Raw genomic sequence first — 56,368 nt, 5'->3', positions numbered from 1 at the left:
GCCGCCGAAGCCGGAAGAGCGCTGGAAGTACATCAAAGAGCTGGAAAATCGCCAAATTACCGTTCCGTCGCCAACTGAGCCTTCGGCTGGTGGCGTGCAATCACAAACTCAGCTGACCGATGAACAGCGCCAGCTGCTGGAGCAGATGCAGGCCGATATGCGCCAGCAGCCGACGCAGTTGAACGAAGTGCCGTGGAACGAACAAACCCCGGCGCAGCGCCAGCAAACGCTGCAGCGTCAGCAGGTGCAGCAACAGCAGGTTCAGCAACAACAACAGCAGCAGTTGCAACGTCAGCAGCAACAGTTACAGCAGCAGCAGCGCCAGCAACAGTTGCAGCAACAACAGGCCGCGCGTCAGCAACAGCAACAGCAACAGCAAGCTGCGCCGATCACGCGTGAGCCAACGCAGCAAACCAAGCCGCAGGAAACGGCCAAGGCGAAAGCGGAAGAGAAAGCCGCTTCACAACGCTGGATGGTGCAGTGTGGTTCGTTCAAAGGTACCGATCAGGCGGAATCCGTGCGCGCCGGTCTGGCATTTGAAGGATTTGAGAGCCGCATTACCACCGGCGGTGGCTGGAATCGCGTGGTGATCGGGCCGTTCAAAGATCGCAGCAGCGCCGACAGCACAGTCAAACGCTTACACAGTTCCGGCCACGGAAGTTGTATTCCCCTCGCTCTCGGGGGTTGAAACCCCTTTTTCCTACCCCATATCTGGTTGCATGATACTCCGCGCCGAGTGCGCGGAGTTCCTTTTCTACTGCAACAAGGGGTCTGCCCGTGACAACAATAGTAAGTGTACGACGCAACGGCCAGGTAGTGATTGGCGGTGATGGCCAGGCTACGCTCGGCAATACCGTAATGAAAGGCAACGTTAAAAAAGTCCGTCGTCTTTACAACGATAAAGTGATCGCCGGCTTTGCTGGCGGTACCGCAGATGCCTTCACCCTGTTTGAACTGTTTGAGCGCAAGCTGGAAATGCACCAGGGCCATCTGGTGAAAGCGGCGGTCGAACTGGCTAAAGATTGGCGTACCGATCGCATGCTGCGCCGCCTTGAAGCGCTGCTGGCGGTGGCCGACGAAAACGCCTCATTAATCATCAGCGGCAACGGCGACGTTATCCAGCCGGAAAATGACCTGATCGCAATTGGTTCTGGTGGGCCTTACGCCCAGGCAGCGGCACGCGCGCTGCTGGAAAACACCGACATTGGTGCACACGATATCGTGGAGAAAGCGCTGAACATCGCTGGCGATATCTGTATCTACACCAACCACAATATTAACTTCGAAGCATTACCGTCTAAGGCTAAGGACTAAACATCATGTCTGAGATGACTCCACGCGAGATTGTCAGCGAGCTTAATCGCTTTATCATCGGCCAGGACGGCGCAAAGAAGGCGGTCGCGATCGCCCTGCGTAATCGCTGGCGCCGCATGCAGCTCGACGAAGAGCTGCGCCATGAAGTGACGCCAAAAAACATTCTGATGATTGGTCCAACCGGTGTCGGTAAAACCGAAATCGCCCGTCGCTTAGCCAAACTGGCGAACGCACCGTTCATCAAAGTGGAAGCCACCAAATTCACCGAAGTCGGTTACGTCGGTAAAGAGGTTGATTCCATCATTCGCGATCTGACCGATTCTGCCATCAAGATGGTGCGCAGCCAGGCAATCGAGAAGAACAAGTACCGCGCGGAAGAGATGGCGGAAGAGCGCATCCTGGATGTGCTGATCCCACCCGCGAAAAATAACTGGGGCCAGGCTGAACAAGCGGCTGAGCCATCGGCAGCGCGTCAATCCTTCCGCAAGAAACTGCGCGAAGGCCAGCTGGATGACAAAGAGATTGAGATCGATCTGGCCGCTTCATCGGCTGGCGTTGAGATCATGGCGCCTCCGGGCATGGAAGAGATGACCAGCCAGCTGCAATCGATGTTCCAGAACCTCGGTGGGCAGAAGCAGAAACCGCGTAAGCTGAAAATCAAAGAAGCCATGAAGCTGCTGATTGAAGAAGAAGCGGCCAAGCTGGTGAACCCGGAAGAGCTGAAGCAGGATGCCATCGATGCGGTTGAGCAGCACGGTATCGTGTTCATCGACGAAATCGACAAAATCTGTAAGCGCGGCGGCCAGAATGCGGGCGGTCCAGACGTGTCACGCGAAGGCGTACAGCGCGACCTGCTGCCGCTGGTGGAAGGTTGCACCGTTTCCACCAAGCACGGCATGGTGAAAACCGACCACATTCTGTTTATCGCTTCCGGCGCGTTCCAGGTCGCCAGCCCGTCAGATCTGATCCCAGAACTGCAAGGCCGTCTGCCGATTCGCGTTGAACTGCAGGCGCTGACCGTCAATGACTTCGAGCGCATTCTGACCGAGCCAAACGCCTCGGTTACCGTGCAGTACAAAGCGCTGATGGGCACCGAAGGGGTCAATATCGACTTCACCGATGACGCAGTGCGGCGTATCGCCGAAGCCGCATGGCAGGTGAACGAGACCACCGAGAACATCGGTGCGCGTCGTCTGCATACCGTGCTGGAGCGTCTGATGGAAGATATCTCCTATGACGCCAGCGATCGTAACGGTGAGTCGATCACTATCGATGCCGAGTACGTTGGTAAGCATCTGGATGAGCTGGTGGCCGACGAAGATCTCAGCCGCTTCATTCTGTAAGCTTCACCCGCGAAATCTCTGCCCGGCCACTGTGCCGGGCTTTTTTTTACGCAGGATATTGATGCAACGCTTTTTTTGGCGGTTGATGATTTTGCCAACAATCGCCAGATAGCGATATACTTAGCGCTCCTGTGGCAAACAGACGAAAACCCTCATGAAATACGATACATCTGAACTCTGTGACATCTACCACGAAGCTGTGAATGTTGTTGAACCGCTTTTTTCGAACTTTGGTGGGCGCAGCTCATTCGGTGGTCAAATCACCACAGTGAAATGTTTCGAAGATAACGGCTTACTCTACGATTTGCTGGAAGAGAACGGTCGGGGTCGCGTATTGCTGGTGGATGGCGGCGGTTCGGTCCGTCGCGCACTGGTCGATGCTCAGCTGGCGAGTCTGGCGGCGCAAAATGAGTGGGAAGGCATTGTGGTGTACGGCTCGGTGCGTCAGGTTGACGATCTCGAAGAGCTGGAAATCGGCATTCAGGCGATTGCGGCGATTCCGGTGGGAGCAGCGGGTGAAGGCATTGGCGAAAGTGACGTGCGCGTTAACTTCGGCGGCGTGACTTTCTTCTCTGGCGACCATCTGTATGCCGACAATACCGGCATCATCCTGTCTGAAGACGCGCTCGACATCGAGTAAGCCGCAACAAAAACGGGTGCCGCGGCACCCGTTGGTTTAAGCATTGACGCTTAAACTTCTTCCATTTTTCCCAGCAGTGCCCGCAGACGATCCTGCCAGACATGCTGCTCTTCTTTCAGATGCTGATTTTCACGCACCAGTGCATCCTGGTTGCCTGAAGCCTGGCTGACTTCGTTTTTCAGCGTGTTGTTTTGCTCTTTCAGCTCTTCAATTTCCATCTGCAGCAGAGTGATAGTATCAATCGCCTGCTGTACTTTCGCTTCCAGTTTCTCGAACACTTCAAATGACATCTTTCTGACCTCTCCTAAATCTTGCAAGGCGTTGATGGGGCTAGTGCATGCCTTATTACAGTGCGCTCAGCCACGATGACTCGATTGTATGTAGCCAAACCCAGCAAGTCCAGCGGCACAAGGCCTGCGAGGGCAGTCTGTAACACTTTTCAGTCTATGCCTAAAAAAATGCGCATCTTCGCGCATCTGTGTGCGCGATCACGTCAGCATCGGCCAGTAAAGCGCGGTGAATGGGCCTTAAAGAAACGCAAAAGACGCGAAAACGCGCATTTTTATGACACAGTACACAGTTTTCAATTTCGCTATTTCTCGTTTATGCTCGTTAACGATAAATTCACATCAACCCTACATTGATAGCTGGGCGACTCATGGATGAGAACAAAAACTGATAAAATTTAACCTCGCTTCAGGAATGCCATTATGAGTCAGACAACTAACACACTAAAAGGTCAGTGCATCGCTGAATTTCTCGGTACAGGTTTGATTATCTTCTTTGGTGCAGGCTGCGTTGCTGCACTAAAACTGGCCGGTGCGTCATTCGGTCAGTGGGAAATTTGTATTATCTGGGGTTTAGCCGTCTCCATGGCAGTCTATCTGAGCGCAGGCGTTTCCGGCGCGCATCTTAACCCAGCCGTTACCGTCGCGCTGTGCCTGTTCGCTAATTTTGAAGGTCGTAAAGTTGTTCCCTATATTCTGGCGCAGGTTGCCGGCGCGTTCTGCGCTGCCGCGTTGGTTTACGGTCTCTACTACAATCTGTTCTTTGATTACGAAGCGGGCCATCAAATGGTGCGCGGCAGTGTTGAAAGCCTCGATCTGGCCGGTATCTTCTCGACTTACCCGAACCCGCACATCAGCGTAGCTCAGGCGTTCCTGGTTGAGATGGTGATTACAGCGGTGTTGATGGCAGTGATTATGGCGTTGACCGATGACGGCAACGGTGTGCCGCGTGGTCCGCTGGCTCCGCTGTTGATTGGTCTGCTGGTGGCGGTCATCGGTGGCTCAATGGGTCCACTGACCGGCTTCGCACTCAATCCGGCGCGTGACTTTGGTCCAAAACTGTTCGCGTTCTTCGCTGGTTGGGGCAACGTCGCCTTCACCGGTGGCAAAGATATTCCTTACTTCCTGGTTCCGATTTTTGGCCCGCTGGTCGGTGCTTGCCTCGGAGCCTTTGGTTACCGTTCGCTGATTGGCCGCCATCTGCCAGTTAACGTTGCGGAAGCCAGCACAGCAGAAAAACCGGTTGCGCGCGCTCAGCAGCGTAAAGCGTAAGTTTCATCGATACCACATCAGGACAGCACAATGACTACTGATAAAAAATATATCGTTGCACTCGATCAGGGCACAACCAGCTCACGCGCCGTGGTGCTTGATCATGATGCCAACATCGTTGCGGTTTCTCAGCGCGAATTTACCCAGATCTACCCGAAAGCGGGTTGGGTTGAACATGACCCAATGGATATCTGGGCGTCACAAAGCTCGACGCTAGTGGAAGTGCTGGCGCACGCCGACATTAACTCCGATCAAATCGCGGCGATTGGTATCACCAACCAGCGTGAAACCGCCATCGTATGGGATAAAGAGACCGGCAAACCGGTTTACAACGCTATCGTCTGGCAGGATCCGCGCACCGCAGATTACTGTAACAAACTGAAGAAAGAGGGTCTGGAAGAGTACATCCAGCACACCACCGGTTTGGTGATTAACCCGTACTTCTCCGGCACCAAAGTGAAGTGGATTCTTGACCACGTTGAAGGCGCACGTGAGCGTGCAAAACGCGGCGAACTGCTGTTCGGTACCGTTGATACCTGGCTGATTTGGAAAATGACGCAGGGACGTGTGCACGTCACCGATCACACCAACGCCTCACGTACCATGATGTACAACATCCACAAGCTGGAGTGGGATGAGCGCATGCTGGAGATCCTCGATATCCCGCGTGAAATGCTGCCAGAAGTGAAAGGATCTTCCGAAGTGTACGGCCAGACCAACATTGGTGGTAAAGGCGGTACGCGTATTCCTATCGCCGGAATCGCCGGTGACCAGCAAGCGGCGCTGTATGGCCAGCTGTGCGTACAACCGGGTATGGCGAAAAACACTTACGGCACCGGCTGCTTTATGTTGATGAACACCGGCACCGAAGCCGTGACGTCTACGCACGGCCTGCTGACCACCATCGCTTGCGGCCCACGCGGCGAAGTGAACTATGCGCTGGAAGGTGCGGTGTTTATCGGTGGTGCGTCGATTCAGTGGCTGCGCGATGAGATGAAGCTGATCAGTGATTCAACCGACTCTGAATACTTCGCGTTGAAAGTGAAAGACACTAACGGCGTATATATGGTGCCGGCCTTCACCGGTTTGGGCGCGCCTTATTGGGACCCGTATGCACGCGGCGCGATTTTCGGTCTGACGCGCGGTGCGAACGCTAACCACATCATCCGTGCCACGCTGGAGTCGATTGCGTACCAGACGCGCGATGTACTGGAAGCGATGCAGAACGATGCTGGCACCCGCCTGCAGTCACTGCGCGTGGATGGTGGTGCGGTCGCCAACAACTTCCTGATGCAGTTCCAGTCTGACATTCTCGGCACGCGCGTTGAGCGTCCGGAAGTGCGTGAAGTTACAGCGCTGGGTGCGGCGTATCTGGCTGGCCTGGCCGTTGGCTTCTGGGGCGACCTGGAAGAAGTCCGCGCTAAAGCGGTGATTGAGCGTGAGTTCCGCCCAAGCATCGAAACCACCGAACGTAACGTCCGTTACGCCGGCTGGAAGAAAGCCGTCGCTCGCGCTAAAGCGTGGGAAGACGAAGAGTAACATCCTGCTAACCCGCGGCGCCCTGCCGCGGGTTTTTCCCCTGCCACGCTTCTCCGCTGTGTTAAACTGCCTGCCTGTTTTTTGTCAGGTGCCACCATGAAACGAGAACTCGCGATTGAATTTTCCCGCGTGACTGAAGCCGCCGCTCTGGCGGGCTATCACTGGTTAGGACGCGGCGATAAAAATGCGGCCGACGGCGCAGCCGTTCACGCCATGCGCATTATGCTCAACACTATTGATATCGACGGCCAGATTGTGATTGGCGAAGGCGAAATCGACGAAGCGCCGATGCTGTATATCGGTGAGAAAGTCGGTACCGGCCGCGGCGACGCGGTGGATATCGCGGTCGATCCGATCGAAGGCACACGCATGACGGCGATGGGCCAGGCCAATGCGCTGGCGGTGCTGGCGGTTGGTGATAAGGGCAGCTTCCTGCACGCACCTGATATGTACATGGAAAAGCTGATTGTTGGACCGGGCGCACGTGGCGCCATCGACCTCAATCTGCCGCTTGATATCAACCTGAAAAACATCGCGCTGGCATTGGGCAAACCGCTCAGCCAGTTAACGGTATCGATTCTGGCCAAGCCCCGCCACGATGCGGTGATTGCCCAGCTGCAGCAGCTCGGCGTGCGCGTGTTCTCCTTCCCGGATGGCGATGTCGCGGCCTCGATTCTGACCTGTATGCCGGATAGCGAAGTGGATGTGATGTACGGCATCGGCGGCGCGCCGGAAGGTGTGGTATCGGCGGCCGTGATCCGTGCGATGGACGGCGACATGCAGGCACGCCTGCTGGCGCGTCACCAGGTGAAAGGGGATAGCGAAGAGAATCGTCGTCTGGGCGAGAATGAACTGCAACGCTGCGCCGAGATGGGCATTGAAGCGGGTCAGGTACTGAAACTGGATCAGATGGCGCGCAACGATAACGTTATCTTCGCGGCCACCGGCATCACCACCGGCGATTTGCTAAAAGGCATCACGCGTAACGGCAACATCGCCACCAGCGAAACCCTGCTGGTGCGCGGTAAATCGCGCACCATTCGCCGCATCCAGTCAATCCACTATCTGGATCGCAAAGACGCGGCGCTGCATCAATTTATCCTGTAATCGCCTGCTTGCCGCTCTCCGGATGACGTGAGAGCGGCCACCAGCACAGCAGCATCACCAGCGACGTCACGAACATCAGCATGCCAAGGCTGGATTGATCGTGCTGCGGCAACAGCGCAGAAAGCCACGCCACCACGCCAGAACCGAGATTCTGCAAGCCTCCGATTAACGCACCCGCGCTGCCCGCCAGCCACGCATACGGCTCCATCGCGCCCGAGGTTGCCAGCGGAAACAGCATACCCGCGCCAAAGAAGAACAGCGCAGCCGGCACCAGCAACGTCCAGATGTTCATCACGCCAAACCAGGCCGGAACCCACATCAGCAAGCCCGCTAACAGGCAGCTGTTCACGCCGTACCACATCAGCGTGTGCCAGGATTTCTGCTCACGTCCGGCAAACCAGGCGCCAAAGAACGCCGCCGGAATCGGCAGGATAAACAGGATGCTGACGGTCAATCCATCCAGCCCCAACACGCCGCCCATCAGCACGCCACAGCTGGCTTCAAACACTGCGATGCCCGCCAGCGCGCCAATCAGTAGCAGCAGGTACCGCACAAAGTTGCCGTCGCTCAGCAAAGTGGCATAACGGCGCAGGAATGGCGTGGCGGGCGTATCCGCTGGACGCGTTTCCGGCAGCCAGCGCGCCATCGACGCGGTGACGCCGACGCACAGCAGCAGCAGGAAGGCGAAACAGGCGTGCCAGCCAAACAGATGCGTCAGCAGCGCGCCAATCACCGGAGCCAGCAGCGGGCTGACCAGAATGCCCATATTAAGCAAGCTGTTCGCCTGGCGCAGCGCGATGCCGGAGTAGAGATCGCGCGGCATGGTGCGCGCCATCACGCCCGCCACGCCGGTACCTAAACCTTGTACCGCGCTGCCCAGCACCAAAATATCCAATGAGGGCGCGAGCATAGCGATCAACGCGCCGACCGCAAAGATCGTCATGCCAATCAGGATCACCGGACGGCGGCCAAAACTGTCCGACAGCGGGCCGTAGATCAACTGCGATCCGCCGTAGGTCATCAGGTAGGCGGCCATCACCTGCTGGATCGCCCCGCTGCGCACATTAAGCGTTTCGGCCATGTTGGCCATCGCTGGCACATAGATGGTTTGCGCCATCTGCCCAACCGCCACCAGCACGATCAGCATGAATAACAGAAAGCGATTTTGCGTTTTACTTATCAACATGGAACAAAATGTCTGCCTGAGAAACAAAGAATAAGCAGCACAAAACAGGCCGCCTCGGATTTATGGCGGCAAAAATATCAGGATTCAGTGACAAATCGAGAGGCGCAGGCAAAGCTGTATGTCTCAAGCCGTCAAGCTGTTTGTCCAGATTGTAAACCGCCCGCTACAGTTGCTGATCTGTGCGCTGCGTTTGTCGCTGAGAGCCCTTTGCCCGTGCATGGACTGGAAATCCGTTAGGCCGATGGCGATGATGTACCTAACTAAACAATATTAAGGAGCCAACATGGCTGAGTGGATCAATGCTGAAGTGAAAGAGGTAAAAAACTGGACCGACGCACTGTTCAGCCTGCGCGTTGCAGCGCCGATTGATACCTTTACCGCGGGACAATTTGCCAAGCTGGCTCTGGAGATTGACGGTGAGCGCGTGCAGCGTGCCTATTCGTACGTCAACGCGCCGCAGGATCCGCTGCTGGAGTTTTATCTGGTCACGGTGCCGGAAGGCAAACTGAGCCCGCGTTTGCAGGCGCTGCAGCCCGGCGAGCAGGTGATGATCACTAAAGAGGCGGCGGGTTTCTTTGTGCTCGACGAAATTCCAGATTGCCAAACGCTGTGGATGCTGGCGACCGGTACGGCGATCGGCCCCTATTTATCGATCCTGCAACAGGGCGAAGATCTGGATCGTTTCGACAATATTGTGCTGGTACACGCCGCGCGCTTCGCCGATGACCTGAGCTTCCTGCCCTTGATGCAGGCGTTGCAGCAGCGCTATCAGGGCAAGTTACACATCCAAACGGTGGTGAGCCGCGAAGAGATCGCCGGTTCGCTGCACGGCCGCGTACCGCAGTTGATTGAAAGCGGAGAACTGGAGCGTGCGGTTGGCTTGCCGCTGACGGCAGAAACCAGCCATGTGATGCTGTGCGGCAATCCACAGATGGTGCGCGATACCCAGCAGCTGCTGAAAGATACGCGTGAGATGCGCAAACATTTCAAACGCAAACCCGGCCACATGACCAGCGAGCATTACTGGTAATCGGCGCGGAGCGAATAATCTGAGATTTTTCCCAGTGTGGGTTTTGACTTTGCCCGGTAAAAACCGTTCTAATCGTGGGCTAAGTGAATGATTTAGGGCCGAAGCAATGAACAACCTGCCAGTCGCGCTGCTGCTTGGCCTCGCACTGACATTTCCCGCCTGGGCGGACGATGCACCCGCGTTGGATCGTAGCGATCATCTGCCTGCAGCGCCCTATCTGCTCGCGGGTGCGCCGACGTTCGATATGACCGTTGCTCAGTTCCGTGAGAAGTACAACGCTGCTAATCCCAATGCATTGCTGCAGGAGTATCGCGCGATTGATAGTCGCGGCGATAAAAGCAATCTGACGCGTGCCGCCAGCAAAATCAGCGAAACGCTGTATGCCTCAACTGCGCTGGAGCAAGGCACCGGAAAAATCAAAACCCTGCAAATCACCTGGCTGCCGGTTCCCGGTCCCGATATGAAAGCCGCGCAGGCTCGCGCCATGGATTACATGACCGCCCTGCTGCGCTTCTTCATTCCCGGCTTGTCGCCTGAAGAGGGGCGTAAAAAACTCGATTCCCTGCTGAGCGCCGGTAAAGGTGCGCGCTATTTTGCCCGCACCGAAGGTGCATTGCGTTTCGTGGTGGCAGACAACGGCGACAAGGGTTTGACCTTCGCCGTTGAGCCGATAAAACTGGCGCTCGCGACGCCCTGATCGCACCGGCAAAAATGACGAAAAGCAAAGCCAGCAACACATTTGATCTCTATACTGTCTCGCAGACATCGCTGCCCGATGGCAGCGCTATTTCATGAATCGCGTTATGCGGAGGAAAGAATGCGACATCCACTGGTTATGGGTAACTGGAAACTGAACGGTAGCAAGCAGATCACCAAAGAGCTGATTGAAGGCCTGCGCAAAGAGCTGTCTGGTGTTGATGGTTGTGGCGTCGCGATTGCACCGCCAGCCATCTATCTGGACCTGGCGAAACACGCCATTTCCGGTAGCCACATTGCTCTGGGTGCTCAGAACGTTGACGTTAATCTGTCTGGCGCATTCACTGGCGAAACGTCCGCAGACATGTTGAAAGACGTTGGCGCGAAATACATCATCATCGGCCACTCTGAGCGCCGCACCTACCACAAAGAGAGCGACGAGTTCATCGCGAAGAAATTTGCCGTAGTGAAAGAAGCGGGTCTGGTGCCGGTTCTGTGCATCGGTGAAACTGACGCAGAAAACGAAGCGGGCAAAACGGAAGAAGTGTGCGCACGTCAGATCGACGCCGTGCTGGAAACGCAGGGCGCCACGGCGTTCGAAGGCGCAGTCATCGCTTATGAGCCGGTTTGGGCTATCGGTACCGGCAAATCTGCTACGCCAGCGCAGGCTCAGGCGGTGCATAAATTCATTCGTGACCATATCGCGAAGAAAGATGCGGCTATCGCTCAGCAAGTGATCATTCAGTACGGCGGTTCGGTCAACGACAAAAACGCCGCTGAGCTGTTCACCCAGCCAGATATCGATGGCGCACTGGTTGGCGGTGCTTCACTGAAAGCGGATGCTTTTGCGGTAATCGTGAAAGCGGCAGCAGCAGCGAAAAACGCGTAACTTAGCGTTTAGATGCAGATTAAGGCGGCTGATTAGCCGCCTTTTTTATTGGCCGCTATTAATTGCGTCCCTACGAAAAAGGGTTATTGCGGCAATATGCTGCAGTTATGATCCTGCAGCTCTTCCGCCGAGCCGCTGTTCAGTTTCAGCCAGTTACGTTCCAGCGCCAGCAGCGCTAAACGGCCATCCGGCAGCTGTGCCAGCGCCAGGCCATATTTCCCCATCTCGCTGCGCGCATGCGGCACTTCATCCGCCAGAAGGATAAACGCACTCTTTTGCGCCAGTTCTTCCTTAGAAAGCGCCCGCACCAGATAACCATGCTTGCGCAGCGTTTCACTCTGCCACTGCGCATTCAGTCTCGGTGCCAGCGCATCCAGCTGCTGGCGCACATCCGGACGCAGACAGGAAATATGAATATGCAGCTGATTCTGCGTACGCCCGTATTGCGCATTGATGGCCAGCGACAGCGCGCTATCGGGAATCGGCGCGCCGTGCCTTTGCGCCAGTAATGCGCGCTGTTGCCAGGCCTCGGCAAACAGATTTGGTGTAGCAGGTTCAAGAATGATGGGACTTTCCATGCCGGTGATTTTTTCGATCGGCATCAGCAGATACTGCAACGGCCCGTTGAGATCTTTCAGCGTGACGTAACCCTGCGCGCTATTCACCTGCTGGCACGGCGCTGGGTTGCCCGTCGCCGCCATATTCGGCACGCACTTTTCGCTGATGATCTGCCATAAGGCGTTAGAGTTTTTATGGAAATGGATGGCGCCGGCGATCAGTCCGACAATCAACAGCACCAATAAAGCGGTAAGTAACTTCAGGGTACGACGACTGCCCTGCATAGCCCGATTCCTCTGTTCATCACCTGCCAGCATCCTCGCCTGGCAGGTGATGAAAGTCACGGACTAATCCTCCGCGCCACGCAGGATGGCGTCGAGTTTTTCTGGCTGCAAACGAATCTGCGCTGCACGACGATGCGCCTGCATCCCTTCGGTACGGCTCTGGCGCACCGCAGGAGCAGCGATGGCGGCGATGCCCTGATCGTCAATCCATTGATGCGTGCAGGTTTTCAGATACGCACCGACCCACAATCCGCCGGTGTAACGTGCCGCCGCCATGGTGGGCAGCGTGTGGTTGGTGCCGCAGCATTTATCAGAAAACACCACGCTGGCGTTTTGCCCGATAAACAGCGATCCGTAATTGCGGATGCGCGCCGCCAGCGCATGGGGATCGCGCGCATGGATTTGCAGATGCTCGGTGGCGATTTCATCGGTGTACGCCACCATCGCATCCTCGTCGGCACAGAGAACAATTTCGCCCTGACGCTGCCACGCCTCACCAGCCGTTTTCGCCGTCGGCAAGGATGCCAGCTGCGCCTCAATTTCTCGCAATGTTGCATGCGCCACGCGTTCGCTGGTGGTGGCCAGCCCAACACGCGTGCGCACGTCATGCTCCGCCTGCGCCAGCAGATCCGCTGCCAGCACGCGCGGATCAGCACTGTCATCGGCGACGATAAAGATTTCGCTCGGCCCCGCCAACGCATCAATACCCACTTTGCCAAATACCTGACGCTTCGCCTCATTGACGAAAGCGTTGCCCGGCCCGACGATCTTGTCCACCGCCGGCAGCGATGCGGTGCCGTATGCCATCGCGGCAATGGCCTGCGCACCACCAACTTTGAAAATGCGGTGCGCTCCGGCCAAGTGGCAAATTGCAATCATTGCCGGATGAGCGCCCGGCGGCAGACAGGCGATGATGTTATCGCAGCCCGCCACAACCGCTGGCACGATAGACATCACCGGCGCGGAGAGGATCGGATAGCGTCCGCCCGGCACATAGCAGCCCACGGTTTCAATCGGGATGATGCGATGCCCCAGATGAACGCCCGGCAACGTCTCAATCTCCAGCGGCTGCAAGGTGGCGCGCTGCGCTTCGGCGAAGCGGCGCACCTGCGCAATAGCAAACTCACTGTCCTGGCGGGTTTGATCGGCGAGTTGCGCCAGCGCCTGCTCGATCTCTGCTGCCGAAACTTCCAGCTGCTCCGGCGCGACACCATCAAATTTCTGCGAATAATCACGCAGTGCCGCGTCTCCGCGCTGACGCACGTTGCTAATAATGTCGCTCACGGTGGCGATCAGGCTGGCATCCGCCTGCGCATCCTCGCCCGCGGCTTGCTTGATAAACTGCACGCGTTGTTTGCTCATACTTCCGTCTCCGCCAGTTGTCCCAATTTGATCTGCGCCAGCATCGCCAGGTGATCGTAAACCACCCATTCATCAACAATTTTGCCGTTTACTACGTGATAATGGCTCATGCCCATCACCAGCAGACGCTGTCCCGTCGGTTTACCCAACTCGCCGTAGCCAAGATGATGCCCTTCCATTACCCAGCGCACCGCCACTTTGGTGCCGCCCTCTTCACATGGATTGGAGCAGATATGCTGCGGCATCCATGCGCCGTCCGGGATCATGCCGATCAGCGCCAGCGTCTGATGGATCACCGATGCCTGACCATACAGCTCTTTCATCAGTGGGCCGTGCCACTGCACATTGCTGGCGTAAACCTCTTTCACTTTGCCCAGCATGCGTTTGTTGTAAATCTCGTGCAGCCAGCCCAGCACCTGCGCCTCGGTATCACTGTGCGCCAGCGTGTAATCCGGATCGCTTTCCGGCGGATACTGGCCGAGCAGACGACGGTTTTCGCCAATCTCCGTCAGTCGGAAACCCTTATCAAACTGCTCTTTCGCCATGTTGTACGCGATCTGGTCGGTATCCAGCCCCAATTGACGCATCAGCGACATGTTGTCGCTCACCACCCATTCGCGGTAAATCTTGTTTTCCAGAATCATGCAGTCCGCCACGGTGCGCGTGGTGAAGGTGCGGTTGGTGGGTTTACCGTATTGGCTTGATTGTGTATGGCGGCCGCTACCGGTAACCAGATGCGAGGTGTAAAAACCGTCAACGTCGTTGCCGTTCCAGATCACCTGCGTTGCCATGCCGCGACGTTCCGGGAAGGCGACCAAACGTTGCAAGGTATCGAGCACCACTTGTTCACGGGTATAAATGGTGCCCAATGCGTTATATAACACGCAGTTATGGGTGTAATGGCTGTAGATCAGCCCGACATCGCGCTCATCCCAGATCTTGTGGGTACAACGCACAATGTAATCAACGATATCGGTATAGCAGGGATCGAAACCGCGCATTGGCTGCACCCGCGCACGGTTTTCTGGAACCAGATCGACAAAATCCCGTCGCTCAACCTGCAAAACCGGTTCGGCCTGGGTGCGTGCTGAGGTTTTTTCTGCGCTCTTTTCACTGGCGGTGGCTTTATTAGCCGTATCCGTTGTAGACATAAACACTCCTGCTTTTGACGAATTAAGGGTGAGCGCGGTCCTCGCAATCAAGCGCTGCCGATTCACCCGGCTGAATTCAGGGTGCAGAACGCCGTCGGTAATTAAGGGATTAATTACCGTGACGTGATGCGTTATTTAAAAGTGCTGATTAATCAGCTGAGTAGCTGTAACCAGATTGAGAGTTCATCGATACCTAAATATTCCCGCATGATGACGCCATCACGTAATTCCAAATGAGAAATACCGGAAATACACACTGGCTTGCGCGACGGCGGACCAAACTTTCCGTAGCCGTCATGCCAGCTCAACAGTGACCAGCGCAGGCTGATGCGCACCGGTTCGTTGGCATCGCGGCGCACCACCAAATGATGCAGCTGCGTTTCGCTGTCAGCGAATGAGGCGCGATAGCCGGAAAGGAAGCTGCCAATCTCCTGCTCGCCGGTAAAGCTGCTGTGGCCCGGTCCGTGCAAGGTGGCGGCAGGATGATAAACACCTGGCACCACACCGCTGTTGCCGCCGGCCCACATGCTGAGATAGCGCTCAATCAAACCCGCGATGGTTCCTTCGGCATCATCGCCATCCGGGCCGCCAGCCCAACGCGCTTCCAGCTCTTCGGGCGCGGGCATCTCCAGCCCTTGCTGCTGGCGCATCTGCGTTAGATGCTGGGCAAACTCCGCCACGTTGGTACCAATCTGCGCAAGAATGCCCGCGCGATCCTGCAGCAGCCACTCTTGCTCCACCAGCCCATCACGACAAATACGATCGGCGAAAGTACGTACCCAAACCGTTTTGCCACTCGGCGCGCCAAAGAAGCCTTCGCCCAGATGCTGAATACGTGCCTGCGTGCGCTGCGAGGCGTACCAACAGGTATCGCCTTCACGCGCGGTGAGAATATCTTCGGTCAGCACCTGACGCTGCGGGAAGCAATGTAACGCTTCCAGCGTCAAACGCATGAAATCGCTGAGTTCGGTCAGGCGCTTTTCCGGCGTGTGAAATACCACCGGCGTGGCGTAGAAATCAGCCAGCTGCCCGATATCCTTCTGCTCCCATACCACGTGGGTTAACGTCAGAATAAACTGCTGAATAGAATCAAACTGGGGACTGAAACCCGGCAATCGCATTACTCAACCTCCTCTGAACGAAATAGCAGCTGGCCGTTCTCTTCTACCACGCCGTGACGCGGACGCCGCGCGGAGTGGCGTACTACCAACGTGCCGGGAATAACAATTTGCTCGGGTGCCATCACCGCGCTGTCGATTTGCTGCATTAGCAGGCCAATGGTGCGTTGCACCATCACTTCAACCGGCTGACAGATAGACGTCAGCGCATACGAAGGCCAGCCCGCTGGACCAACATCGTCATAACCCACCACCGACACATCCTGCGGAATGCGCAGACCAAACTCGTAACGCGCCACATCCATAACCGTCAGCGCCATATGATCGTTGACGGCAAACACCGCATCGGGTGGCGTGCCGCTGCTGAACAATTGACGCGCCGCCTGTGCGGTTTGCTCGCTGTCGTTTTGACCCGCTAACACCGTGACGTCGATGTTGCGCGCGCGCAATGCCTCGCGAAAACCGTCCAGCCGTAGCTGATTTACCGAAGCGTTGTTCGCGCCGGTAATGCAGGCAAAGCGTTGATGTTCGCCTGCCAACAGAAATTCGGCGATCTGACGTGCGGCGGCACGGTTATCGGTATTCACGCTTGACGCCATTTCGCTTTCGGCGGTGCGGTTGAACAGCACCACCGGAATGCCCGCGCCGTGGCACTCTTCGGATAAGGCATCGGATAACGCGCCGGATGCCAGCACAATGCCATCCACGCGGTACTGCATGATCTGATCGAAAATGCGGTCAACATTGCTATCCCGATCGCTGACGAACAGCAGCAGATGGTAGTTAAGCGCATCCAGTTCACGCCCCAACGCTTCCAGCACATGGGGATAAAACGGATTATCGAAACAAGAGATCACCACACCAACGATGCGCGAACGTGCGGTGTTCAGCGATCGCGCCAACGCGTTGGGTCGATAACCCAACTCACGGGCAGACTGCAGCACCTTTTCACGCGTGGCCGGTGAAATACTGGCGCCCGGCGTGAAGGTACGCGATACCGCAGACTGTGAAACGCCGGCGTGCTGCGCAACGTGTTGTGAGGTCACTGGACCGAAGGTCTTACGTTTCATGGCGTTATCTTCCTGTTTAGCACACTGATGCACGGGTGACTGCCGGGCATTGTAGCCAATTTCATCAACCGGACTCACCTGCTTCGGTGTGTGTTTTTTACTCTTACACCTTTTTTGCATGCGTATGCAACACTCAATAACTTTTTTTTCACATTGCCAAGCACGCACTTTACAAACATGAAATCATTTCGTAACTTCGGCCGTTGAATACGTATTCAATGCATGCAACATAACCGACCCGGACTCAGGATGAAACCCGCGTTTTTAGTCACTTATCTGTGTTGATAAGAGGTTTAACATGTTTCGAGCACTGTTTAGCCGTCCCGAGCTGTTGACGTTTTTCACCATGAGCGTGCTGTTTTTTATCTGCATTCACGGCTTCGATGCCTTCATGGCGCCTTACATGGTGAGATTAGGCATTGAACCGCAAACCATCGGCATGATCATGGGCGCCTCTGGTTTGGCGTCGCTGTGCATCCGTTTTCCGCTCAGCGTCATCTCTGACGTGATGAAAAATCGCAAAGTGTTTATGCAGTTCGCCCTGCTGCTGCCGGTGATTGCCTGGCCGCTGGCATGGATGTTCCCCGCTGCGCTGACATTCTGGCTGGCCAAGCTGGCCTGCGGCATCGCTGCCGCGAGTTGGGTGCTCTACAACATCATTTTCATTCGCTATTTTCCTCGTGATGACGCGCCGGCTGCGGTGGCGCTGTTGGCATTGGCCGGGCCGATTGGCGTATTTATTAGCAATGCCATTTGCGGTGCCGTTGCCCTATGGCTGGGCAGTACGCAGGCGTTTTTTGTGCCAGCGATTGCCGGTTGCCTGGCGCTGCTTCTCAGCCTGCGCGTTCGTGAAGAGGAAGATAGCCACAAAGCGCCGCACCTCAAAGCCTGTATCGACAGCGCTAAACGCCAGCTAGCGGACCGCTCAATTTGGTTTATTGGGCTGCTGGCGACGGTGGTGATTTTGGTCCCGTTTGCCACTCGCGACACGCTCACGCCCATATACGCTCAGCAGTTAGGTGCCAAGGCGGGCACGCTGGCAGTGCTGAGTAATATCCACTTGTTGTTTTATGGTGTGGCCGTGGCATTGTGCAGTTCCGTGTTTTATCAGCGGCTGGGCTTGGTTAACACCGCGCTGATGGGCATCGGATTACAAATCATCTCGTCAATTTTCGTCCCCTTGACCAGCAACATGTGGCTGATTTACCTGTGGCAAGCTCTGGCCGGTTTTTCCTTTGGCATGGCGTTTGCCGTGTTTATGTCCTTAAGCGTGGTTAACACTTCGGAACATGAACAAACCACCCGGATGGGGCTGTTTCAAACCATCTATTCGTGCGGCATGTTTTTCGGCCCGGTGCTGATGGGCGTGTTGTTGCAACACGTCAATGTCTACGCGGGTTATTGGGTGATTGGTGGCTTGTGTCTGATCGCTGGCGTGTTAACACCGCTAGCGGCAAAACGGGTGCAGCAGCGTCAGTTGCCGCCAGCGGCACGTAAAGCGAGCGGCATGCTGTCGCAGGATGCGGTGAAATGAGTGCCGCGCGCCTGCAACCGCAGCGCAACAGTGCGGAAGAGGTTGAACGCCGCTTAGCCGCTATCAACGCAGGTCGCGCGCTCAACGCGATTATCAGTATTAATCCCCAGGTGATGAAAGAGGCACAGCGCTGCGATCGCTTATGGCGTAGCGGCGCGCCGGTTGGCGTGCTGCACGGCATTCCGCTGGTGATAAAAGATAATATTGATTGCGTCGGCATGGCTACCACGCTCGGCTGCCGGGCGCTGGCCGAAGCACAGCCACGTGAAGATGCGCGCGTAATTGCACGCCTGAGAACTGCGGGTGCGCTGATTCTCGCCAAAGCGAATCTGTCTGAGTTCGCCTTTGACGTACGTTCGCGCAGTTCGCTCGGCGGCGATGTGCGCAATCCCCTGAATCCACAGCTGACCGCCGGTGGCTCAAGCGGCGGCAGCGCAGCGGCGGTGGTGGCCGGTATGGCGGATGCGGCACTCGGCAGTGATACTGGCGGATCGATTCGCATTCCCGCGGCATGGACCGGTCTGGTGGGACTGCGTCCGGCATTTCGCCGCCGCCAGCTGCGCGGCGTCGCACCGCTTTCGCTCAGCAAAGACACCGTTGGGCCGATGACATGGTGCGTGGATGATGCGGCGCTGCTGCATCAGGTAACGCATGGGCTGCCGGTGCGCCCGCTAGCGCAGCGAACCTTGCGGGGTGTGCGGCTGGGCATGGTTAGCGATCTGCCAGGCAATGATGACGCGCAACGTCAGGCATTAGCACAGGCTTTCTCTCGTCTGCGGCGGGCGGGCGCCACACTAATTCCGCTGCGGTTACCGCTATCATCGCGCGTGGCGCAGGAACCTTGTCTCAGCCTGCGCGAATTCCATCCGGCGATGTCCCGCTGGCTAAGCAAAATGGACCATGCGCCTGCTTCGCTTTCGGATCTGCTGGCACGAGGCGAACATCTCGCCGAGTTCGATGAACTGCTGCAATTACACCTCACGCGCAGCGCGCTGGTGTGTGCCGCATGGCGCGAGCAACGCCGTTTTCAACGCCATTTGCGTCAGCAACTGCAACAGCAGATGCAGGATCAGCGGCTGGAGGCGCTGATTTATCCCACCAGCCAGCGCACTCCGATTTCACTGGAGAAGATGCCGCCGGGCTGGGCGCCGGAGCTGGCGGCCATCAGCGGCTTACCCGCCGTAACGTTGCCGTTTGGTCAACTAGCTAACGGTTTGCCGCTGGGGCTGGAACTGCTCTATCCAGCGCCTGATGAAGAAGCATTGCTGGCGCTCGCTTTGGCGATAGAGCGACTGTAAAACCTGATAAGTCATCATGTTAATCCCCGTTCTGCGGGGCTTTCTGCTGCCTGCAATTTGAAAAAACTGCGCACATTCTCACTTTTCATCTTTTCCCCTTTCAGCCTCTTTACGCTCTTTGCATACGTATGCAACCCTGATTAACAGCAATCAATGATGAGGAAATGAGCATGGCAATCTGGTTAAAACAGGCGGCAGCGAAAGCAGAACGCCAACAGCAGCAACAGCGCGTTCGCAGCGATGTGGAAGCAGTGCTGGCGCAAATTGAAGCGCGCGGCGATGACGCGGTGCGCGAACTCTCGATTAAGTTCGATGGCTTTGCCCGCGATGATTTCCGCTTAACGCCGCAGGAGATTAATGCCTGCCTGCAACAGCTGACCAAACAAGATATTCGCGACATCGAATTCGCTCAGGAGCAGGTGCATAACTTCGCTCAGGCGCAAAAAAATTGCCTGACCGATTTGGCGATTGAAACGCGTCCGGGCGTGATACTTGGCCATCGCAACATTCCCATCAGCAATGTCGGCTGTTACGTGCCGGGCGGTAAATACCCGCTGCTGGCTTCGGCGCATATGTCGATCATTACCGCCAAAGTCGCAGGCTGCGATCGCATCGTGAGCTGCGCCCCGCCGTTTCACGGTAAACCGGCTGCAGCCATTGTTGCGGCGCAGTCGATGGCCGGCGCCGACGAGATCTATGCGCTCGGCGGCATTCAGGCGGTGGGCGCCATGGCGATTGGTACTGAGCGGATTGCGCCGGTCGATATGTTAGTCGGGCCGGGCAACGCGTGGGTGGCCGAAGCCAAACGCCAGCTATTTGGCCGCGTTGGCATCGACCTGTTCGCTGGCCCTACCGAAACGCTAGTGATCGCCGATGACAGCATTGACGGTGAACTCTGCGCAACCGATCTGCTCGGCCAGGCGGAACATGGCCCCACCTCACCCGCGATTCTGCTGACCTGCTCGCGCCAGCTGGCACAGGAGACCGAGCGCTATATCCACCAGCTGTTGCTGCAACTGCCTACCGCCGATGTGGCGCAACAAGCCTGGCACGATTATGGCGAAATCATTCTCTGTGCCGATCACGACGAGATGCTGGCAGAAGCCAACCGCATCGCTTCTGAACACGTGCAGGTGATGACCGATCGCGATGACTGGTATCACCAGAACATGCGCAATTACGGCGCGCTGTTTCTCGGGCCGCGTACCAATGTGGCTTATGGCGACAAGGTGATCGGCACCAACCATACGCTGCCCACGCTGGGGGCATCGCGCTATACCGGCGGCTTGTGGGTGGGCAAATTTATGAAAACCTGCACCTGGCAGCGCGTCACCAGCGATGCGGCTTCGGCAGAAATCGGCGCTTACTGCTCGCGCCTGGCGCTGCTGGAGGGCTTTGCCGGTCATGCTGAACAGGCCAATATCCGCGTGCGCCGCTACGGCCAGCAGGAAGTGGCCTACGCCGCACCCGCGCCGGTTACGGTGAAATAAGGAGGCGCGCATGGTTCCGACTACCCCTTCATTTCGCCTGGATGGACAGCGCGCGCTGGTGACCGGCGGCTCGCGCGGTATCGGTTTTGCCGCCGCTATCGCGCTGGCCGACGCCGGAGCGCAGGTGTGGATTGCCGCGCGCGACGCCGATCGCCTGGCGCACGCCGTGCAGCAGGCGGCGAGCGCCGGCCTGACATTGCATCCGCTGCCGCTCGACGTCTGCAACACGCACGCGGTGCGCCAGACACTGCGCGCTTTGCCGAGCTTTCATGTGCTGGTCAACAGCGCCGGGCTGGCGCGCCATCAGCCGTTTAGCGAGGTCAGCGAAGCTAACTTTGATGCGGTAATGGACGTAAACCTGCGCGCCACGTTTTTCCTGTCGCAGCAGGTCGCGACCGGCATGCAGGCCGCCGGACACGGCGGCAGCATTATCCATCTCTCTTCGCAGATGGCGCACGTCGGCGGCCCGCAGCGCAGCGTCTACTGCGCATCAAAAGCGGCGCTGGAAGGGCTGACGCGTGCCATGGCGCTGGAGTTGGGACGCGATGGCATTCGCATCAACACCTTGTGCCCCACCTTTATCGAAACCGAACTGTCGCAGGCCTCGCTGGCAGATGAAGCGTTTCGCCAGCAGACGCTGCGCCGCATTCAGATTGGTCGTCTTGGCACGCTGGAAGATGTGATGGGGCCGGTGGTGTTTCTGGCATCACCGGCCGCAGCGTTGGTCACCGGCAGCGCGCTGAAGGTGGATGGCGGCTGGACGGCTTATTGAGGAACTCATTATGAAAGCGTTATTGCGTCGTGATGTGCTGCTGTTTTTCATTATTAGCTTGCTGTTTTTTATCAGCATTCACGCCTTTGATCCGTTTCTCGCCCCCTACATCATGTCGCTGAATGTCGAGGCGCGCGTGATGGGAATCATCATCGGTGCTACCGGATTGGCCTCGATGCTGTTGCGTTTTCCGACCGGCATTCTGTCGGACCGCTTTCGCCGCCGCAAACGCATTATCCAGATTGGCTTATTGTTTACGCTTATCGCCTGGCCGGTGGTTTACCTTTGGCCGACACCGGAAACACTGTTTATCGCCAAGCTCGCCGATGGCGTCACCAGCGCGACGTGGGTGGTGTATAACGTGATGTTCGTGGCTTACTTCCCGCCGCTGGAAGCCGCCGCCGCGATCGCCATGCTGAGCGTCACCTCGCCGGTAGGCACTTTTATCGGGATTTCGGTGGCGGGATTTATTGCCCGTCATTTCGGTGCCGAATCGAGCTTTTTGGTGGCGTCCGCTGCCGCGCTGCTGGCTTTTTTGCTGACATTCTTTATCCGTGAAAAACGCCCGGAAGCGATGCCCACGGCGCAACGTCTCTCTGCGGTTCGCACTCAGCTGCGTGATCCTTCGGTGTGGTATCTCGGCGGACTCTGTGCACTGGTGATGATGGTGCCATTTGCCACGCGCGACACGCTGACGCCGCTACTGGCAGAAGGCTTTGGCATGGCGGCCGCTTCGCTGGCGACGCTAAGCGGCATCCATCTGTTCTTCTATGCGCTGGCCACCGCGCTGTGCGCGCCCTTCTTCTATCGCCTGCTGGGCTTACGCAACACGGCAATTATCGGCGGCGTGCTGCAAGGGGCCGTAGCGATAGCCATGCCTTACGCGCCCAATATCTGGCTGCTGTATGGCTTGCAGGCGCTGGCGGGCTGTGCCTTCGGCATGATCTCCACCGTGCTGAATTCGCTAATCGTCACCCGCACGCCCGCCTGGCAGCAATCCACTCGCGTTGGGCTATATCAAAGCATCTACTCCGCCGGGATTTTCTTTGGCCCGGTGCTGGTCGGCTACATCAAATATTACTTCGCGATGCAACAGGGCTTTATGGTGATTGGCATTATTTCATTGCTGTCGCTGCTGCTGGTGCGCCATGTGATGCGGATGGTGAATGCCCGTCCTGTGGCGGAGGGCTAATCATGTCACTGCCTTTGGTGTTACTGGGCGGTACCTTGTGCGACGGCGCGTTGTGGCAACCGCTTTGCCGCCATCTACCGCCGCATCCGATGATCATTCCCGAGATGAGCGGTGCTGACAGCGCCGAACAGCTCGCGGCGCAGCTGCTGACTGACTTGCCTGCTCGCTTTTTACTGGTGGGATTCTCGCTGGGTGCGCTGGTGGCGCTGGAGATGCAGGCGCAAGCCGCGCAACGTATCGCGGGCCTCGCGCTGCTGGCGGTGAATCCGTTGGCGGATGCGCCGGTCAACGCTGCGGGACGTATTGCCTTGCTTGATCGAGCTGCGAAAAACGGTATGCGATCGGTGGTTGAGCAACTCTGGCCGCGCTATGTGCATGCATCGCGGCTGGCGGATCGCGAGCTGCTTGGCGCGCTGGTGACGATGGCAGAACGCAGCAGCGTTGAGCGCTTTCGTCAACAGACCGCCATCGCCATACAACGTCGCGATTTACGGCATACCTTACCGTCGCTGCAGGCACCGCTGTTGATCCTCAACGGCGACAGCGACGCCATCTGCACCCCCGAACACCATCACCTGCTTGTCAAAGCGGCTCCCGCCGCACGCCACATCACGCTTGAGCAGTGCGGACACTTTCTGCTGCTGGAGCAGCCGCAAGCCTGTGCCCGCGCGCTGCAAACCTGGATTAAGAGGAGTGAATTATGCGTATCAACCCTTTAAAACAACGCCGTGAACCGATTATTAACGGCTGGCTGGCGATCCCCAGCAGCTACAGCGCCGAGATTGCCGGACATCAGGGCTTTGATGCCGTCACCGTTGACCTGCAACATGGCCTGATCGATTTCGCCGCCGCACTCAGCATGTTGCAGGCGCTATCCTCCACACCCGCGACGCCGCTGGTGCGCGTCTCGCACAACGAGCCGGCGCAGATTATGCGCATGCTGGATGCCGGCGCCTACGGCATTATCTGCCCGATGATCAACGATGCCGCCGAAGCGCAGCAGTTTGTCGATGCCTGCCGCTATGCGCCGCAAGGTTCGCGCTCGTTTGGTCCAGCGCGTGCGCTGCTGTATGGCGGCAAAGATTATCCGCAGCATGCTAACCAGCAAATTCTGACGCTGGCGATGATTGAAACACGCGCGGGGTTGGCCAATCTTGATGCCATTCTCGACGTCGAGGGATTGGACGGCGTGTTTATCGGCCCCAACGATCTGTCCCTTACGCTCACCGGCCAGGCCAGCGCCGAATCGCAGCATCCTGAGATGTTAAATGCCATTGAACGGGTGCTGAGCCGCACCCGCGCCGGCCACAAACTGGCCGGTATTTTTTGTACCAGCGGAGAAGCCGCCGCACAGCGCATCGCACAGGGCTTTCAGTTGGTGACCCCCGCCAATGATGTGATGCAGCTAACGCATGCCGCACGCCACGCTGTCGCCACCGCGCGCGGTGAGGCGTTGCCTGTTCGTTCTGGTTCGGGTTATTGAGGAGAAGAAGATGAAACAGCAAACATTGTCCGCTACAGCAGCACGTGCGCGCCTGATCGCGCCGCAAGATATGGTGTCGTGCAATCTGGCGTTTATCGACTGCAAACTGCCGGGTTCGCATCTCAAGCAGAATTACTCGTTTATCGGGCCGGGCGTGACGCAGTCGTCTGAGCAGGTGATCAATATTCCTGAAGCGCACGGTTTTAATATTGGCGCGGCGGCGATGCCAAAAGGCGTGACCAATAATCTGCATCTGCATTTCACTGCCGAAGTCTTCCTGATCCATGAAGGCCGCTGGCGTTTCCGCTGGGGGAATAAAGGCGAAGAGTCGCTGGAGCTCGACGCTCCGGCGATTGTCAGCCTGCCCACCTGGATTTTCCGTGGCTTCACCAATGTGTCGGCTACCGATACCGATGGCTGGGTATTTACCGTGCTAGGCGGCGATAACACCGGCGGCATTATCTGGCATCCCGATGTGATGTCGGCGGCGGCGGAGTATGGACTCTATCTCAGCCCCAATAACATGCTGATCGATACCTCAACCGGCGCGGCGATCCCGCCGGTTGCAGAGCGTATGCCGCCGCTGCCCGAGGCGGAGATGGCGCAGTTACAGCATTTTACGCCCGAGCAGATGGCGCAGTTTGCCGTCACCGGTGAGCAGCGCGCCTGGAGCGATCACGCGCTACTGGATGCCATGTTGCCAGGTCACGGTGCGCGTATGGCACCCGTTATCGGCTATGGCATCAATCAGGATCGTCAGGTCGCTCCGCCCATCAACACACCACACGGCTTCTCGGTAGAGTGGCTGGCTTTGCCACAAGCGGGCGAGATGGGTACGCACCGCTGCGCACAGGTGCAAGTACTCATGGTGTTTAAGGGCACGCTTACTGTGACCTTCAATCGTGATGGTGAAGAAGTGACGATGACCGCGCCGGAGCGTTCGGTGATTTCCGTGCCGGCAGGCAGCTGGCGTCGCTATCAGGCACCCGATCATGCGTGTGAAGTGGTGATTACCACTGCGGGTGACGGACGGAAAAAACTGGAATGGGATAAAGCGATTGTCGATGCCGCTGCTGCGTTAGGTTGGGGGCTGGATCCAGATGGCTATCTGGTACGTCAGGCATTGTTGCCGCTGGTGGCCCAGCGTGCCGGTCGGCGGTTGGCGACGCAAGAGGCGTAATGGTATGTAAAAAGGTCGCCATAAATGGCGACCTGACGATGTACGTTATGGCTTCATCACCTGGTCGTAGCTGCCACCATCGGCGAAGTGGGTTTTCTGGGCTTGCGTCCAGCCACCAAATTTGTTGTCGATAGTGAACAGTTTTACCGGGGCGAATTTATTGGCAAATTTCTCCGCAACGGCTTTATCACGTGGACGATAGAAATTCTCCGCCGCGATAGTCTGACCTTCCGGCGAGTAGAGATACTTGAGGTAATCTTCGGCTACTTTGCGGGTGCCCTGCTCGTCGACCACTTTATCCACTACCGAAACCGTTGGCTCCGCCAGAATCGATTCGCTTGGGGTGACGATCTCAAACTTGTCTTTACCCAGCTTATTTACCGCCAGATAGGCTTCGTTCTCCCACGCTATCAGCACATCGCCAATGCCGCGTTCCACGAAGGTGTTAGTGGCACCACGTGCGCCGGAATCCTGCACTTCTACGTTCTTAAACAGCGATTTCACGTAAGCCAGCGCTTTGGCTTGATCGCCGTTGTTCTGATCCAGCGCCCAGCCCCATGCAGCCAGATAATTCCAGCGTGCGCCGCCTGACGTTTTCGGGTTTGGCGTGATGACGGAAACGCCCGGTTTGATCAGATCTGGCCAATCATGAATGCCTTTCGGGTTGCCTTTGCGCACCAGGAACACGATGGTTGAGGTGTAGGGTGCGGAGTTGTCCGGCAGGCGCTTAATCCAGTCTTTATTGATACGACCACGGTCAGCAATAGCATCGACATCAGATTGCAGCGCCAGCGTAACCACATCAGCTCGGATGCCATTGATCACTGAGGTTGCTTGTTTACCTGAACCGCCGTGCGACTGGCGAATCACCACGTTGTCGCCGGTTTCCTGCTTGTAATGCGCGCTAAACGCTTTGTTGTACTGCTCGTACAGCTCACGGGTTGGATCGTAAGAGACGTTTAACAACTGAATATCCTTTGCCAGAACACTGGTTGAAGCCAGTAACAGGGTGACACCAATACTCCACTTATTCATTGCTTGCTCTCCCGAGGTCGTTATAGAACAAGACTGACACAAACTTATCCACGGATTAAAGAATTAAAAATAAGCTGTTATAACCGCACGGAATATGAGCAGGCATAAAAAAGGCGCGAATCGCGTCGCGCCTTGGTGCTGAATAATCAGTAGAGTTTTTTCGCGGTATCCAGCCAGTCGCGTTTGAATGGACGCTTCATATTTTCAATCGCATCGATGATGTCGTGATGCACCATCTTCTCATTCTGAATACCGACGCAGCGGCCGCCGTAGCCTTGTAGTAGCAGCTCGATGGAGTAGGAACCCATGCGCGAGGCCAGAATGCGGTCATAGGCACAAGGTGCGCCGCCACGCTGAATGTGACCGAGAACGGTAGCGCGGGTTTCGCGTTTAGTTTCAGCTTCGATGAAGTGCGCCAGATCGTCGATATCGCAGATGTGCTCGGTGATCGCCACGATGGCGTGCTTTTTACCTTTGGCAATGCCGGCTTTGATTTCAGCAACCAGCTCTTCGCGGGTATACGGGATTTCAGGTAGCACGATGAACTCGCAACCACCGGCAATCGCTGCCGCCAGGGTTAAATCGCCGCAGTAACGGCCCATCACTTCCACGATGGAGATACGCTGGTGGGAAGATGAGGTGTCACGCAGGCGGTCAATCGCTTCAACCACGGTTTCCAGCGCAGTGAAATAACCGATGGTGTAATCAGTACCTGCTACGTCGTTATCAATGGTGCCAGGCAGGCCGATGCACGGGAAGCCCATTTCAGTCAGGCGCTTAGCACCCATGTAGGAACCATCACCGCCGATAACCACCAGCGCATCAATACCACGCTTTTTCATGTTATCAATCGCGGTCTGGCGCACTTCATCATTGCGGAATTCTGGGAAGCGGGCGGAACCGAGGAAGGTGCCGCCGCGGTTGATCATGTCTGACACGCTGTAGCGGTCAAGGTTGATCATGCGATCTTCGTACAATCCCAGATAGCCGTCGTAAATACCAAAAACTTCCAGTCCTTCACTCAGCGCGGAACGTACAACTCCGCGAATGGCTGCGTTCATGCCTGGGGCGTCGCCGCCGCTGGTCAGTACTCCGATTTTTTTGATCATGACAACCTCTGGATTGTTCAAAAACTAAGGATTATTCCTGCCATGTGTCCGGCGTGGACCAGCTCGCGATCGCATGGCTTAATAGTTGCAAAATAGTATATCAAACGCTTGATGCTGAATTGATTCAGGTCAGACAAGTTTTCGCTAATTTTTTACAGAGTTGTTAGCGTTACGTCACTTTTTTTGTGTAATTGCATGATTTTAAGTTGCTAACCTTGAAAAAATCCATGTTGATTGCTCGGCACAACAGAACAGGGATCTTGATGGATGATGACGTCTGAGCCGGGAAACCTCTTGAGTAACGCCTGCTCAATTTGATCGGCCACCTGATGGGCCTGCACCAGCGGCAGCTGATCTTCCATCTCCAGATGCAGCTGGATAAAACGCGTGGGGCCCGATTGTCGCGTGCGTAATGCATGCGCGCCACGTACGCCCGGCCAGTTGGTCACCACGTTGATAATCTCCTGCGTTTCATGCTCGGGCAAAACGCGATCCAACAGCGCCTGTACCGCGTCATAACCCATCCGCAACGCGTTATAGAGAATGTAAACGCCGATGCCGAGCGCGAACAACGCATCCGCCCGTACAAAACCATAGCTGCTCAAACCGAGAGCGACCAATATTGCGCCGTTCATCACCACGTCAGATTGATAGTGCAGCATGTCTGCGCGAATCGCCTGGCTGCGCGTGCGTCGCACCACCCAGCGCTGGAAGGCAACCAACGTCAGGGTTGAAAACAGCGCAATCACCGTCACCACAATGCCCACCAGCGGCGCATGTAAGGTTTCGGGTGAGGCCAGATGCTGAATGCCGGTGAGAAACAGAAACAGCGCCGAGCCGGAGATAAACATGCTTTGCGCCAGCGCGGCCAGTGATTCGGCTTTGCCGTGGCCGAAGGTGTGATCGTCATCGGCCGGCTGCAGTGAGTAGCGCACCACCAGCAAATTGGTTAGTGAAGCGGCGATATCTACCAATGAATCCACTAACGCCGCCAACATACTGACTGAACCGGTATGCCACCAGGCGAAAATTTTTACGATTAACAGCAATGTCGCCAGCGCCGCCCGATTCACTAACTTTGCATAGGAAGAATCCATGCTATGCCTCGCCGGGTCGCACGCTTCATAGGTGCGGCCTTTAGGTCTCAAGATGGCTAAAGTTTATCATCGGCATAAGTGTGCTGCGTGATTGAATTTTAAGGCAATGATGTTAGAGAGAAATGACAGGCAAAAAAAACCCCCGCATCATGCGGGGGAAGACAGGGATGGTGTCTATGGCAAGGAAAACAGGGATACTATGTTACTGGTTACTGCTGGTACTACTCACTGCTTGCAGCGGTGATGATGGCTGCAATCCTGAGAGCCGACGAACTTCAGCTAATCGTCGCTCATAATTTTTCTGCAATGTCGCTTGCTGTGCAGGCGTTAGCAGGTGATACATCTGATTACGAACCCGAGCCATCTCGACTTGCTGTTCTACCGCTGCGCGGGCTTGTTTCTCTGCCTGCTGTCGGATAGCCGATTCGTTAAATTTGTCTGCAATGACAAGGTCATGCATAGTTTCTATATCTTGAACGCTGATGGTTGGGCGTTCGTGTCGCGCTTGCTGCATCAGGTCTCGCATCTGCTGCCGCTGTTGTTCAGTCAGCTCAATGCCATCGAACATGTAGCTTTGCGGATTTTGCGTCATACTGCCTGTCGTCAATCCGCTGTTCGGATGCATCTCGTCAATCGTCGTCGTGTCTGCTGCTTCGGCGCTGGCGTGACTGAGAACCATCGCTGAGGCAATGACGACGGCGGTTAAGTAGCGCATCGTTAACTCCCAGTTCGTTCCGTTTTGCGATTCAACGAGAGCCAGTGTACGGCGGTGGCTGCAAACATCCGTCAGGGGGTGTAAAACTACGTAAAGCGTTGGATTGCAAGTCAAGGAACACGGTATTTTGCCTGCGGAGGGCAATAAAAAATGAATAAAATCCTGTTGGTTGATGACGACCGCGAATTAACTTCGCTGCTTAAAGAACTGCTTGAGATGGAAGGTTTTGAAGTCATTGTGGCAAGCGATGGTGAGCAGGCGCTTAACCTGCTAGACAACACCGTGGACTTGCTATTGCTTGATGTGATGATGCCGAAGAAGAACGGTATCGACACTTTGAAAGAACTACGCCAACAGCACCAAACTCCGGTCATTATGCTGACTGCACGTGGCAGCGAACTGGACCGCGTTCTGGGCCTTGAACTGGGCGCAGATGACTATCTGCCTAAACCGTTTAACGATCGTGAACTGGTAGCGCGTATTCGTGCCATTCTGCGCCGTTCAAACTGGAGCGAGCAGCAACAGCAGCACGATAACAGCTCACCAACGCTGGAAGTCGACTGCCTGCGCCTGAATCCGGGTCGTCAGGAGGCCAGCTTCGACAGCGAAACTTTGGATCTCACCGGCACCGAGTTCACCCTGCTCTATTTGCTGGCACAGCATCTGGGTCAGGTGGTATCGCGTGAGCACCTTAGTCAGGAAGTGCTGGGCAAACGTCTGACACCCTTTGACCGCGCTATCGATATGCACATTTCTAACCTGCGTCGTAAATTGCCGGAACGTCGTGATGGTCATCCGTGGTTTAAAACCCTACGCGGACGCGGCTATCTGATGGTTTCGGCATCATGATTGGAAGTTTAACCACCCGCATCTTCGCCATCTTCTGGCTCACGCTAGCGTTGGTGTTGATGCTGGTTCTCATGGTGCCTAAACTCGATTCGCGCCAGATGACCGCGTTACTAGAAAGCGAGCAGCGTCAGGGCACCATGATTGAACAGCACGTTGAAGCGGAGCTGTCTCAGGATCCGCCGAACGACTTAATGTGGTGGCGTCGCCTGTTCCGCTCCATCGACAAATGGGCGCCGCCCGGTCAGCGTTTATTATTAGTGACCAGCGAAGGCCGGGTGATTGGCGCGCAGCACAATGAAATGCAGATCATCCGCAACTTTATTGGGCAGTCGGATAACGCCGACCACCCACAAAAGAAAAAGTATGGCCGCGTGGAGATGGTTGGACCTTTCGCGGTCCGCGATGGCGAAGACAACTATCAGCTTTACCTGATTCGTCCTGCCACCAGCTCGCAGCTCGATTTCGTTAATCTGCTGTTTGACCGCCCGCTACTGCTGCTGATTGTCACGATGCTGATCAGCTCGCCGCTGCTGCTGTGGCTGGCGTGGAGCCTGGCGCGCCCCGCGCGCAAACTTAAATATGCGGCGGATGAAGTGGCAAGCGGCAATTTGCGCCAGCATCCGGAACTGGAATCGGGGCCGCAAGAGTTTCTGGCTGCGGGTTCCAGTTTCAACCAAATGGTGAGCGCGCTCGAACGCATGATGACGGCGCAACAGCGTCTGCTATCCGATATCAGCCATGAATTGCGTACGCCGTTAACTCGCTTGCAGCTGGCAACCGCGCTCCTGCGTCGCCGTAACGGTGAAGGCAAAGAGCTGCAGCGCATTGAAACGGAAGCGCAGCGTCTGGATGGCATGATTAACGATCTGCTGGTGCTGTCGCGAACGCAGCACAATAACGCGCTGGTTAGCGAAGCGATGAAGGCCAATCAGCTTTGGAATGGCGTGCTGGAAGATGCCAAATTTGAAGCCGAGCAGATGGGCAAACTGATGGAAGTGCCCTATCCGCCTGGCCCGTGGCCGCTGTACGGTAATCCCCATGCGTTGGAGAGTGCGCTGGAAAATATCGTGCGTAATGCGCTGCGCTATTCGAATTCGCACATCAGCGTCAGCTTCTCGGTAGATATTGCGGGCATCACCATTCATGTCGATGATGATGGTCCAGGAGTCAGCCCAGAAGATCGCGAGCAGATTTTCCGTCCGTTCTACCGCACCGATGAGGCGCGCGATCGTGAGTCAGGCGGCACCGGATTAGGCCTGGCGATTGTCGAAACCGCCATCCAGCAGCATCGCGGCTGGGTTAAAGCGGATGACAGCCCGCTCGGCGGTTTACGCCTCACGCTGTGGCTGCCGCTGTACTCCGCCCGTCAATAATTTGTTATGCTTCGGCCCTCGTTTCTGGGGGCCTTATGCTAAACATTGTCTTATTTGAACCTGAAATTCCGCCAAATACCGGCAACATCATTCGCTTGTGCGCAAATACCGGTTTCCAGTTACACCTGATTGAACCGCTGGGCTTTGCCTGGGATGACAAGCGCCTGCGCCGCGCCGGGCTGGATTACCACGAATATACCGCCTTAAAAAAACACGCCAATTACGCAGAGTTTCTGGCAACAGAAACGCCACAGCGCATGTTCGCCCTCACCACCAAAGGAACGCCTGCGCACAGCGCGGTGAGCTATCAGAAGGGTGATTATTTGGTGTTTGGTCCGGAGAGTCGCGGTTTACCCGCAGAAATTCTCAACGCGCTACCCGCTGAGCAGAAAATCCGCATTCCGATGATGGCGGAGAGCCGCAGCATGAACCTGTCTAATGCAGTATCAGTGGTGGTGTATGAAGCGTGGCGCCAACTCGATTATGCTGGCGCACTGATCAAAGGCTAGATGCCGTCGCCGTACTCAAAGCCTGCGCCGTTGAAGTGCTGATCCATATCCATCGACGGTTTATCGCTGGTCGGTTTACCGACAATGCGCGCTGGTACGCCGGCCGCCGTGGTATGCGGCGGTACAGGCTGCAGGACAACCGAACCGGCTCCGATTTTTGCGCCGCGCCCCACTTCAATGTTGCCCAGAATCTTGGCGCCGGCGCCAATCATCACACCTTCACGGATCTTCGGATGGCGATCGCCGCTGGTTTTACCAGTACCGCCGAGCGTCACCGATTGCAGAATTGAAACATCATTTTCAATGATTGCCGTTTCGCCGATGACAATGCCGGTAGCATGATCAAGCATGATGCCGCGACCAATGCGTGCCGCCGGGTGAATATCCACGGCAAATGAGACGGAGATTTCGTTCTGCAGATAGACAGCCAGCGCGCGGCGGCCCTCTTTCCACAGCCAATGGCCGATGCGATAGGCCTGCAAGGCGTGGAAACCTTTGAGGTAAAGCAGCGGCGTAGAGTATTTATCAACGGCGGGATCGCGCTGGCGTACAGCCTGAATATCGTAGGCTGCAGAGACAATCATCTCCGGGTCTTCACGATAGGCTTCTTCCACGATTTCGCGAATAGCGATAGCGGGCATGATCGGGTTCGCCAGCTTGTTAGCGAGCATGTAGCTGAGCGCGCTGCCGAGGTTTTCGTGTTTGAGCAGTGTCGCATGGTAAAAGCTGGCCAGCATCGGTTCACAGTCGGCCAGGGCTCTGGCTTCGGCTTTGATATGGTTCCAGACCAGTTCTAACTCTTCAGACGACATTGCTGTTTGCTCCCGATAAAAAAAGCGCCTGATGGGGCGCTACAGGTGGTGACGCTGGCGCATCCTGCTTTAGCTTTGGCTGTTTTCGTCCTTCCTTGCACGGCCAAGTAAGGTCAATGCTGCCTCTCGCGCTGATTTTCCGCAATAGAGCACCTGATAAATCTGCTCGGTAATCGGCATTTCTACGCCGACGCGCGCGGCCAATGCTTTGACTTCTTTGGTGTTTCTGTAGCCTTCTACAACTTGTCCGATAATGCGTTGCGCCTCGTCTACGCTCTCGCCTTGCCCCAGCATCATGCCGAAACGACGGTTGCGCGACTGATTATCGGTACAGGTCAGCACCAGATCGCCTAAACCGGCCATGCCCATAAAGGTGGTGGCATCGGCGCCCAGCGCTGCGCCAAGACGGCTCATTTCCGTCAGGCCGCGAGTGATCAAGGCGGTACGCGCGTTGGCACCAAAGCCAATGCCGTCAGAAATCCCCGCACCAATCGCAATCACGTTCTTCACCGCGCCGCCTAACTGCACGCCGATGAAATCCTGATTATTGTAGACGCGGAAACTTTTGCCGCAGTGCAGCTTCTGCTGCAGGTCTTCAGCGAACTCCGCATCGGTGGATGCCAGTGCGATGGCCGTTGGCATGCCGGCTGCCAGCTCTTTGGCAAAGGTGGGTCCGGAAATCACCGCGAGTGGAATCGCATCGCCGAGGATTTCACGCGCCACATCCTGCAGCAACCGGCCGGTCTCTTTTTCCAGCCCCTTAGTCGCCCAGACAATCCGCGAATCGGCACGCAAATGCGGCTTAAGCTGCGTCAGCACGTCGCCAAATACATGGCTCGGCACGACGACCAGCAGATCGCGACTGGCGTTAACCACGGTTGCCAGATCGGCTTCAGGAACAAGATTATCAGGGAAAGGGACATCGGGCAGGAAAGCGGCATTGCAGCGGTCAGCTTGCAGCTGCGCCACGCTTTGAGGATTGTGGCCCCAGAGCAGAACCGGATGGCCGTTGCGGGCCAGCGTGATGGCCAATGCGGTGCCGTACGAGCCGGCACCGATGACGCTAATTGAAGCGTTGAGTGTAGTCATCAGGCATCCTGATGTGGCGCTTCGCCTTCACCTTGCTGCTGCAGATAGTTCATGAACAGCGCATCAAAGTTCACTGGCGCCAGGTTGAGCTGCGGGAAAGTACCACGAGACACAAGGCTGGTTACGCATTCGCGTGCATACGGGAACAGAATGTTCGGGCAGTACGCGCCGAGGCAATGCGCCATCTGCGTGCCTTCGATACCGCTAATGGTGAAAATGCCCGCTTGCTGTACTTCACACAGGAATGCGGTTTCTTCGCCAACGGTTGCCGTTACGGTAACGCGCAGAACGACTTCAAAAACGCCATCAGCTAACTGAGAAGAGGCGGTGTCCAGATCCAGCTTCACTTCCGGTTCCCACTCTTTCTGGAAAACCTGCGGTGCGTTTGGCGCTTCGTAAGAAACATCTTTGGTGTAAACACGTTGAATCTGGAACTGCATTTCGCTGCTGCTTTGCTCTGACATGTGACTAAATCCTGTGAGTTAAAATTGTCTGACCGAAAAGTTATGCCTGGAGTAAAGGATCAAGTCCCTGACGCCCATCCAGCGCGTAAAGATCGTCACAGCCGCCAATGTGCTGCGCATCAATAAAAATCTGTGGCACCGTAGTGCGGCCGCTGCGTTGAATCATCTCTTCACGTTTCGCCGCGTTCCCGTCAATGGGAATCTCCTGGAACGACACGCCTTTCTGATCCAACAACGCCTTTGCACGGTGGCAGTAAGGACAAGTGACTTTGGTGTAGATCTCTACATTCGCCATACGGTTACCTCTAAGAAGTTATTTACCGCGCACCAGTGGCAGATTTTCACCACTCCAGCCGCTCACGCCATCTTTCAGAACGGAGACTTTTTCAAAACCCGCTGCGCTCAATTTCGCTGCAGATTCACCCGCACTTTGACCGGTCGCGCAAACTACAATTATGTGCTGTGACTTGTGCTTTTCCAGCTCGCCAAAGCTCTCTTTTTTGATGTCTGCTGCCGCTACGTTGATAGCCCCAGAAATGTGTCCTTTGCGGTAATCGTCACGTGAACGCACGTCTACCACCACCGCGTCCTCTTTGTTTATCAGGTGGGTAGCTTCACCACGGCTGATAGTTTTTACTTTAGAGAACATACCTTTAACGGTGGTCACAATCACGAGAACGAGTAAAGCGACCCATGCCAGACTGAGGATGGGGTGAGTGCTTGCAAACTGCATAATTTCTTGCATGAGGGGTAACGACTCCAAACCGGGCTGATAAGCTAAAACAAGGGTTCTGAGTATACCTGCGCCACTTCGCATGTACAGTCGCTAAGGGGACAGAGTTACGATTTGTGCGTCATTTTCCAAAAAAAGTGTTCTAATCCCAAAATTAAGACAAAGTTTATGCCGGTAAGCTCGGTACAGACATTTTTAGTAAAGTAAAACCCGGCCGGGCTAACTGGTAAGCGGCTGTTCATCGTGGAATAATTATCGACTATGAAGGGAAAAGCGACCGTTACACACACAAGGACCCGTTACAACGGCACTGCGCTTCCGTTGTCATTTCGCTGGTCCGAAATCTCCCTGAGTCTGCTTCTGGCGGGCACATTATTACTTCCTGCCGCTGCACGCAGTGCGGATGACAGTAAAACGCAGTTGAAGTCCATTCAGCAGGACATTGCCGAGAAAGAAAAGAGCGTTAAAGCGCAGAAAGTGCAGCGCAGTAAGTTGTTGGATCAGCTGCAAAGCCAGGAAAAAGTGATCGCGCAGGCCAGCCGTCAGCTGCGCGAAACGCGTAACAGCCTCAGCACGCTCGAGGGTGAAATCGCGCAGGTCACCTCTTCTATCTCGCGGCTGGAAAAGCAGCAAGCACAGCAGGAAAAACTGCTGGCACAACAGCTTGATGCCGCCTTCCGTCAGGGACAACATAATGGTCTACAGTTGCTGCTCGGAGGCGAAGAAGCCCAGCGCAGTGAGCGCATTCTTGCCTATTTCGGCTATCTCAACGCCGCACGCCAGAAAAACATCAACGATCTCAAACAAACCCAGCAGCAATTAGCGGAACAGCGTCAATCATTGCAGGGCAAACAGGAGCAGCAAAAATCGTTGTTGGCCCAGCAGCAGACGCAGCAAAGCAAGCTGGAAGTCGCCAGCGCGGCGCGTAAGAAAACGCTCACCATACTGGAAAGTTCGCTGGAGAAAGATCAGGCGGACCTGGTTGAAATGCGTGAGAATGAAAGCCGCCTGCAAAGCAAAATCGCCAAGGCAGAGCGTGAAGCACGTGAACGTGCGGAACGCGAAGCGCGCGAGGCGGAAAAAGTGCGTCAGCGTCAGGCGCAGGCGAAAGCCAAAGGATCAAGTTATCAGCCAACGCAGAGTGAGCGCGAGCTGATGGCGCGTACCGGCGGATTAGGCAAGCCCGGCGGGCAAGCGGTTTGGCCGGTACGGGGACGTATTGAACATCGCTTCGGTGAATCGATGCAGGGCGAATTGCGCTGGAAAGGTCTGGTCGTCGATGCGCCAGAAGGTACCGAAGTGAAAGCCATCGCTGATGGACGCGTATTGATGGCCGACTGGCTGCAAGGCTATGGTCTGGTTGTCGTTCTGGAACACGGTAAAGGTGATATGAGCCTTTATGGCTACAACCAAAGCGCACTGGTGAGCGTGGGTGCTCAGGTGAAGGCAGGACAGCCTATCGCCCTTGTGGGCACCAGCGGCGGCCGCGGCACGCCTTCGCTCTACTTTGAAATCCGACGCCAGGGACAGGCCGTCAATCCACTACCGTGGTTAGGAAGATAAGTTTTGTTTCAACCCTCTAAGCTCTCGGCCGCCCTATGCGGCCTGTTTCTGTCACTTTCCGCCCATGCGGGAAAACTCTCTATCGTGATCGATGACTTTGGTTATCGGCCAAAAGAAGAGAATAAAGTGCTGCAGATGCCCACCGCGATTTCCGTTGCGGTTCTGCCGAATGCGCCCCATGCGCGTGAGATGGCCACCAAAGCGCATCAGGGTGGTCGCGAAGTGCTGATCCACCTGCCGATGGCACCGCTTAGCAAACAGCCGCTGGAGAAAGACACGCTGACGCCCGAGATGAGCAGCACGGAAATCGAGCGGATTATTCGAGAAGCCAGCGGCAAAGTGCCTTTCGCGGTTGGCCTGAATAACCATATGGGCAGCAAAATGACCTCCAGCCTGCCCGGCATGCAGAAAGTGATGCAGGTGCTCAATCACTACAACTATTACTTTCTCGATAGCATGACGATTGGCAATAGTCAGTCGATCCCAGCCGCGCAAGGTACCAACGTTAACGTCCTGAAACGCCGCGTATTCCTTGATGATAGTCAGGATGAGGCTTCAATCCGCGCGCAGTTTACCCGCGCGGTGAAACTTGCGCAGCGCGATGGTTATGCCATTGCGATTGGTCATCCGCATCCGACGACGGTGCGCGTCTTGCAGCAGATGCTGCCGACATTGCCAGCCGATATCACGCTAGTGCGGCCAAGCCAGTTGCTGAATGAGCCGCTGCATCAGGGTGCGACTCCGCCGCCATCCAAAACCCAGCCGCCACGCTTCCGTGCGCCAGGCGTGTGTAAGCCGGGCAAACCGTTGCCGCCCGTGCCGCAGCACTATGCCGTTGAGTTGATCAGTGAAAGCATTGCGCAAAGTCTATTGGTTCAGTCAATAAGGCAGCTCTTCTGAGCTCGGGAAAAGAAATTCAATGAGAAGAAAAATTCTGCTGTTGGATACCGGCCGCGAATGGGGCGGCGGTACCAACAGTATGCTCGAATTGCTCAAGCGCATTGATCGGCAGAGGTTCGATATTACCTGCTGTTTCTACAACAACTATTCTCGCGGCAACCGTGAAACCATTGAGTCAATTCTCAATTCGATTGGCATTCCGGTGGTTTTTATCGCCCAGCGTCGTCAGCCGAAATGGGCGAAAATCGCCAAAGAGCTGTTACGCACGCTATTCATTTTTAACCGCTCTTTAAAGAAGCAGATGATCGGTCGGGTTGACGAAAAATGGCGTGTATTGCCAAACGCCCAACAGATTTCATCTCTTATGCAAGCTGGGCAATATGACGCGCTGTATATGAATAATCAACCGAGCACCAATGTTGAAGGCTATCGCGCGGTTGAGGATTTGCAGGTTGCACTGATTCAACATTGCCGCATTGAGCCACAGTTAAATTCAGTGTTAGTGGACATGGTTAATAAACGCGTTGATGCCGTTATTGCGGTTTCGCATGGCGTAAATCAGACTTTGCGCCAAAGCGGCATTGATGCGCAGCGTTGCTTCACCGTTTCAAATGCTATCGATATTCATCAGGCCTTACCGGATCGCAAAGCCGTTCGCGCCCGCCTGGCTTATTCCCCTGATACCTTTATTTTTGGATCCATCGGCTCTCTTATTACGCGTAAAGCGAACCATCATATCTTCCAGGCGCTGGGCCAATTCAAACGCATACATCCCGAAGCCAATTGGAAAATGGTGGTGGTGGGTGCCGGGCCGGAACAGGAGAATTTGGTTTTGCTGGCGCGCAAAGAGAACATTGCGTCGAATATTGTGTTTACTGGCTTTCAAAATAACCCTCTGGATTACCTCGCGGCGTTTGACACTTTTATTCTCGCTTCAAGTAGTGAAGGCCTACCGCGCGTCGTGTTGGAAGCCATGCTGGTGAAAACGGCCGTGATTGGTTCGAACGTAGTTGGAACGGCAGAACTAATTAGCCACAACGAAACCGGATTATTATTCGAATACGGCGATATTAAACAATTAAGTGCGCATCTTGCCGTATTATGGCAAGACGCAAGTTTACGCCAGCGTCTCATTAACACCGCCGAAGAACGTGTACGCGAATGCTACGCCATTGAAAACTATGTGGCCGGGGTAGAGACGATATTGGATAACAGTATTGAAAGGAAAACTCATGTTTGATTTTTTGAACAAAAATCGTCGGCATATTCGTGCACGTCATAATATTCCTTATGCGCAAAGCAATACGCAAGGCGACGTTACGGTTACCTCGGTTGTTATTCCGTGCACTGGCGCGGATTATGTTGAAGAAGCGTTATTAAGCGCTGAGTTTGCTCGTCGGTTTGCGCCGGAAATGGAAGAGATTGTTATCGTGAGCGACCAATCTGAGCAGGCTTTTGGCAAACTTCCACATAATTGCCGCGTGGTAACGCTCAATGTTCCGCATCGCGAGGAAAGTTATCGTTATAAGCAAATCTATCGCAGTCGCCTAATTAAAATTCAGGCGCCTTTACAAGCCAAAGGCGACGGTATTTTAATGATTGATTCGGATCTGAATTTGCTTAAATCGCCTGATATTCGTATGCATCCAGGCCACCTTTACTCCAGTTTCCGTAACGGGAAAATGATCGCCAAGCTAGAGGGCGCGGAAGCACAGGCCATTCCCGCCTATTACCGGCCATCGATAAGACCTTATTTTGAAGATCACGTTAATGGTGCGTACCTGGCGGCAACCCGACAAACCTGGAAACGCATTTGTCCACTCTGGTTAACGCTCTTTCAGGATACCTGGGAATTAATGAATGACAGCCAACCGCCGACGGATCAGCTTCCCCTCGCCGCTTTGTTGGATATGTTGGATCTTCGCACGGTCAATTTAGGAGAATGGGCAAACTGGCCGGTTTCCAAAAAGATTGGCGGTAGCTCAGCAACCATTCCGGCAGACGTCATTGGCGCGCACGGTGGATTTCCATTGAGTGAATGGCAAAAGTATTTACTGGATCCCACCCAGCCACTCACCTTTAAAGGCCAGGACTACACCCGCAAAGTGCGCTACCTGACGGACGATGAAAAGAAACAATCCTGAAACTCTCCGGCCACCAGGCCGGAGAATGAATTAATCCCAGCTCAACACCACTTTGCCCGATCTTCCCGAGCGCATCTCATCAAAGCCCTGCTGGAACTCATCAATGTGATAGCGATGAGTGATGATGGGCGTCAGATCGAGGCCGGACTGAATCAGCGCCGCCATCTTGTACCAGGTTTCGAACATCTCGCGGCCGTAGATGCCTTTGATGAACAAGCCTTTAAAGATCACCTGATTCCAGTCGATGGACATCTCGCCCGGCGGAATGCCCAGCAGCGCGATGCGGCCGCCGTGGTTCATTACCTCCAGTAAGGTGCGGAACGCCGGTGGCGCACCAGACATCTCCAGACCGACATCAAAACCTTCGGTCATGCCGAGTTCGGCCATCACATCACGCAGATTTTCCTGCGCCACGTTGACAGCGCGCGTTACGCCCATTTTGCGCGCCAGATCGAGGCGATAGTCGTTGACGTCGGTGATCACCACATGGCGCGCGCCGACGTGCTTGCACACCGCCGCCGCCATGATGCCAATCGGCCCGGCACCGGAGATCAGCACATCTTCGCCCACCAGATCGAACGACAGCGCAGTGTGCACCGCATTGCCAAAGGGATCGAAAATCGCCGCCAGTTCGTCAGAAATGTTGTCGGGAATTTTGAAGGCATTAAACGCCGGAATCACCAGATATTCGGCAAAGCAGCCCTGACGATTAACGCCAACGCCTACCGTGTTGCGGCACAGATGCGTGCGTCCAGCGCGGCAGTTGCGGCAATGGCCGCAGGTGATGTGGCCTTCACCGGAAACACGATCGCCAACGGCAAAGCCCTTAACTTCCTGGCCCATTCCCACCACTTCACCCACATATTCGTGGCCGGTGATCATCGGCACCGGAATGGTTTTGCGCGACCAGTCATCCCAGTTGTAGATGTGCACGTCGGTACCGCAGATAGCGGTTTTACGAATCTTAATCAGTAGGTCGTTATGGCCGGGTTCAGGTATTGGCGCGTCCTTGACCATCCAAATGCCTTCTTCAGCTTTTAATTTGGCGAGTGCTTTCATTTCCCTGCTCCTGAAATAACGCCCAGCTGTTGACCAATACGGGTGAAGGCCGCCACGGCGTGTTCCAGCTGCGCCTGCGTATGTCCGGCAGAGATCTGCGTGCGGATACGTGCCTGACCTTGCGGTACCACCGGATAGAAGAAGCCTGTGACGTAGATTCCTTCCTGCTGCAACAGGCTGGCAAATTGCTGCGCCACTTTGGCATCGCCCAGCATCACGGGGATGATGGCGTGATCTGCGCCGGCCAGCGTGAAGCCTGCGGCAGTCATCTTTTCGCGGAAGAAGCGGGCATTTTCCCATAGACGCTGGCGCAAACCGTCACCTTCACTCAGCAGCTCCAGCACGCGAAGCGAGGCAGCCACAATCGCGGGCGCCAGCGAGTTGGAGAACAGATACGGACGCGAGCGCTGACGCAGCCACTCAACCACTTCTCTTTTCGCCGCCACGTAGCCGCCCGATGCGCCACCCAGCGCTTTACCCAGCGTGCCGGTCAGAATGTCGACGCGATCCATCACGCCGCAATATTCGTGCGTGCCGCGTCCGGCAGAACCCACAAAGCCCACCGCATGGGAATCATCGACCATCACCAGCGCATCGAATTCATCGGCCAGATCGCAAATGCCCTGCAGATTGGCAATCACCCCATCCATCGAGAACACGCCATCGGTGGCAATCAGGATGTGGCGCGCGCCTTTGTCGCGTGCTTCCTGTAAACGCGCACGCAGCTCACTCATGTCATTATTGGCGTAACGATAGCGCTGCGCTTTACACAAACGCACGCCATCAATGATCGATGCGTGATTAAGGGCATCTGAAATAATCGCGTCTTCGGCGCTGAGCAGCGTTTCAAACAGGCCGCCGTTGGCATCAAAGCAGGACGAGAACAGAATCGCGTCTTCCATGCCGAGGAACGCGGCCAGCTTGTGTTCCAGCTGCTGGTGGATGTCCTGCGTGCCGCAGATAAAGCGCACCGAGGCCATGCCAAAACCGTGCGTATCCATGCCGTCTTTCGCCGCCTGGATCAATGCCGGATGATTAGCTAAACCCAAATAGTTATTGGCGCAGAAGTTGATGACGGGCGGGCTGTTAGCTACGTTGATTTCTGCCTGCTGCGCCGACGTGATGGTGCGTTCTTGTTTGAACAATCCGTCCTGACGTGTTGTCTCAAGTTGTTGACGAATTTGCGAATAAAACTGACTGGACATGATTATGCTCCTCAGATAGCCAATATTTGGCACATATTACTGATCGAAAAGCGAATCAACGACATTTCAGCCATCAATATCTCGGTTTTGCAGCATAGTTCACGCTGCGAACAGGATTTGTGCAGCGCATACGGCGTCATCTGGCTGCCTGCGTCTGGCTGAAATGTTATGATGATAGGCATTCGTGGGTGAAACCTCCTGTTTCCCCCCAACTCTTTAAAGGCAAAGCATATGATTATCGTAACCGGTGGCGCTGGCATGATTGGCAGCAACATTGTTAAAGCGCTGAACGACCGCGGTCTGACCGACATTTTGGTGGTGGATAATCTGAAGGATGGCACCAAGTTCGTGAATCTGGCGGATCTCGACATCGCCGATTACATGGATAAAGAGGAATTCCTCAGCTACATCATGTCTGGCGAAGATCTCGGCCCCATCGAAGCCGTGTTCCATGAAGGTGCGTGTTCCGCAACCACCGAGTGGGATGGCAAGTACATGATGGATAACAACTATCAGTACTCGAAAGATCTGCTGCACTTCTGCCTCGAGCGCGAAATCCCGTTCCTCTACGCCTCATCTGCTGCCACTTACGGCGGCCGCAATGAGAACTTCATCGAAGAGCGCCAGTACGAGCAGCCGCTGAATGTGTACGGCTACTCAAAAATGCTGTTCGATCACTACGTGCGCCAGATTCTGCCTGAAGCAGACTCACCGGTGTGCGGCTTCCGTTACTTCAACGTGTACGGTCCGCGTGAAGGCCACAAAGGCGGCATGGCGAGCGTCGCGTTCCACCTCAATACGCAAATTAGCAACGGTGAAAATCCAAAACTGTTCGAAGGCAGCGACGATTTCCGCCGCGACTTCATCCATGTTGATGACGTGGTTGCGGTAAATCTGTGGTGCTGGGAAAACGGCGTTTCCGGTATCTACAACTGCGGAACAGGCCGTGCTGAATCTTTCCAGGAAGTGGCGGATGCGGTGCTGAACTTCCATCAGAAAGGCCAGATTGAATACATTCCGTTCCCGGACAAGCTGAAAGGCCGTTATCAGGCGTTTACCCAAGCCGATCTCACCAATCTGCGTGCAGCCGGTTACGACAAGCCGTTCAAAACCGTTGCGCAAGGCGTGGGCGAATACATGGCCTGGCTGAACCGTAACGTATAAGGAAACCGGCAGCAGCGATGAAAATTCTGGTTATTGGCCCATCATGGGTCGGCGATATGATGATGTCGCAAAGTCTCTATCGCACGCTCAAGGCTGAGCATCCTGAAGCGGTGATCGACGTGATGGCGCCGGCCTGGTGCCGCCCATTGTTGTCGCGTATGCCGGAAGTGAATCAGGCGCTGGCGATGCCGCTCGGCCACGGCGCATTGGCGCTGGGCGAGCGTCGTCGTTTGGGGAAAACCCTGCAGGCCAGTGGCTATGACCGCGCCTATGTGCTGCCGAACTCCTTTAAATCTGCGCTGGTGCCGTTTTTCGCCGGGATCAAACGTCGCACCGGCTGGCGCGGCGAGATGCGCTATGGCGTGTTAAATGATGTCCGCGTGCTGGACAAAGCGGCCTTTCCGTTGATGGTTGAGCGCTATGTGGCGCTCGGCTATGACAAACCGGTTGCTTCCGCGCAGCAGCTGCCGCAGCCGTTGCTGTGGCCGCAATTACGTGTCGATGATGATGAAAAGCGGATGACGGCGGCGCAGTTTGCGCTGTCCGCCGAACGTCCGGTGATTGGGTTTTGTCCGGGCGCAGAGTTTGGTCCGGCGAAGCGCTGGCCGCATTATCATTATGCCGCGCTGGCAGAGCAGCTGATTGGCGAAGGTTATCAGGTGGTGCTGTTCGGTTCGGCGAAAGATCGTGAAACCGGCGACACCATTGTGCAGACGCTATCAGAAGCGGCGCGTGCGCACTGCAAAAATCTGGCGGGTGAGACGCAACTCGAGCAAGCCGTGATTCTGCTGGCGAACTGTGTGGCGGTGGTCAGTAACGATTCCGGCCTGATGCATATCGCTGCGGCGCTTAATCGTCCGCTGGTGGCGCTGTATGGCCCAAGCAGCCCGGACTTCACTCCGCCGTTATCTCAGCACGCGCGCATTATTCGTTTGATCACCGGCTATCACAAAGTCCGCAAAGGTGATGCCGAGCAAGGTTATCACCAGAGCCTGATTGATATTCAGCCAGCGCGCGTCCATCAGGAACTGAGCGCGCTGTTGCATCCGGTGCAGGAGTAAAGATGCACGTTTTGATTGTTAAAACCTCCTCGATGGGAGACGTGCTGCATACCTTGCCAGCGCTCACGGATGCGATGCAGGCGATTCCAGGCATCAAGTTTGATTGGGTGGTTGAAGAAAACTTCGCTCAAATCCCCGCCTGGCATCCGGCGGTGGATAGAGTGCTGCCAGTGGCGATTCGCCGCTGGCGCAAGCACTGGTTCGGTAGCCAGCAGCGTGAAGAGCGTGTGCAATTTAAGCGTGAGCTGCAATCGCGTCAGTATGATGTGGTGCTGGATGCACAAGGTTTGATCAAAAGCGCCGCGCTGGTAACGCGCCTGGCAAAAGGCGAGAAGCACGGGCAGGACAGCCGCAGCGCACGCGAACCTTTCGCCAGCTGGTGGTATGACAAACGCCATGAAATCAACAAGCAACAGCATGCCGTCGAACGTACGCGCGAGCTGTTTGCCAAAAGCCTCGGCTATGAAAAGCCTGCAACGCAGGGCGACTACGCGATTGCCGGCCATTTCCGCTCTACGCTGCCCAATGACACGCAGCCTTATCTGGTGTTTCTGCATGCTACCACGCGTGATAACAAACACTGGCCGGAGTCACACTGGCGTGCGCTGATTGAGTTAGTTCAGCCAACAGGATTGCGCGTGAAATTGCCGTGGGGCGCAGAGCATGAACATCAACGCGCACAGCGTCTGGCCGAAGGCTTCGACCATGTTGAGGTATTGCCTAAGTTAACGCTGGAGCAGGTAGCGCAAGAATTAGCTGGCGCGCGCGCGGTGGTGTCGGTAGATACCGGTTTAAGTCATCTGACGGCAGCGCTGGATCGTCCGAATATCACGCTGTACGGCCCAACCGATCCCGGTCTAATTGGTGGCTATGGCGAGAATCAGTACGTGCTGCGCCCTGCAGAAGGCCACAGCATGGCGGATATTCAAGCCATAGATGTCGCAACAATGATTAAAGAAATCACGGTATAGTTTTATAACGTACCGTAATTTAGCGTGACTGGTCACTTTTCTTTAAAAGCGCGTATTCTGTTAGCGTCATGCCCTGAGTACGTGGTTGTAACCAGCTAAATAGCTGCTCTAAATCATCGTAAAGGTGCTCAATATCAGCCTCATTTTTAAACGTGGGGCTGCCATCGGGCATAAATTCTGATGAATGCAGCATGAACTCAACGTAATCATTTCCCTGGCTAAGTGTTTGCTCAACCACCTGTTTCATCTGCTGCACATTGCCCCCCACCGGACGTAGCCAATTAACAGATGGACCGCGCTTCTTGCCGCGCATGTCATTCCACGCTTTTTTTAGCTGATTAGTGAAAGCGCCATAGCGGTACTGAATGCTCATCGGCAACTCCAGCAACGGGCTGTCACCCGCGCGGGAAATATCACTAACATCAAGGTAATAGGCATGATCCGGGAAACGGCTGTAATCGGTGCCGCCTTTGCCTTGCGGCGCGCCGGATGAATTGCGCCAATCCACGCGAGGTGTGACGGAGCAATCAACTAAATAACCGTTGTCGATCAATGCTCGAGCGTAAACTTCATTAAAAGCCCAGCGTCCGGCACGATGACTGGTCATCTTCTGCCGAAAAGCGCTTTCCAGCAAATCGGTCATGTAAGCGACCTTGTCGCGCAGGATATTTTCTGGAAATTCAATCAAATAAGGCTGATAGCGCCAGTCATCATCGGTCAACGCGTATTCCGGCGGGCTATACCATGCATGAAGATGCATGCCGATTTCACCTTGCCCACGCGCCAGCAGATCGCGACCAAATTCAACATACGCCGCATCGCTCGCCATTTCGTAATTCGTTAGCCAGGTGGGTTTAAAACCGTATTTCTCACATAAGGCTTGAAAGCGCGGCAGAAACTGAACATTTCGCGTGGTAACCTTGCCGCTGCGATTGCGCCAAAGATTATCGCCTTCAGTATCGAGAGTGATTAAAAACGCAGGCTTATCCATAACTTATCCGATAAAATGAGCACTTTCTCATCGCTATGGTACGCAAGCCCATGAATGAGGGCAAACTTTTCATTTGCTGCAGTGAGCAGATGTTGGTAGCAGTATAATAGCGGTTAAACTAGAGTAAATTAGAATGCACATCGGCCCTAATACGCAGAATACTCATCTTAAGAGCAATGCGTAATGTCTGAAGCCAAACATACCTAATAAATTGATTTATCTTATATTCAGTCCTGTTTTATCAGGGGATGATAGATATTTTGTCATACAAAACAGGCTGGCGATTAGGAGCAAAAGAATTTGTCGAAGCGCATTCTGATGGTAATTGATGGCCTGCCGGGCGGTGGCGCCGAAAAAGTTGTTCTGACGCTGGCTGAAGGTTTTATCAGCCAGGGGCATCGGGTGTCGCTCTTCTCCTTACGCAAAGTCTGTGAATATCCCATTCCTGCAGGCGTTGATTATCAGACCGTGATTGATAAAAGCTCACGGCCGTGGCGCAAACTGACTGAAACCCATCGTCGTGCACATTTGCTTGATGAATCCGTGCGCCAAAGCGAAGCGCTGCACGGAAAATTTGATTTGGTCTTGTCTAATCTGCATAAAACCGATCGGATTGTCCGCTATGCGCGTGCGCTGGATGCCAGTAAAACCTGGTATTGCCTGCACGGCGTTTTTTCAGCCTCCTATCTTGCGCGCAAATCAGGTTTCTCTTTGTGGCTTAAGCGGCTGAAAATTCGCGATACTTATCGCGGCAAGCAGCTTATCGGTGTCTCGCAATATGTCATTGATGATGTGATTCAAAACATCGGGGTGAAGCCAAGCAAAGCACAGGTCATCTTTAACCCGTTTGATTTCGAACTTATTTCCCGCCTGGCCGCAGAACCGTGTCCACTTGCCGGAAGCAATTTTGTGCTGCATGTGGGGCGTTTTCATGAAACCAAGCGCCACGATCGCTTGCTGGCCGCCTATGCTCAAAGTGGCATCACGGCTCCGCTGGTGCTATTAGGTCAGGGAAGCGAAAAAATCACGGAAAGATTACGCCAGCAAGCCATCGATTTAGGCATCGCGGAGCGCGTACGCTTTGAAGGTTTCCATAAAAATCCTTACCCATGGATTCGCCACGCTCGCTTATTAGTGGTGAGTTCAGACAGCGAAGGTTTTGGCAATGTACTGGTCGAAGCTTTAAGCTGCGGCACGCCGATAGTCAGCACTCGCTGCCCTGGCGCACCATCAACTATCATGAGCGGAGATCTTGCACGCGGGCTAGCGGATTTGAATGCGGATTCACTGGCGCAGAAAATGCACGAGGTTTATGCCGCTCCGCCTGATTTGCAACATCTGGACTTAAGCATTTATAGTCTCAAGGTTATTTGTCAGCAGTATTTGCAACTGGCAGAAGTGGAAGAACCACTATTTTCAGGCACTGAGCACGTTTCAGGTTAACAGGTCCCCATGTCGGTGTGGCCGTATCATGGGGATAAAAACGTTGACGTATGTGATTCTCTTTTTACTCTTTTTGCCGGTCAAATGGGTGATGAAAATCTTCCATGGCCGAACCGGTAAAAATCTGGTGGTTCAAACAGCCAAAATCGGTGATTTCATCAATATCACTCCGCTGTTAACTCATTTGGGGAAAAGCGACGCACTGTTAAGCAATAGCGTTGCCGCGCTCGCTTCGCGCGATAACACGCTGGAAAATATTTGGTATATCGAAGAGCATCGCTCCGGCCTCATTAAGAAAATTAAACTGGTCTGGCAACTGCTCAACCGTTACGACAACATCTATCTGTTACATCCCACCAACCTCAACCTGTTCATTGCCGCTTGCTGTAATGCCAGCAACAAACAGTTTCTTTCCAGCTACCGCCGCAAAGGTTATCAGGGATTGTTTTATCTCACCGCAAGCGGTGTGGTGGAGCATGAGAAAAATACTCTGACGCTGGAAAATTACCTAAAACTCGCCGATCGCTCGTTCACTAAAGAGAGTTATCCGAAGCATGCGACACAACCACTTTGGCACCCCAACTCGCTGCCGGATGAAATATTCCAGCATGATGGCATTCGCATTGGCATCAGTATCACCGCAGGCAATCAGGCAAAAACCATTCCACCGAAAATCTGGCAGCGACTTTTTGACCACTTAAGCGATTTACCCTGCCAGTTTTATGCCTTTGGCGCACCGAATGAACAATCACGCTTGCAGGAGCTGTATAAAGTTGTCGGCGCGCGCGCGAACCTGACAAGCCTTGTCGGCAAAGTGCAGTTGGAGGACGTCCCTGCGGTCATTAGCGAGATGGATTTCTATATCGCGTCAGATTCCGGCAATGTCTATATTGCCGATGCGCAACAAGTGCCGATCATTTTGATTTACGGCCCATGTTGCGTCGAAGAGCAGCGGCCGCTGGGTGATGTGTTGTTGATTGGCCCAAATCATATTGCGCCCTCATCCTTTGTGTTCGCCGCGCAGTACAAATTTATGCATCCCACTGAACAGCTGTTTGAACTGGATCAGCGGAAGCTTGACGATATTCACGATTTTATTAGCACGCGGCAGCAACAACGCCTGGCGCGACGGAAGAACATGAAAACAGCATGACAACGCAGCCCGAAAGCTCAGCCCCGTTACTCAGTCTCATTATTCCTATGTTTAACGCAGGCAGCGATTTTGCTGCCTGTGTGCAAGCGCTACTGGCTCAAACTCTCACCTCACTGGAAATTATCATTGTCGATGATGGTTCCACTGACGGTTCGGGCGAACGTGCTGATGCTTATGCGCAGCAGCATCCCCATGTTCGCGTTATCCATCAGACCAATGGCGGCGTATCGCGCGCGCGTAATGCGGGCTTAGCGGTGGCGCGCGGTAAGTACGTTTCGTTTCCGGATGCTGACGACACCATGGATGCCGTGATGTATCAAACGCTGGTTGAGATGGCGGAGCGCGACAACCTTGATGCCGCACAGTGCAACGCGGAATGGTTTTTCAAAGCCAGCCAGCAAGTAAAACCGCTGATTCCGCTCGATCGCCTCACCAGCACCGAGGTACTGAGCGGCCCTGAGTGGCTTAATAAGGCGCTGCAAACGCATCGCTACATGCATGTGGTTTGGCTGGGCATTTACCGCCGAGAGTTGATCGAACAGCTCAAACTCTACTTTGAACCCGGCCTGCATCATCAGGACATTCCATGGACCACCGAGTTCATGCTCAACGCACAACGTGTGCGTTACACCGATAAAGTGTTGTATTGCTACTACATGCATGATGCTTCCATCAGCAACCGTAAGCGCACCGGCCAGCGTAATGTGGAATATCAGCGTCACTACCTGAGAATCGCGCAGTTGCTGGAAGAGCTCAATGCACGCTACCGTCATAAGGTAAAAATCTACCCGGCATTTCACTACCAGATTACGCATGAGGCGCTCAGCGTCTGCCACTGTATCCGACGCGAACCCGAAGAGAGCGCACGTCAGGCGATGATTGCCGATCTGTTCGCTACGCAAACTCACCGGCGCATGCTGCGTAACGCGCGCGGTATAAAGCAATGGTATCAACTGCTGCTGTGGCTAAGCCGGATTTACCGCTGGCGCAAGAAATAAGCGCCGCGTCCGGCTTTCACGCCTTTGGGGTTTGCCTTACAATCAGCTGACTGAATTCTGAGATCATTTGAGTATGGCAAGCCCGATTCCAGACCAATTTGCACCGAAAAATATTCTGCTGATCAAGCTGCGTCATCACGGCGACATGCTGCTGACCACGCCCGCGATAAACGCGCTGCGCCAACGCTATCCTCAGGCGAACATCGACGTTCTGCTCTACAAAGAAACCCGTCCAATGCTGGAGGCGCACCCGGCCATTCGCCAGTTGCACATCATCGATCGCAACTGGAAGAAGGAAGGCGGCTGGCAGAAATTCCGGCATGAAATGGCCCTGCTTTCCGCGGTGCGCGCGTGCCATTATGACCTGGTGATTAACCTCGCCGATCAGTGGCGCAGCGCCATCATTACCGGATTCTCTGGCGCGCCGGTGCGTATCGGTTTTGCCTTCCGCAAACGTGATAACGCCTTATGGCGCTGGATGCACAACCATCTGGTCAGCACGGAAGATCATCATCAGCTGCATACGGTTGAACAGAATATGGCCGCGCTGAAGCCGCTGGGCATCGGCGGCGCCGGCGCAAAAGCCTCGATGCATTTCAGCACAGCCGATCAACAAATAGTGCAGGATGTACTGGCTCATCATGCGGTGAAAATGCCGTTTGTTGTGCTGCAACCCACTTCTCGCTGGCTGTTCAAATGCTGGGAAGATGAAAAAGTCGCACAGCTAATTGATGCGCTCGCTGCCGAAGGCCGCACCGTGGTACTGACGGCGGCGCCGGACCAGAAAGAAATGGCAATGATCGCCAATATTCAATCGCTGTGTCGCAGCCACAACGTGGTGTCGCTGGCGGGAGAATTATCCTTGCCGCAGCTGGCGGCGCTGATTGATGCGGCACAGCTGTTTATCGGCGTAGATTCTGCGCCGATGCACATGGCCGCCGCGCTGGAAACGCCGTGTCTTGCGCTGTTTGGACCCACCAAGCTGCAACACTGGCGTCCGTGGGGCGATCACAATCGCGTGATTTGGGCCGGTGATTATGGCCCGCTACCCTCGCCAGACGACATCGATACCAACACGCAACAGCGCTATCTTTCTGCCATTCCCGTTGAGGATGTGGTGGCTGCCGCCCGGAGTTTTTTGCATGAGTAAGTTACGCCTGGCGATTGTCCGGCAGAAATACCGCCCAGACGGCGGCGCCGAACGCTTTATCTCGCGTGCGCTGGAAGCGCTGGACAGTGAGCAGCTCGATCTCAATATCATCACTCGCAGCTGGCAGGGCACGCCGAATCCGGCCTGGCATCTACACATCTGCAATCCAGCGAAATTCGGTCGCATCTCGCGCGAGCGCGGTTTTGCGTGTGCCGCGCGTGCATGCTGGGAACGCGAAAAGTTCGATATTGTGCAAAGCCACGAACGCATCGCCGGTTGCGATATCTTTCGTGCCGGTGATGGCGTGCATCGCGTCTGGCTGGAGCAGCGCGCGCGCATCGTGTCGCCGTGGCAGCGCTTAAGCGCCCGCCTCAGTCCTTATCATCGTTATGTGTTACAGGCAGAAGCCGACATGTTCAACGCGCCATCGTTGAAAGCGGTGATCTGTAATTCAGAGATGGTGAAGCAGGATATTTTGCGTCACTTCTCTCTTGATGCCAGCAAGATCCATGTGATTCACAACGCCATTGATAGCCAACGCTTCCAGCCAGCTAGCGAAGCGCTGCGTCATGCGGCACGTCAGCAGCTCAAACTGCCGCAAGATGCCACGGTGATGATTTACGTGGGTTCGGGCTTTGAGCGCAAAGGCTTAAAAGCGGCGATTGAAGCGGTGGCGAAAAGCGATCGCTATCTGGTGGTGGTCGGCCAGGATAAGCAGCTGTCGCGCTATCAGCAGCTGGCAAACCAGCTCAATTGCCTCGATCGCTTACGCTTCGTCGGCGTGCAGCAGGATGTGCAACCGTTCTACCATGCAGCCGATGCGCTGCTGCTGCCCACGCTTTATGATCCCTTCCCAAATGTGGTGCTGGAAGCAATGGCTTGCGGCCTGGCGGTGATCACCAGCACCGGCTGCGGCGGCGCAGAGTTTATCACTGCGGGTCAGGAAGGTTTTGTCTGCGATGCATTAGATATCACCGCGTTAAACGAAGCCGTACTGGCAACACCGGCGCTTACGCACAATTCTGCCATGGGCGAAGCCGCACGTCGCAGAATTGAACCTTATGGTCCGCAGCGGCTGGCGCAAGCGCTGACCTCACTGTATCAGCAAGTGCTGCAGACCAGCTGACGAAGTGGTATGAGCAGGCGGTTAATTTCTGATAACATGCCGCCTTTCATCTGTTTTTTGACGCGATTCTGTCGTAACGGTAACTATGACGACTCTATACACAGCCTTGCTCTACCTGATTCAGCCACTAATCTGGTTGCGCCTGTGGCTGCGCGGTCGAAAAGCACCGGCCTATCGTAAACGCTGGGCAGAACGCTACGGCTATTGCAGCGGAAAAGTGCTGCCACATGGCATTGTGCTGCACTCGGTTTCCGTCGGCGAGACGCTGGCGGCAGTGCCGCTGGTGCGCGCGTTGCGCCACCGCTATCCAACGCTGCCGATTACCGTCACCACCATGACGCCAACCGGCTCCGAACGTGCGCAGTCCGCGTTTGGCAAGGATGTGCACCATGTTTACCTGCCCTACGATCTGCCTGGTTCGATTAACCGTTTCCTCGATACCGTCGATCCGCGACTGGTGATCATCATGGAAACCGAGCTGTGGCCAAACATTATCCGTATTCTGCATCAGCGCAAGATTCCGCTGGTGATTGCCAACGCGCGCCTGTCTGAGCGCTCGGCCAAAGGCTACAAAAAGCTCGGCGGCTTTATGCGCGACCTGCTGCAGCGCATCACGCTGATTGCCGCGCAAAACGCCGAAGATGGCGACCGTTTCCTCAGCCTTGGCCTGAAACGTTCGCATCTCACCGTTACCGGCAGCCTCAAGTTTGATATCTCCGTAACGCCAGAGCTGGCGGCAAAAGCGGTCACGCTGCGTCGTCAGTGGGCGTCGCGTCGTCCGGTGTGGATCGCCACCAGCACTCACGAAGGCGAAGAGGCAATTGTGCTCGATGCGCATCGACGTCTACTGCAGCAGTTCCCCGATCTGCTGCTGATTTTGGTGCCGCGCCATCCGGAACGTTTCAAAGATGCCTGCGACCTGACACAAAAACGCGGCTTCAGCTTTATCCTGCGTAGCAGCGGCGAAATTCCATCAAGCTCCACGCAAGTGGTGATTGGCGACACCATGGGCGAACTGATGATGCTGTACGGCATCGCCGACCTCGCCTTTGTTGGCGGCAGCCTGGTTGAGCGCGGCGGCCACAATCCGCTGGAGCCGGCCGCGCATGCTATTCCGGTGCTGATGGGCCCGCACATCTGGAACTTCAAAGATATCTGCGCCAAGCTGCAGCAGGCCGAAGGGCTGATCACCGTTACTGACGTGGTATCGCTGCAGAAAGAGGTCGCTAACCTGCTGCAGGATGACGATTATCGCCGCTATTACGGCCGTCATGCTGTGGAAGTGCTGCATCAAAATCAGGGCGCATTACAGCGTCTGCTACAGTTACTCGAACCTCACTTACCGCCGCGAGCTCACTAATTCATGTCGCAACGCCAACGTCTCTCCGTGGTGATGATCGCCAAAAACGAAGCTGAACTGCTGCCGGAGGCGCTGGCTTCTGTCAGTTGGGCAGATGAGATTGTGGTGCTCGATTCCGGCAGCAGCGACAACACGATGCAGGTCGCTCGCGAACAGGGCGCGCAGGTTTTCCAGGCGGAAGGCTGGCAGGGATTTGGCAAGCAGCGCCAGCGCGCGCAGGCCCATGCGCAAGGCGAGATGATTTTGATGATCGATGCCGACGAGCGCGTTACACCCGAATTGCGTCGCGCTATCGAGCAGGTTCTCGCACAGCCCGCCTCGGACAACGTTTACAGCCTTGGTCGCAGCAACCTGTTTCTCGGCCGCTTTATGCGCCACAGCGGCTGGTATCCCGATCGCGTTATGCGCCTCTATCCGCGCAAGTTCAATTACAACGACAATCTGGTGCATGAATCACTGGAGACGCAGGGTGCGCCGGTAGTGAAGCTGGCGGGCGATCTGCAACATCTCACCTGTCGTGACCTGATGGCGTTTCAACGTAAGCAGATGAACTATGCCGAAGCCTGGGCAAATGAGCGTTTCCAGCGCGGCAAACGCTGCGGCTTGTTCTCGATCTTTAGCCACACGCTCGGCGCATTCGTTAAAACCCTGCTGCTGCGTGCGGGTTTTCTCGATGGTAAACAGGGCTGGATTCTGGCGGTGGTTAATGCGCAGTACACTTTCAACAAATACTCGGCGCTCTGGGCGCTGCATCACACCTCAACACAAGGTCGCGTATGAGTACGAAAGCGATTTATCCCGGCACCTTTGATCCCTTCACGTTGGGTCATCTGGATATTGTGACGCGTGCAGCGAAGATGTTTGACCGCATCGTCGTGGCGATTGCCGCCAGCCCGAGTAAAAAGCCGCTGTTTAGTCTCGATGAGCGCGTGGATATGGCGCGTCAGGTGACGGCACATCTGCCGAATGTCGAGGTGATCGGGTTTAGCGACCTGATGGCGAACTTTGCTCAGGCGCAGAATGCCAATGTGCTGGTGCGTGGATTGCGTGCGGTTTCGGATTTCGAATATGAGCTGCAGCTGGCGCAGATGAATCGTCATCTGTTGCCCACGCTGGAGAGCGTGTTTCTGATGCCGTCAGAGGGTTTCTCGTTCGTCTCTTCTTCGCTGGTCAAAGAAGTCGCGCGCCATGCCGGTGACGTGCAGGCATTTCTGCCTGCCGTTGTGCATAAGGCGTTACTGGCGCGACTGGCACAGCCTTAACTCAGTGCTGGCAGCGTGGACACCAGAAGGTGCTGCGCTGACCATGTTTGCCGCTGACAATCGGCGTACCGCACGCACGGCAAGGTTCGCCGGCGCGGCCATAAACCTGCAACTGCTGCGCGAAGTAGCCGGGTTTACCGTCCGTTTGCAGGAAATCACGCAGCGTGGTGCCGCCCTGCTCAATCGAGCGTAACAACACCGCTTTGATGGTGTTAACCAGCAGCTCGGCCTCTTCCTGACTCAAACTCATTGCCGAACGATCGGGCAAGATCCCGGCAGTAAACAGCGATTCGCTGGCGTAGATGTTCCCGACGCCTACCACCACTTTGTTATCCATCAGCCACTGTTTAATCACGGTGCGTTTGCCGCGTGACTTTTCAAACAGATAGGCACCATCAAATTCGCTGCTGAGCGGTTCCGGACCGAGATGGGCCAGCACGCTGCTGCCTGCGAGGTCATTGCTCCACAGCCAGGCGCCAAAGCGACGTGGATCGGTGTAGCGCAACACTTTGCCGTTGCTCATCAATAAATCGACATGGTCATGTTTGGCGGCCGGTTGTTCGCCGGGTAGCACGCGCAGACTGCCAGACATGCCGAGGTGAATGATGATCCAGCCATGCGGTAGTTCGAGCAGCAGATATTTAGCGCGACGCTGCACGCTCAATACGGGTTGGTCGCTCAGCGCGTGGATTTCATGCGAGACCGGCCAGCGCAAACGTGAATTGCGCACCACCGCATGCAGAATCGTGGCACCCACCATGTGGGGTTCGATACCGCGACGACTGGTTTCTACCTCAGGTAATTCAGGCATCTCATCTCCTCAACGAATCGCAGAAACAAAAAACCCGGCCGAAGCCGGGTTTTTCACAGAACACTAAAATTACTTAATTTTAGCTTCTTTGTAGATCACGTGCTGACGTACAACCGGATCGAACTTTTTCAGTTCTAATTTCTCTGGTTTAGTACGTTTGTTCTTCGTGGTGGTATAGAAGTGACCTGTACCAGCAGAGGAAACCAGCTTGATCTTCTCACGAATACCTTTAGCCATGATTCAGTTCCTTAGTACTTCTCACCACGGGCGCGGATTTCGGTCAGAACCGTATCGATGCCCTTTTTATCAATAACACGCATACCTTTAGCAGATACACGCAGAGTAACGAAGCGCTTTTCGCTCTCAACCCAGAAACGGTGAGAGTGCAGGTTCGGCAGGAAACGGCGTTTCGTCGCGTTCATTGCGT

Annotated in this window: 58 protein-coding genes (2 of these 58 only partly in view); 36 read left to right on the top strand and 22 right to left on the bottom strand. The window is 55.4% G+C overall.

The annotated features are described in order from the left end of the window. The 4 genes from ftsN to rraA all read left to right on the top strand — a co-directional run. A protein-coding gene (gene ftsN, locus ACFQW4_RS21780) for a cell division protein FtsN (protein WP_222235150.1) crosses the window boundary here: on the top strand, positions 1-688 show its 3' portion. Its footprint begins 227 nt before the window's first position; 688 of the gene's 915 nt are visible here — the last part of the coding sequence; the start codon falls outside the window, past its left edge; its stop codon occupies positions 686-688. A gap of 89 nt (positions 689-777) precedes the next feature. Next, on the top strand, positions 778-1,314 hold the full coding sequence (gene hslV / locus ACFQW4_RS21775; RefSeq protein WP_101760642.1) for an ATP-dependent protease subunit HslV: 537 nt from the start codon (positions 778-780) through the stop codon (positions 1,312-1,314). Positions 1,315-1,319: 5 nt separating this feature from the next. Then, the gene (gene hslU / locus ACFQW4_RS21770) at positions 1,320-2,657 is read left to right on the top strand and encodes an HslU--HslV peptidase ATPase subunit (protein ID WP_007885388.1); all 1,338 of its coding nucleotides are present in this window, start codon (positions 1,320-1,322) and stop codon (positions 2,655-2,657) included. A 154-nt stretch (positions 2,658-2,811) separates the two neighbouring features. Next, a complete protein-coding gene (gene rraA, locus ACFQW4_RS21765) occupies positions 2,812-3,297 on the top strand; it encodes a ribonuclease E activity regulator RraA (RefSeq protein WP_061720294.1) in 486 nt (161 codons plus the stop codon). A gap of 50 nt (positions 3,298-3,347) precedes the next feature. Here rraA and zapB read toward each other — a convergent pair whose 3' ends face one another. After that, positions 3,348-3,587, bottom strand: coding sequence for a cell division protein ZapB (zapB, locus tag ACFQW4_RS21760; RefSeq protein WP_007885384.1), 240 nt, complete (start codon positions 3,585-3,587; stop codon positions 3,348-3,350). A 420-nt stretch (positions 3,588-4,007) separates the two neighbouring features. Between zapB and ACFQW4_RS21755 the strand changes: the two genes are divergently transcribed. The 3 genes from ACFQW4_RS21755 (at position 4,008) to glpX (ending at position 7,502) form a co-directional block, all read left to right on the top strand. After that, a complete protein-coding gene (locus ACFQW4_RS21755; protein WP_061720295.1) occupies positions 4,008-4,856 on the top strand; it encodes an MIP/aquaporin family protein in 849 nt (282 codons plus the stop codon). Positions 4,857-4,886: 30 nt separating this feature from the next. Continuing rightward, positions 4,887-6,395, top strand: a complete 1,509-nt coding sequence (glpK, locus tag ACFQW4_RS21750) for a glycerol kinase GlpK (protein ID WP_110868179.1) — start codon at positions 4,887-4,889, stop codon at positions 6,393-6,395. 96 nt (positions 6,396-6,491) lie between these two features. Next, positions 6,492-7,502 carry a class II fructose-bisphosphatase gene (gene glpX, locus ACFQW4_RS21745; protein ID WP_277974237.1) on the top strand — a complete coding sequence of 337 codons (1,011 nt, stop codon included), beginning with the start codon at positions 6,492-6,494 and terminating at the stop codon, positions 7,500-7,502. Here glpX and emrD read toward each other — a convergent pair. After that, on the bottom strand, positions 7,492-8,688 hold the full coding sequence (gene emrD / locus ACFQW4_RS21740; RefSeq protein WP_377727522.1) for a multidrug efflux MFS transporter EmrD: 1,197 nt from the start codon (positions 8,686-8,688) through the stop codon (positions 7,492-7,494). The genes glpX and emrD overlap by 11 nt on opposite strands. A 283-nt stretch (positions 8,689-8,971) precedes the next feature. On the opposite strand from emrD, the gene fpr reads away from it, so the two are divergent. The 3 genes from fpr (at position 8,972) to tpiA (ending at position 11,303) form a co-directional block, all read left to right on the top strand. Then, positions 8,972-9,718: a ferredoxin--NADP(+) reductase gene (gene fpr / locus ACFQW4_RS21735; RefSeq protein WP_110868182.1), complete on the top strand. Its 747-nt coding sequence runs from the start codon at positions 8,972-8,974 to the stop codon at positions 9,716-9,718. Positions 9,719-9,824: 106 nt separating this feature from the next. After that, positions 9,825-10,415 (top strand): YiiQ family protein, encoded by a 591-nt coding sequence (locus ACFQW4_RS21730; protein ID WP_101760647.1) that lies wholly within the window; start codon positions 9,825-9,827, stop codon positions 10,413-10,415. A 120-nt stretch (positions 10,416-10,535) separates the two neighbouring features. Further along, positions 10,536-11,303, top strand: a complete 768-nt coding sequence (gene tpiA, locus ACFQW4_RS21725) for a triose-phosphate isomerase (RefSeq protein WP_377727518.1) — start codon at positions 10,536-10,538, stop codon at positions 11,301-11,303. Positions 11,304-11,386: 83 nt separating this feature from the next. On the opposite strand, the gene ACFQW4_RS21720 is transcribed toward tpiA, so the two are convergent. From ACFQW4_RS21720 to ACFQW4_RS21700, 5 genes are all read right to left on the bottom strand, one after another. Then, positions 11,387-12,145 carry a CDP-diacylglycerol diphosphatase gene (locus ACFQW4_RS21720; RefSeq protein ID WP_377727515.1) on the bottom strand — a complete coding sequence of 253 codons (759 nt, stop codon included), beginning with the start codon at positions 12,143-12,145 and terminating at the stop codon, positions 11,387-11,389. A gap of 63 nt (positions 12,146-12,208) precedes the next feature. Further along, positions 12,209-13,507 carry a histidinol dehydrogenase gene (hisD, locus tag ACFQW4_RS21715; protein WP_101760649.1) on the bottom strand — a complete coding sequence of 433 codons (1,299 nt, stop codon included), beginning with the start codon at positions 13,505-13,507 and terminating at the stop codon, positions 12,209-12,211. After that, on the bottom strand, positions 13,504-14,658 hold the full coding sequence (locus ACFQW4_RS21710; RefSeq protein WP_309832628.1) for an ester cyclase: 1,155 nt from the start codon (positions 14,656-14,658) through the stop codon (positions 13,504-13,506). Before ACFQW4_RS21710 ends, hisD (ACFQW4_RS21715) begins: the two co-directional genes overlap by 4 nt. A 152-nt stretch (positions 14,659-14,810) precedes the next feature. After that, complete coding sequence (locus ACFQW4_RS21705) at positions 14,811-15,779, bottom strand: nuclear transport factor 2 family protein (RefSeq protein WP_110868187.1); 969 nt, start codon at positions 15,777-15,779, stop codon at positions 14,811-14,813. Next, a complete protein-coding gene (locus ACFQW4_RS21700; RefSeq protein ID WP_377727510.1) occupies positions 15,779-16,846 on the bottom strand; it encodes a LacI family DNA-binding transcriptional regulator in 1,068 nt (355 codons plus the stop codon). Before ACFQW4_RS21700 ends, ACFQW4_RS21705 begins: the two co-directional genes overlap by 1 nt. A 298-nt stretch (positions 16,847-17,144) precedes the next feature. On the opposite strand from ACFQW4_RS21700, the gene ACFQW4_RS21695 reads away from it, so the two are divergent. The 8 genes from ACFQW4_RS21695 to ACFQW4_RS21660 all read left to right on the top strand — a co-directional run bounded on the left by ACFQW4_RS21695 (position 17,145) and on the right by ACFQW4_RS21660 (position 25,795). Then, complete coding sequence (locus tag ACFQW4_RS21695; RefSeq protein WP_377727507.1) at positions 17,145-18,380, top strand: MFS transporter; 1,236 nt, start codon at positions 17,145-17,147, stop codon at positions 18,378-18,380. Then, a complete protein-coding gene (locus ACFQW4_RS21690; protein WP_377727504.1) occupies positions 18,377-19,678 on the top strand; it encodes an amidase in 1,302 nt (433 codons plus the stop codon). Before ACFQW4_RS21695 ends, ACFQW4_RS21690 begins: the two co-directional genes overlap by 4 nt. Positions 19,679-19,848: 170 nt before the next feature. Next, positions 19,849-21,168: a histidinol dehydrogenase gene (hisD, locus tag ACFQW4_RS21685; RefSeq protein ID WP_377727501.1), complete on the top strand. Its 1,320-nt coding sequence runs from the start codon at positions 19,849-19,851 to the stop codon at positions 21,166-21,168. 10 nt (positions 21,169-21,178) lie between these two features. Further along, a complete protein-coding gene (locus ACFQW4_RS21680; protein ID WP_377727498.1) occupies positions 21,179-21,940 on the top strand; it encodes an SDR family NAD(P)-dependent oxidoreductase in 762 nt (253 codons plus the stop codon). A 10-nt stretch (positions 21,941-21,950) separates the two neighbouring features. Further along, complete coding sequence (locus tag ACFQW4_RS21675) at positions 21,951-23,132, top strand: MFS transporter (protein WP_158238591.1); 1,182 nt, start codon at positions 21,951-21,953, stop codon at positions 23,130-23,132. Positions 23,133-23,134: 2 nt separating this feature from the next. Beyond that, positions 23,135-23,851: an alpha/beta fold hydrolase gene (locus ACFQW4_RS21670; protein ID WP_377727494.1), complete on the top strand. Its 717-nt coding sequence runs from the start codon at positions 23,135-23,137 to the stop codon at positions 23,849-23,851. Next, positions 23,833-24,615 carry an HpcH/HpaI aldolase/citrate lyase family protein gene (locus ACFQW4_RS21665; protein ID WP_101760659.1) on the top strand — a complete coding sequence of 261 codons (783 nt, stop codon included), beginning with the start codon at positions 23,833-23,835 and terminating at the stop codon, positions 24,613-24,615. Before ACFQW4_RS21670 ends, ACFQW4_RS21665 begins: the two co-directional genes overlap by 19 nt. A 10-nt stretch (positions 24,616-24,625) precedes the next feature. Further along, positions 24,626-25,795, top strand: coding sequence for a cupin (locus ACFQW4_RS21660; RefSeq protein ID WP_377727490.1), 1,170 nt, complete (start codon positions 24,626-24,628; stop codon positions 25,793-25,795). Between the two features lie 45 nt (positions 25,796-25,840). On the opposite strand, the gene ACFQW4_RS21655 is transcribed toward ACFQW4_RS21660, so the two are convergent. The 4 genes from ACFQW4_RS21655 to cpxP all read right to left on the bottom strand — a co-directional run bounded on the left by ACFQW4_RS21655 (position 25,841) and on the right by cpxP (position 29,751). Beyond that, positions 25,841-26,830 (bottom strand): sulfate ABC transporter substrate-binding protein, encoded by a 990-nt coding sequence (locus ACFQW4_RS21655; protein ID WP_101760661.1) that lies wholly within the window; start codon positions 26,828-26,830, stop codon positions 25,841-25,843. A 146-nt stretch (positions 26,831-26,976) separates the two neighbouring features. After that, the gene (gene pfkA, locus ACFQW4_RS21650) at positions 26,977-27,939 is read right to left on the bottom strand and encodes a 6-phosphofructokinase (protein WP_101760662.1); all 963 of its coding nucleotides are present in this window, start codon (positions 27,937-27,939) and stop codon (positions 26,977-26,979) included. Between the two features lie 209 nt (positions 27,940-28,148). Further along, positions 28,149-29,036 carry a CDF family cation-efflux transporter FieF gene (gene fieF / locus ACFQW4_RS21645; RefSeq protein WP_377727485.1) on the bottom strand — a complete coding sequence of 296 codons (888 nt, stop codon included), beginning with the start codon at positions 29,034-29,036 and terminating at the stop codon, positions 28,149-28,151. 202 nt (positions 29,037-29,238) lie between these two features. Continuing rightward, positions 29,239-29,751: a cell-envelope stress modulator CpxP gene (gene cpxP / locus ACFQW4_RS21640; protein WP_101760664.1), complete on the bottom strand. Its 513-nt coding sequence runs from the start codon at positions 29,749-29,751 to the stop codon at positions 29,239-29,241. 150 nt (positions 29,752-29,901) lie between these two features. On the opposite strand from cpxP, the gene cpxR reads away from it, so the two are divergent. From cpxR to trmL, 3 genes are read left to right on the top strand one after another with little or no spacing between them, the layout of a single operon-like run. Continuing rightward, a complete protein-coding gene (gene cpxR, locus ACFQW4_RS21635) occupies positions 29,902-30,600 on the top strand; it encodes an envelope stress response regulator transcription factor CpxR (RefSeq protein ID WP_007885339.1) in 699 nt (232 codons plus the stop codon). Continuing rightward, the gene (gene cpxA / locus ACFQW4_RS21630) at positions 30,597-31,973 is read left to right on the top strand and encodes an envelope stress sensor histidine kinase CpxA (protein WP_101760665.1); all 1,377 of its coding nucleotides are present in this window, start codon (positions 30,597-30,599) and stop codon (positions 31,971-31,973) included. The genes cpxR and cpxA overlap by 4 nt, the downstream gene beginning before the upstream one ends. A 35-nt stretch (positions 31,974-32,008) precedes the next feature. Then, positions 32,009-32,482 carry a tRNA (uridine(34)/cytosine(34)/5-carboxymethylaminomethyluridine(34)-2'-O)-methyltransferase TrmL gene (gene trmL / locus ACFQW4_RS21625; protein ID WP_101760666.1) on the top strand — a complete coding sequence of 158 codons (474 nt, stop codon included), beginning with the start codon at positions 32,009-32,011 and terminating at the stop codon, positions 32,480-32,482. Here trmL and cysE read toward each other — a convergent pair. From cysE to ACFQW4_RS21600, 5 genes are all read right to left on the bottom strand, one after another. Further along, positions 32,479-33,294, bottom strand: a complete 816-nt coding sequence (gene cysE, locus ACFQW4_RS21620) for a serine O-acetyltransferase (protein WP_007885334.1) — start codon at positions 33,292-33,294, stop codon at positions 32,479-32,481. The genes trmL and cysE overlap by 4 nt on opposite strands. 69 nt (positions 33,295-33,363) lie before the next feature. Further along, positions 33,364-34,383, bottom strand: a complete 1,020-nt coding sequence (gene gpsA / locus ACFQW4_RS21615; RefSeq protein ID WP_101760667.1) for an NAD(P)H-dependent glycerol-3-phosphate dehydrogenase — start codon at positions 34,381-34,383, stop codon at positions 33,364-33,366. Then, complete coding sequence (secB, locus tag ACFQW4_RS21610) at positions 34,383-34,847, bottom strand: protein-export chaperone SecB (RefSeq protein WP_101760668.1); 465 nt, start codon at positions 34,845-34,847, stop codon at positions 34,383-34,385. The genes gpsA and secB overlap by 1 nt, the downstream gene beginning before the upstream one ends. Positions 34,848-34,887: 40 nt before the next feature. After that, positions 34,888-35,142, bottom strand: a complete 255-nt coding sequence (gene grxC / locus ACFQW4_RS21605) for a glutaredoxin 3 (protein ID WP_007885328.1) — start codon at positions 35,140-35,142, stop codon at positions 34,888-34,890. 18 nt (positions 35,143-35,160) lie between these two features. Then, the gene (locus ACFQW4_RS21600; RefSeq protein ID WP_377727476.1) at positions 35,161-35,592 is read right to left on the bottom strand and encodes a rhodanese-like domain-containing protein; all 432 of its coding nucleotides are present in this window, start codon (positions 35,590-35,592) and stop codon (positions 35,161-35,163) included. A gap of 249 nt (positions 35,593-35,841) precedes the next feature. Between ACFQW4_RS21600 and envC the strand changes: the two genes are divergently transcribed. Genes envC through ACFQW4_RS21580 form a run of 4 tightly spaced genes read left to right on the top strand, consistent with a single transcriptional unit; the run spans position 35,842 to position 40,187 of the window. Then, complete coding sequence (gene envC, locus ACFQW4_RS21595; protein ID WP_377727473.1) at positions 35,842-37,143, top strand: murein hydrolase activator EnvC; 1,302 nt, start codon at positions 35,842-35,844, stop codon at positions 37,141-37,143. A 3-nt stretch (positions 37,144-37,146) separates the two neighbouring features. Then, positions 37,147-38,043 carry a divergent polysaccharide deacetylase family protein gene (locus ACFQW4_RS21590; protein WP_377727470.1) on the top strand — a complete coding sequence of 299 codons (897 nt, stop codon included), beginning with the start codon at positions 37,147-37,149 and terminating at the stop codon, positions 38,041-38,043. A 19-nt stretch (positions 38,044-38,062) separates the two neighbouring features. After that, positions 38,063-39,283 carry a glycosyltransferase gene (locus tag ACFQW4_RS21585; RefSeq protein WP_377727467.1) on the top strand — a complete coding sequence of 407 codons (1,221 nt, stop codon included), beginning with the start codon at positions 38,063-38,065 and terminating at the stop codon, positions 39,281-39,283. Beyond that, complete coding sequence (locus ACFQW4_RS21580; protein WP_101760673.1) at positions 39,276-40,187, top strand: hypothetical protein; 912 nt, start codon at positions 39,276-39,278, stop codon at positions 40,185-40,187. The genes ACFQW4_RS21585 and ACFQW4_RS21580 overlap by 8 nt, the downstream gene beginning before the upstream one ends. Before the next feature lie 30 nt (positions 40,188-40,217). Here the strand turns inward: ACFQW4_RS21580 and tdh are convergent, their stop codons facing one another. Both tdh and ACFQW4_RS21570 read right to left on the bottom strand, forming a co-directional pair. Continuing rightward, entirely contained in the window at positions 40,218-41,246 is a 1,029-nt protein-coding gene (tdh, locus tag ACFQW4_RS21575; RefSeq protein WP_217550422.1) for an L-threonine 3-dehydrogenase, read from the bottom strand. Then, a complete protein-coding gene (locus ACFQW4_RS21570) occupies positions 41,243-42,451 on the bottom strand; it encodes a glycine C-acetyltransferase (RefSeq protein ID WP_110868205.1) in 1,209 nt (402 codons plus the stop codon). The genes tdh and ACFQW4_RS21570 overlap by 4 nt, the downstream gene beginning before the upstream one ends. A 231-nt stretch (positions 42,452-42,682) precedes the next feature. On the opposite strand from ACFQW4_RS21570, the gene rfaD reads away from it, so the two are divergent. Genes rfaD through rfaC form a run of 3 tightly spaced genes read left to right on the top strand, consistent with a single transcriptional unit; the run spans position 42,683 to position 45,647 of the window. Beyond that, entirely contained in the window at positions 42,683-43,615 is a 933-nt protein-coding gene (gene rfaD / locus ACFQW4_RS21565) for an ADP-glyceromanno-heptose 6-epimerase (protein ID WP_101760676.1), read from the top strand. Positions 43,616-43,632: 17 nt separating this feature from the next. Continuing rightward, positions 43,633-44,676 carry an ADP-heptose--LPS heptosyltransferase RfaF gene (rfaF, locus tag ACFQW4_RS21560; protein ID WP_217550419.1) on the top strand — a complete coding sequence of 348 codons (1,044 nt, stop codon included), beginning with the start codon at positions 43,633-43,635 and terminating at the stop codon, positions 44,674-44,676. A gap of 2 nt (positions 44,677-44,678) precedes the next feature. Next, positions 44,679-45,647 (top strand): lipopolysaccharide heptosyltransferase RfaC, encoded by a 969-nt coding sequence (gene rfaC / locus ACFQW4_RS21555; protein WP_101760678.1) that lies wholly within the window; start codon positions 44,679-44,681, stop codon positions 45,645-45,647. 19 nt (positions 45,648-45,666) lie between these two features. Here rfaC and ACFQW4_RS21550 read toward each other — a convergent pair whose 3' ends face one another. Next, a complete protein-coding gene (locus ACFQW4_RS21550) occupies positions 45,667-46,638 on the bottom strand; it encodes a polysaccharide deacetylase family protein (RefSeq protein ID WP_217550417.1) in 972 nt (323 codons plus the stop codon). A gap of 318 nt (positions 46,639-46,956) precedes the next feature. On the opposite strand from ACFQW4_RS21550, the gene ACFQW4_RS21545 reads away from it, so the two are divergent. The 8 genes from ACFQW4_RS21545 (at position 46,957) to coaD (ending at position 55,130) form a co-directional block, all read left to right on the top strand. Further along, a complete protein-coding gene (locus tag ACFQW4_RS21545; RefSeq protein WP_101760730.1) occupies positions 46,957-48,081 on the top strand; it encodes a glycosyltransferase in 1,125 nt (374 codons plus the stop codon). Between the two features lie 43 nt (positions 48,082-48,124). Beyond that, positions 48,125-49,234, top strand: a complete 1,110-nt coding sequence (locus ACFQW4_RS21540) for a glycosyltransferase family 9 protein (protein ID WP_377727562.1) — start codon at positions 48,125-48,127, stop codon at positions 49,232-49,234. Continuing rightward, on the top strand, positions 49,231-50,232 hold the full coding sequence (locus ACFQW4_RS21535; protein WP_377727459.1) for a glycosyltransferase: 1,002 nt from the start codon (positions 49,231-49,233) through the stop codon (positions 50,230-50,232). The genes ACFQW4_RS21540 and ACFQW4_RS21535 overlap by 4 nt, the downstream gene beginning before the upstream one ends. A 73-nt stretch (positions 50,233-50,305) precedes the next feature. Continuing rightward, positions 50,306-51,382 (top strand): putative lipopolysaccharide heptosyltransferase III, encoded by a 1,077-nt coding sequence (gene rfaQ / locus ACFQW4_RS21530; RefSeq protein WP_101760682.1) that lies wholly within the window; start codon positions 50,306-50,308, stop codon positions 51,380-51,382. Then, positions 51,375-52,508: a glycosyltransferase family 4 protein gene (locus tag ACFQW4_RS21525; RefSeq protein ID WP_377727456.1), complete on the top strand. Its 1,134-nt coding sequence runs from the start codon at positions 51,375-51,377 to the stop codon at positions 52,506-52,508. The genes rfaQ and ACFQW4_RS21525 overlap by 8 nt, the downstream gene beginning before the upstream one ends. Positions 52,509-52,593: 85 nt before the next feature. After that, positions 52,594-53,868, top strand: coding sequence for a lipid IV(A) 3-deoxy-D-manno-octulosonic acid transferase (gene waaA / locus ACFQW4_RS21520; RefSeq protein ID WP_101760684.1), 1,275 nt, complete (start codon positions 52,594-52,596; stop codon positions 53,866-53,868). A gap of 3 nt (positions 53,869-53,871) precedes the next feature. Next, a complete protein-coding gene (locus ACFQW4_RS21515) occupies positions 53,872-54,648 on the top strand; it encodes a glycosyltransferase family 2 protein (RefSeq protein ID WP_101760685.1) in 777 nt (258 codons plus the stop codon). Next, positions 54,645-55,130, top strand: a complete 486-nt coding sequence (coaD, locus tag ACFQW4_RS21510; protein ID WP_110868213.1) for a pantetheine-phosphate adenylyltransferase — start codon at positions 54,645-54,647, stop codon at positions 55,128-55,130. Before ACFQW4_RS21515 ends, coaD begins: the two co-directional genes overlap by 4 nt. Position 55,131: 1 nt before the next feature. Here the strand turns inward: coaD and mutM are convergent, their stop codons facing one another. The 3 genes from mutM to rpmB all read right to left on the bottom strand — a co-directional run. Next, positions 55,132-55,941 (bottom strand): bifunctional DNA-formamidopyrimidine glycosylase/DNA-(apurinic or apyrimidinic site) lyase, encoded by an 810-nt coding sequence (mutM, locus tag ACFQW4_RS21505; protein WP_377727452.1) that lies wholly within the window; start codon positions 55,939-55,941, stop codon positions 55,132-55,134. A gap of 69 nt (positions 55,942-56,010) precedes the next feature. After that, positions 56,011-56,178, bottom strand: a complete 168-nt coding sequence (gene rpmG, locus ACFQW4_RS21500) for a 50S ribosomal protein L33 (protein ID WP_001051798.1) — start codon at positions 56,176-56,178, stop codon at positions 56,011-56,013. Positions 56,179-56,189: 11 nt separating this feature from the next. Continuing rightward, positions 56,190-56,368, bottom strand: partial view of a 50S ribosomal protein L28 gene (rpmB, locus tag ACFQW4_RS21495; RefSeq protein ID WP_007885297.1) — the 3' portion only. The gene runs 58 nt beyond the window's last position; the window shows 179 of its 237 coding nt (coding positions 59-237); its start codon lies beyond the right edge, outside the window; the stop codon is at positions 56,190-56,192.

It is taken from the genome of Pantoea sp. GCM10028869 (assembly GCF_042666835.1).
Lineage (GTDB): Bacteria > Pseudomonadota > Gammaproteobacteria > Enterobacterales > Enterobacteriaceae > Pantoea > Pantoea leporis.
The sequence above is the reverse complement of the archived record's forward strand: the minus strand, read 5'-3'. Positions and strand labels throughout refer to the sequence as shown.

Coding starts and splice junctions, on each gene's coding strand:
- grxC (WP_007885328.1), bottom strand. CDS start 35,142: ATGGCGAATGTAGAGATCTACACCAAAGTCACTTGTCCTTACTGCCAC.
- envC (WP_377727473.1), top strand. CDS start 35,842: ATGAAGGGAAAAGCGACCGTTACACACACAAGGACCCGTTACAACGGC.
- ACFQW4_RS21660 (WP_377727490.1), top strand. CDS start 24,626: ATGAAACAGCAAACATTGTCCGCTACAGCAGCACGTGCGCGCCTGATC.
- glpK (WP_110868179.1), top strand. CDS start 4,887: ATGACTACTGATAAAAAATATATCGTTGCACTCGATCAGGGCACAACC.
- cpxA (WP_101760665.1), top strand. CDS start 30,597: ATGATTGGAAGTTTAACCACCCGCATCTTCGCCATCTTCTGGCTCACG.
- ACFQW4_RS21670 (WP_377727494.1), top strand. CDS start 23,135: ATGTCACTGCCTTTGGTGTTACTGGGCGGTACCTTGTGCGACGGCGCG.
- gpsA (WP_101760667.1), bottom strand. CDS start 34,383: ATGACTACACTCAACGCTTCAATTAGCGTCATCGGTGCCGGCTCGTAC.
- rfaC (WP_101760678.1), top strand. CDS start 44,679: ATGCACGTTTTGATTGTTAAAACCTCCTCGATGGGAGACGTGCTGCAT.
- ACFQW4_RS21710 (WP_309832628.1), bottom strand. CDS start 14,658: ATGTCTACAACGGATACGGCTAATAAAGCCACCGCCAGTGAAAAGAGC.
- cysE (WP_007885334.1), bottom strand. CDS start 33,294: ATGTCGTCTGAAGAGTTAGAACTGGTCTGGAACCATATCAAAGCCGAA.
- mutM (WP_377727452.1), bottom strand. CDS start 55,941: ATGCCTGAATTACCTGAGGTAGAAACCAGTCGTCGCGGTATCGAACCC.
- ACFQW4_RS21695 (WP_377727507.1), top strand. CDS start 17,145: ATGTTTCGAGCACTGTTTAGCCGTCCCGAGCTGTTGACGTTTTTCACC.
- glpX (WP_277974237.1), top strand. CDS start 6,492: ATGAAACGAGAACTCGCGATTGAATTTTCCCGCGTGACTGAAGCCGCC.
- fpr (WP_110868182.1), top strand. CDS start 8,972: ATGGCTGAGTGGATCAATGCTGAAGTGAAAGAGGTAAAAAACTGGACC.
- ACFQW4_RS21545 (WP_101760730.1), top strand. CDS start 46,957: ATGGTAATTGATGGCCTGCCGGGCGGTGGCGCCGAAAAAGTTGTTCTG.
- tpiA (WP_377727518.1), top strand. CDS start 10,536: ATGCGACATCCACTGGTTATGGGTAACTGGAAACTGAACGGTAGCAAG.
- rfaQ (WP_101760682.1), top strand. CDS start 50,306: ATGGCAAGCCCGATTCCAGACCAATTTGCACCGAAAAATATTCTGCTG.
- ACFQW4_RS21690 (WP_377727504.1), top strand. CDS start 18,377: ATGAGTGCCGCGCGCCTGCAACCGCAGCGCAACAGTGCGGAAGAGGTT.
- fieF (WP_377727485.1), bottom strand. CDS start 29,036: ATGGATTCTTCCTATGCAAAGTTAGTGAATCGGGCGGCGCTGGCGACA.
- hisD (WP_101760649.1), bottom strand. CDS start 13,507: ATGAGCAAACAACGCGTGCAGTTTATCAAGCAAGCCGCGGGCGAGGAT.
- rfaF (WP_217550419.1), top strand. CDS start 43,633: ATGAAAATTCTGGTTATTGGCCCATCATGGGTCGGCGATATGATGATG.
- ACFQW4_RS21700 (WP_377727510.1), bottom strand. CDS start 16,846: ATGAAACGTAAGACCTTCGGTCCAGTGACCTCACAACACGTTGCGCAG.
- hisD (WP_377727501.1), top strand. CDS start 19,849: ATGGCAATCTGGTTAAAACAGGCGGCAGCGAAAGCAGAACGCCAACAG.
- ACFQW4_RS21705 (WP_110868187.1), bottom strand. CDS start 15,779: ATGCGATTGCCGGGTTTCAGTCCCCAGTTTGATTCTATTCAGCAGTTT.
- pfkA (WP_101760662.1), bottom strand. CDS start 27,939: ATGATCAAAAAAATCGGAGTACTGACCAGCGGCGGCGACGCCCCAGGC.
- cpxP (WP_101760664.1), bottom strand. CDS start 29,751: ATGCGCTACTTAACCGCCGTCGTCATTGCCTCAGCGATGGTTCTCAGT.
- ACFQW4_RS21535 (WP_377727459.1), top strand. CDS start 49,231: ATGACAACGCAGCCCGAAAGCTCAGCCCCGTTACTCAGTCTCATTATT.
- zapB (WP_007885384.1), bottom strand. CDS start 3,587: ATGTCATTTGAAGTGTTCGAGAAACTGGAAGCGAAAGTACAGCAGGCG.
- emrD (WP_377727522.1), bottom strand. CDS start 8,688: ATGTTGATAAGTAAAACGCAAAATCGCTTTCTGTTATTCATGCTGATC.
- tdh (WP_217550422.1), bottom strand. CDS start 41,246: ATGAAAGCACTCGCCAAATTAAAAGCTGAAGAAGGCATTTGGATGGTC.
- waaA (WP_101760684.1), top strand. CDS start 52,594: ATGACGACTCTATACACAGCCTTGCTCTACCTGATTCAGCCACTAATC.
- secB (WP_101760668.1), bottom strand. CDS start 34,847: ATGTCAGAGCAAAGCAGCAGCGAAATGCAGTTCCAGATTCAACGTGTT.
- coaD (WP_110868213.1), top strand. CDS start 54,645: ATGAGTACGAAAGCGATTTATCCCGGCACCTTTGATCCCTTCACGTTG.
- ACFQW4_RS21680 (WP_377727498.1), top strand. CDS start 21,179: ATGGTTCCGACTACCCCTTCATTTCGCCTGGATGGACAGCGCGCGCTG.
- ACFQW4_RS21655 (WP_101760661.1), bottom strand. CDS start 26,830: ATGAATAAGTGGAGTATTGGTGTCACCCTGTTACTGGCTTCAACCAGT.
- hslU (WP_007885388.1), top strand. CDS start 1,320: ATGTCTGAGATGACTCCACGCGAGATTGTCAGCGAGCTTAATCGCTTT.
- ACFQW4_RS21600 (WP_377727476.1), bottom strand. CDS start 35,592: ATGCAAGAAATTATGCAGTTTGCAAGCACTCACCCCATCCTCAGTCTG.
- ACFQW4_RS21730 (WP_101760647.1), top strand. CDS start 9,825: ATGAACAACCTGCCAGTCGCGCTGCTGCTTGGCCTCGCACTGACATTT.
- rpmG (WP_001051798.1), bottom strand. CDS start 56,178: ATGGCTAAAGGTATTCGTGAGAAGATCAAGCTGGTTTCCTCTGCTGGT.
- ACFQW4_RS21675 (WP_158238591.1), top strand. CDS start 21,951: ATGAAAGCGTTATTGCGTCGTGATGTGCTGCTGTTTTTCATTATTAGC.
- ACFQW4_RS21585 (WP_377727467.1), top strand. CDS start 38,063: ATGAGAAGAAAAATTCTGCTGTTGGATACCGGCCGCGAATGGGGCGGC.
- ACFQW4_RS21580 (WP_101760673.1), top strand. CDS start 39,276: ATGTTTGATTTTTTGAACAAAAATCGTCGGCATATTCGTGCACGTCAT.
- ACFQW4_RS21525 (WP_377727456.1), top strand. CDS start 51,375: ATGAGTAAGTTACGCCTGGCGATTGTCCGGCAGAAATACCGCCCAGAC.
- ACFQW4_RS21515 (WP_101760685.1), top strand. CDS start 53,872: ATGTCGCAACGCCAACGTCTCTCCGTGGTGATGATCGCCAAAAACGAA.
- ACFQW4_RS21550 (WP_217550417.1), bottom strand. CDS start 46,638: ATGGATAAGCCTGCGTTTTTAATCACTCTCGATACTGAAGGCGATAAT.
- ACFQW4_RS21570 (WP_110868205.1), bottom strand. CDS start 42,451: ATGTCCAGTCAGTTTTATTCGCAAATTCGTCAACAACTTGAGACAACA.
- ACFQW4_RS21755 (WP_061720295.1), top strand. CDS start 4,008: ATGAGTCAGACAACTAACACACTAAAAGGTCAGTGCATCGCTGAATTT.
- ACFQW4_RS21720 (WP_377727515.1), bottom strand. CDS start 12,145: ATGCAGGGCAGTCGTCGTACCCTGAAGTTACTTACCGCTTTATTGGTG.
- rfaD (WP_101760676.1), top strand. CDS start 42,683: ATGATTATCGTAACCGGTGGCGCTGGCATGATTGGCAGCAACATTGTT.
- rraA (WP_061720294.1), top strand. CDS start 2,812: ATGAAATACGATACATCTGAACTCTGTGACATCTACCACGAAGCTGTG.
- trmL (WP_101760666.1), top strand. CDS start 32,009: ATGCTAAACATTGTCTTATTTGAACCTGAAATTCCGCCAAATACCGGC.
- cpxR (WP_007885339.1), top strand. CDS start 29,902: ATGAATAAAATCCTGTTGGTTGATGACGACCGCGAATTAACTTCGCTG.
- ACFQW4_RS21665 (WP_101760659.1), top strand. CDS start 23,833: ATGCGTATCAACCCTTTAAAACAACGCCGTGAACCGATTATTAACGGC.